The organism is Embleya sp. NPDC005575 (genome assembly GCF_040605455.1).
GTDB lineage: Bacteria > Actinomycetota > Actinomycetes > Streptomycetales > Streptomycetaceae > Embleya.
Window position 1 is genome coordinate 1 of record NZ_JBEXCV010000056.1, and the last position, 50,669, is coordinate 50,669.

The window sequence follows — 50,669 nt, forward strand, 5'->3', positions numbered from 1 at the left end:
CCTGAGCCGAACCGGCGACGACCAAACGAACGAAACCGAGTCGAAACCCCGACTCACTCGAACGAGACCCCGTACACCTAAATCCTGATACTCCCATCAGTCACGGCGGAGGAGCGCCATGGCCATCTGCTGGACGGCACGGGTGAAGCGGCGAGGGTCGTCAGGCGGTGTCATGTGGCGGATCAGGTCGCCGTCGAAGACTGCGAGCACGGCGTGGGCCAGGAAGCCGGCGTCGAGATCTGGACTTCCGTCGGCGAACAAGGTGCTCAGATGACGGTGCCAGAGCTGGTAGCTGGGATCGTCGTACTTGTCCGCCGCGCAGGCTTGCCCATGCGCGGACAGCAAGGTGGCGTTGCCTTCGGCGATCGCACCGAGCCCATCCAGGAAGGCGAGCGTTCGCTCCGACGTGGGCGCTCCGGGCCCCAGGGGTGGGGGCCCGTTCCTGACCGCGTCGCGCAGTTCCCGGGACCTCTCCTCCAGCAGCGCCTGCAGCAATCCGGCGCGGTTGCCGAAGCGCCGGAAGACGGTACCTTTCCCGACTCCGGCAAGGGCAGCAACGCGGTCGAGAGACACATGGTCCCCGCCGCCTTCGGTCAAGAGTTGCTCGGTCGCGCGTAGCACCGCGCGACGGTTACGAACCGCGTCGGCGCGTTCGGCCCGCTGTTCAGGCATCGGCACCCCTCAGCTAGACGGACTGTTAGTCCGCATACTACCGTGACAATCAACCGGACTGATGGTCCGCATAATGCAAGTCTTACAGAGAGGCCACATGGTCATGCACGCGCTCGTCGTCGATCCCGACGCTCCCGGATCCCTGCGTCTTGGGTCGGCCGCAGAACCCCAGGCAGCACCGCATCAGCTGGTGGTCGATGTCCAGCACATCTCGCTCAACCGCGGCGAGGTGGCGTTCGCGGGGCGACTTCCGGCCGGGACCGTTCACGGCTATGACGCCGCCGGTGTCGTCGTACGTGCCGCGACGGACGGCACCGGACCGTCCGTAGGAGCCAGGGTCACGGCATTCGGAGCCGGGGCGTGGGCCCAGCGGATGGCCGTGGACACCACTGCGGTGGCCGAAGTTCCCGCCCTGGTCGACCTCGCTGACGCCGCCGCGCTGCCGATGGCCGGCATCACCGCGCTACGCACGCTGCGCTCCCGCTCCATCCTGGGCCGACGAGTACTGATCACCGGCGCGGCCGGCGGCGTCGGCCGCTACGCGGTCCAGCTCGCGGCCCTGGGGGGTGCTCATGTGATCGCCTCGGTGGGATCGTCGACGCGTGCCGCCGGCTTGGCCAAGCTGGGCGCCCACCAAGTGGTGGTCGGCCTGAAAGGCATCGACCAGCCGGTGGACCTCATTCTCGACAATGTCGGCGGCCGGCAGCTGGTCGCAGCCTGGGAACTCCTCGCGCCGGGTGGGAGTGTGCAGAACATCGGCTGGGCTTCCGACGAACCGGCCGTGTTCGCGCCTTACTCACTGTTCTCCGTGGGGCCGTCCAAGACGATGAACACGTTCGGCGACGTCCATGAGGTCGGCCCGGACCTGGCAACCCTGCTGGAGTTTGTGGCAGCGGGGAGGCTTTCCCCAGAGGTCGATTGGCGCGGTTCCTGGGAGCGTGTCGCCGAGGCCGCCCAAGCGCTACTGGACCGGCGAATCGCGGGCAAGGCGGTCCTGGATGTAGAGCCGACGGTGGCCTACTGACCGACCACAGCCGGGCGCATGCCCTCTTGGGCAATGCGCCCGGCTGTACCTCGGGGAGGATGGTTTGGGGGATGTGATCGAGATCGTCGAGAGCGAGGGCCGGCGACTGGAGCACGTATCCGCCACGGTCAGCGGCGGCGGCAGCTACAACCGGGACGACGTCGTCATGCTCGTGTTCCGCCGGGACTTGACGTCACACCCGGCGACGGGCAAGTAATTCACAGGACTTGGCGGGAATTGGCGGCTGTTCCTGCCCAAGGGGCTGGGACCCGGCCTCGCCGGACGCCGACCCGGCCAAGGTCGCCCGACGGGCCGCGTGCGGCATCCCCGACGACGTCGCCACGTGTAGGAGTGGCGGTTGGCCCTGGACATGCCGCGGGGGCTGCAGGCACCCAGGCGTCGCGAGATCGCGGGCGGGTAGAGCCGGTCGTGGTGGTGCCAGCCGAGACGAGAGCGTTGTACGTGATCCGGTGTGCGAGCCGTCGACATTCCCGCCCGCGACGTGGGGCTGTCACTGCCCGCCAACCCGAACAAGCCACCGTGCGGCTGCACCGCTGAGGCGGGAGGCGTCGGTCCGCAGTGCAGGGTCGAGGAGCCGGTCAGGTTCCCCGCGCCACGATCGCCCTTCGTTCACCCGTTACCGGCTCCACACGAACGGGTGGCGGAACGGGAGCAGGGACGGGGAGACTTGCCACGGAGAGCGGCGGAACCTGGAAACGATACGCCCCCAGCGATCACACACGTGACCCAAAGCGCGGACCAGCCGATGAACACGCGACAGTCGAATACGCGAGTTCACCAGGTTGCCACCCCTGGCAGTGCCGCCGCGGCGTCGCCTGTACCCCAATCACCGACTTGGACGCGCATCTCACCAGGGCATGGATTCGGTGCCGTCGGGTTCCAAGCCGGCGGGAGGCACCCCCGGCGCGTCGGTACCGGGTACGCGTCCGAAGGTGATGCCCGCATCGGCGGCTTCACCGACCAGGCGTTTGGCAGCCGCGTGGTCACCTTGCTCGAACAAAAACCACATCAGCTTCCGGACCGGATCGATTCCGCGACTGCGGTCGAACAGGCGATCCATGTCATCCTCAGATGGTGTTTCACCGAGTATCCAGGCCAACATGACGGGTGCCAGGACATCTCCCCGGTCTGCGGCTTCGCGCAGGATTTCTTCCGTGCCTTCTCGGTCCGTCTCGTGCAATCGCATGAGCGCCAAGTCGACCAGTGCATGCGGATGCCGAGCGTCCGCCGCTTCGCGCATCAGTGCTTCCGCGCCGTCGTGGTCTCCATCCCGACGGGCGAGGTCGGCCAGATCGATCAGCGCGTCCGTCTCACCTGCGTTCGCTGCCTCCCGGAAAAGGCACTCGGCCTGCCGACGATCCCCCCGCCTCAATCGTGCACGGGCACGCTCGACAAGCGCGTCGCCCTCTCCTGCGGCGGCGCCGGTTCGTAGCAACTGCTCCGCACCCTCAGGGTCTTGTGTCATCAACTTGGCCAGCCATACAAACGCCCAAGGGTGACCTTTTTTGACATGTCTTGAAATATCTTCCGCCTGCCGGCGAGGTCATTGCGCAAGAGGATCTCCGCCACCTCGATGCGGGCCTCGTGTTGTCCCGCATCGAACGCTTCGCGTAGCAAGCGCAGCGCGTCCTGCATGCTCCCGGGGCGCGCTTGAGCCAAGCCGCTCTGAACAATGCCGCTTTGTCCCCGGCGTCACCGGCGGCTTGGAACAGCTTGGCGGCATGTCGTCTGCACCCCCGCACGTCCGCAGCTTGGGCAAGAGCGTGGACAGGGAATCTTCTGGCCTGTCGGCTGAGATTCCGGGCGTCTCGACGCACGCGCGTGGACCGCGTTACCGTCCTGCAGGACGGTAACGGCCAGGGGGTCAGGGCATGCGTGGCCGGAGCGGCACGCGGTCAGCGGCGGCCGGTGGCCAGGACGACGAGAAACTGGCCGCCGCCCGCCTCGATGTCGGCGGTCACCGGCAGGCCCGGTACCAGTCGGGAGAACCGGTCCACCAGCCAATCCGCCGCCTCCTGGGCGTCCCTCCTGGTCGGACAACGGCCCACCATCTCGCGGCCCCCCTTGCGCTCCAGCCTCCCGGCAACGGTGATCAGCGGCGCGGGTTCGACCACGTACAGGCGGTCCGGCCAGGCGATCACCACCTTGACCGCGCCCTTGCGGGTGTTGCACCCGCGGTGCGCGAGCCGCTCGGCAACCTTGGCCTTCCGGTCGGCGGTCCGGCTGTCGACGCTGGGCCCCCGCGGGTCGTTCACCGACTTGTCGGGGTCGACCGGTTCGTCGCACACCCAGCACCGCCAGCCGTCGCGCTCGGCCACATCATCAAGAAGACTCACCCGAGCAAACTAGCCTGCCCAGCCACCACCCCGGCGCACCAGGGCCTCGGCAAAGTCTTGGGAGCGGGCACTGACGCCCGATCAACCGGTGGGGTTAGGCGGTCAGGGTGCGGATGCGGGCGGCGATCTCGATGACCGTGACGTGTCCCTCGGCGGCGTCGACGGCCAACGCCGCCCATTTCGCGGGGTCGGGGTCGATGGTGACGCCCTGGTCGTCGAGGTAGGAGGCGGCCACCGCAGCGGCGAAGGTGGCGTTGTGGGCCTCCAGCGCGGGGACCTGGGACAGGGAATGCAAGAGCGCCGCGGCTCTCGCGCGCGGCCCTTGGTAGACCTCCATGCCTGTCACAACGCCTTGGTGACGTGCGACGGCGGCGATGAGCGCGCCGAAGTCGACCACGGTCGGGTCCTCGATCTCTTCGGCGAGTTCGAGGAGTTCAGCGAGGGTGACGTATCAGGACACGCGGTTACGCGGCGTCGACGACAGGACAGGTGGCAGTACCAGGTCACCGCGCCGTCGCCGTGGCGCACGACGATGCGGTTGCCGTACGCGCCGGCCCAGGCCGCCTCGACGATCAGGAACACCCGCATGGCGCAGGAACGAACAGTGAAGCAGCGCGAAGTCGCGGCAGACCCCGACGAAGCGGTCACCGACCTCGCGCCGCTGCGTCAACGGAGCATCGTTTCGCTCGGTGATGATCCTCAAGGTGTCGTCGAGGTAGCGCGTCTCGGCGTCGTTGTGCAGGCGGTCCTGCGGGATGACATGGCAGAACACCTCGCCTTCCAGACGGTGGACCATCAGATCGCGGGCTACACGGGCGAGTTGAGCCGGATCATCCGACAGGTCGGTGTAAAGCCGGCCGAGGCCGTTGGGGTCGGAGAAAGCACTCTGCGCGGTATAAAAGGCGGCGACGTCCGGTGCAAGGGGGGTGGATGGCATGGCTGGACCCCCAGAAGACATCGGCCACATGTTCGATTCCTGGGCCGGTGTACCTCACCGTGTCAAAATCTCCCCGTAATTGTCCAGATGCCTTGTGCCGACGACTGAGGCCGGGCACGACGCCCATGCCAGGCGATTCAACTCGCTTTTCCGCACTGCGCCATACGGTGACCTCGCTCCGGCAACTCGGGCCTGGGGAGTACCCCACAAGGTTCCCGCCATCATCGAGTGAAGTGCAGAGATTCTTTGTGGCGGATCGCGACGTAGGCGCGGACGATGCCGTACGTCAACTCGGCCGCACCGTGCTCGGCGACCAGCCGGTCGAAGATCCGCTTGGTGGTGTGCCGCTGCTTGCGCGGCGCGTCCAAGTCCACCCGGAACATCGCGTCGACCAGCGGCTTGTAGGCGTCCAGCCGGGTCGCGCGCGGCAGGAGCTTCTTCCGCGGCTCCGGCCACACCGACGCCACCGCCTGTTAGTGGCCAGTTGAAATTCCCCACTGGCGGCCAGTTCCTGGGGAAGCATCTGGCCGCCCGCTGTCACGCTGAGTCAGACCGCCAGGGGCGGGCGGGCAGGGGTTGCCAGTCCGACTCCCAGTGCGCTGCCGACAAGAAGGCCCACGCCGTGGTTGTTGGTGAGGAGGCAAAGGACAAGACCCGCGGCGGGGATGACGAGAGCCACCCGCCGCAGGGCGGCGAGGTTGCCGCGCGCCGCGTACCAAGTGGCGAGTGCGCCGACGAGGCCGCAGATCGCCACAGAGTCCCCGCCCCCTTGGAGGCTCCAGCCGGCCATGCTCACCACCTGTGCCGTCACGCCGCTTGCCGTAAAGACCAGCAACGTCCGCCAGGGGCCGAACTGCCGCTCGGCGAGCGGGGCGACAACCGCGAGCGCGGCCAGGTTGAACAGGAGTTGGAACCAGCCCGATGACTGCACCATCAAGGCGGTCACGGCTCGCCACCACGCACCGTGAGGGCGTCGCTCGAGCGCATCGATCATGGCGGGGGCAGCCGTCTGGGCCGCGCCGAGCACCACCATGGTGGCCACCAGCCCCGTGGCGGCTCTCGGGAGAGGCTGCCGCCACGCCCGCAGCAAGGCCAGGGGAGGAGATATCTCCCCGTCGTCCTTCGTGGCGAGCGTCGCCAGGAGTTGCATGCCCGACACGATGACGACCACCGCGCACCCATAGAGCAACACACTGTGCATGTCCATGGTCGAAGCCTGGCAGATGGTGCAGCTGCATCGACAGGCACAGCCGTACGAGTGACAAACGCACTGCCCCTGCCCGACAGCGTCGACGACACGGAGAGTGACACGCCAACTGGCCGTACGTGGGGAATTCGTACTGGCCACCGTCAACCGCCCTTGGTGACCGTGCGCCGGCTCACCCCGTACTTCCGCTCCCCGCCCGCGCGTAACACCAGCGGCCTGCTTCTTCCTCACGTTCCGTGACGTCGGCGGGGTCGACGGCACCCGCACGGGCACGTCTTCCCCCGGGAGCTGGCTCACGGAGCGGCAGCGGCGGCGTTGCTCAGCGGCGGATGGTGGCGGTGAGGCCGGGGTGGGTGGCGGTGAAGGAGTCGAAGAGTGACCGGAGTTGCCCTTCGCGACGTTCGCGGACGTCGCGAAGGCCGATGCGTGTTGGGTAGGGCGGGAGTTCGTGGCGTCATTGCCGTTCGAGCGCGGCGTGCAGGCGTGCGTATTCGGGGCTGTCCGGCGGGTCGGACAGGTCCGGATCGTCGTGGCCGTGGGTGACGGCGAGGCCGGAGAGTTGTTCGAAATACAGAGGGGCTTGGGACGAGTTGGGTCCCGCCCGACCACTCCACCCGGTCGGCGAGTTCACGAAACCGCGGCCAAGTCGCCTTGTGGGCCGGTGTCTTCAACAGGTCGAAACCGCTGGTGCGCTCCCCCGCCGCGACCGTCAGCAACAAGGCCGAACGCGTCCGCGCCTCGCCACTCATGGCCGCGACGCCCCCGAACACCCCGTCCAACAGACCGTCCCCGACCTGACGCCCCCCGTCACTCACGACCATTCCTCCCGACCAAGAAACAAGGCTCCCGACTGTCTGACCACCCGGGGCGATGAAGACCGGAACAAGAAATTCACCCCTGAGAGACCTGCCTCTTGAGGAGTTCCCCGCGAATTTGCCCGGCGTGCGAATAACGCCCGACCGCCTCCTGATTCAACTGCCTCGCCCCCGACTCCCGGAAAGCCGTCCGAACCACATCATTGAGGAGAACATCAGGGCGAGCCTTCGTGACCTCGTCAACAAGGCTGCGCAGGAAACGACCGGCAGATCCCACCAGATCGACGAACGAGCACTCCCCCTCCGTTCCGCTGCGAATATCGACCACCCGCACCGCGTCACCGCTCTGCTCCAGGCGAAGGTTCGGGCCCCCCTCCACATCGAACTCAATGGCGCCGTCGGCTGCCAGGATATTGACCGCGTAGCGGAGAGCCAATGCGAAGTCGAGCAGCGGAGTGTTCCGGTAACCCCATACGGAGCCCCCGACCTGAACATCGACCGACCCGAGGAACCACCGCTCGCGGACGACCCACTCTTCGGCGTTCAGGATCGCCAACTGGTCACTCGGAAGTGAGAGAGGAACATCACCCAGCCCTTCACCGAGCACGTAAGAAATTACAACGGATCCACTCATGACTGCTCCGCTCTATGAATCGGATTCCAGAGGTATGCGTCTCGAACGCTATGTTCACCAGTCACGTCATTCGGGTCATTCATAATGATCTCCACGTGATCGAGTGGATAGTTTCCGTGAGCTGCACCAGTGCGGCCGATATATTCTTCGTCGCCAGCGGATTCCGGCATTTCGGCACGATGGATTGTACCCGGGTATCCAGAACGGCAGCTGTTTCGCTTTCGACGGTCTCTGCGTTGAAGGCGTGCAACGTGTTCCGCAGCCCGACAGAGGCGGAATACGCGTGGATCGAGATCAACCGCTTGAAACGCGGATACGCGGTCCGCTCGATCGTCGTCAACGCCCCCGCCCCCACCACCACAGCGCGGCCCGAACCCACAGGCCCCCGACGACCCGACGTCACGCACGCGGAAGAATCATGATCGTATCGCCGCGCCGGAACTCACACTGCGTGAGGTACACCTGAGATCTTCGGTGACTCTCCGTCGACGAGTGGCCCTTCCATACGTACCTCCTCCGCCCTCCGGATAGCCGCGTACAGGACAGCGGCGGCATCGGCGCCCCCTCACGGCGGACAAGCACTTCGATGCTCCCACCGCAAGCCCCACAGTGGTGCCCAAACGCACCGATACCACTCCCACACCCCCTCAGCTGCGGTCACAACTCACCGACAGCCGCGGTCACTTCCCATCGACAGAGTCAGCACGAGCTTCCAGTTAGCGACTTGATTATCAAGTCCTTAACTGTTAGCTTTGAGATATGGACACACCGGAAAGAACTCCTACCGGCCCGTTGGAGAAGCTCAAGCTGATCAACTGGGCTCAGCTGCAGGCGGGGCAGGAGTGGATTCGATCCCGCGGGCTCAGTGCGCAGCAGGCGTTCGTACTCGACTACCTCGCACGCCATCCCGGTGCCATCCAGCGCGATATCGCCGAGGCGACACGAACGAGCGCCGCGAATGTCTCCGGTGTCCTGCGCGGCCTGGAAGCACGTCACCTGGTCAAGCGTCGCTTCGAGGACGACGACCGAAGCAAACGCGTCTTCGCCACGGACACCGGCATCGAACTCATCTCCGGACACGAGGAGGCGATGATCGCCGTGGACGAGTCGATCCTCGCGCCCCTCACCCCCGACGAGCGCGCCACTCTCCAGGCCCTCCTCGCCAAAATCACCGCCGGCCTGCCGAACCACGGCAACGAGTCCTGACGCGTAACGCGTCGAAACCGGCGAACCCCCCGTCGGCACAGGCCGACGCGCGCCCGGGCCTGCCCGGACGAGCGCGCATCAAGGAACGGAGCCACCTCATGACCACGCATGCAGACCAGACCCTGACCATGATCCGCGAGGTGTGCGCCCTGGGACGCGTCGAGTACGACCGCCCCCACACCCCCGAAGGCGACCCCGACGCCGGCCGCGCGCTCGTGAAGGGCCTCCAAGCCCTCGACCAGGACGGCGAGCCCAGCGACATCTCCCTGTCCCTGGACCTGCTGGCGCCCCGCGCCCCGTACTTCGATCAGCTCGTCCTGGACGCCGTCAAGGCCGGAGTGCGCCAGGTCGTCAACCTCGGCGCTACGACGACCGCGCCCTGCGCTTTCGGCACACCGGAGTCCAGTTCTTCGAACTGGACCTGCCCGACGTCATCGCCGACAAGGCGCGCCGTCTCGATGCCCTCGGCACCGACACCACCCACGTCTCCCTCGCCGAAGTGAACTTCGTGACCGACGACGTCGCCGCTATCCTGGCCCGCGCCGGTCACGACGCCCAGCAGCCGACTCTCTTCGTCGCCGAGCACCTCGTGCTGTTCCTGACGCCGGACGACGTGGCCCGGCTCATCGCCGGCGTCTCCCAGCGTGCCGCCAAGGGCAGCACGCTGGTCCTGACCGCCGAAGTACACCCCGCGGGCCTCGACTCCACGCTCGTCGTCTCGACGGTGGACGACGTGATGTTCGCCGGCGCCGGCCCCCTGCACACCATCAAGTCTCGTGACGCCTGGCTCACCCTCCTCGACGAGCACGGCTGGCAGGTTCACGATGCGGCCGAGGTGACGGTGGTCAACCACTTCGAGCTGCCCATGACCGAGAAGCCCGCTCAGATCCAGACGCAGTTCCTCACCGCAACCGCGTAACGGGGGCACAGACCCCGCGTCTCGGCCCGCCTGTCGTCTAGGGCCTGTTGCGAAAGTGGATCGTCTGACAGACCTGCCTGGGATGCTCCGAGCATGGAGATGACAGTGCAGCTGACGATCGACTGCTCCGATCCGCAGAGAATGGTGACTTTCTGGGCCGAGGCCCTCGGTTACGTACCTGAGCCTCCGCCGGGCGGGCACGCCACGTGGCGTGCTTACTGGGCAGCGGTGGGGGTGCCCGAGGCAGAGTTGCCGGCCGGTGCCGGGGATATTCCGGAGTCGATCATCGATCCTGCGGGACGTGGACCGAGGGTGTGGTTCCAGCAGGTTCCGGAGCCGAAGGCCGCCAAAAACCGCTGGCACTTCGACCTGAAGGTCGGTGGCGACCGAGACGTCCCACTGGACGTCCGCACACAGCGGGTCAAGGCCACGGTGGAACGGCTGGCGAAAGCTGGTGCCACCGTGCTGCGGACCAAGGATGAGCCGAACATGGGGCTCTACGCCGCCGCCATGCAGGACCCCGAGGGCAACGAATTCGACGTCGTCTGATGGCCGTCGCGACGGTGCTGGTCACAGCCACTCGTTCACGGCTGCGACCAGCACCGTCGCCTCGTACGGACGGAGAGCTTGTCGTACCTCGTGGCCACTGCCCTGTGCCTTTTAAGTCGGTTGATGCCGCACTCGACCGCATGCCGAGCCTTGTAATCCTCGGCGTCGAATCTGGGCGGCGGCCGCCGCGAGAGCCCAGCTTCTTGCGGTTACGCGCCTGGTCGGCCTTGTCCGGGATGGTGCAACGAATGCCACGTCGGCGCAGGTAGGCACGGCTTCTGCGGGAGGCGTACGCCTTGTCAGCCCTCACGCGATCGGGCCGGACACGTGGTCGGCCCGATCCGATACGGGGCACGCGGACCTTTCCCAGAACGGGTTCGAACTGCGGCGAGTCCCCGCGCTGTCCAGCGGTGATCACGATGGTTGAACCGCTCCGGGTTTGATCGAGACTCTCGTTCTTGAGAGACAGGCTACCTGCCGGACAGGTGGTTCAGGCAGGGATGCCGGCTGGTGCACCCGTCACGCCGGAGCTTTCGAATATGCAGATAGGCACCTGCACGACCATGAGTCGGCGATGAGCCGGCCACGCCCGCGCGGGCGCGGCGGCACCACGTCGGACGCGCGCCGCCGGCACGTCGCGCACAAGTGCCCGGCCACGCGGCTCGCGCAGCAGGTGCTCGGCGACGAGGTAGCGGTCCTGGGCGATGGGACGCAGCCGGTCATCGCGCACCGGAAGCACCACGAACTCCACTGCGAACGACCGGACATCCCGCCCCGGCCCACGCGCCGGTCCGGCCACCAGCGCACCGACGTCAAGGCCCCCGGCGTGGTCCCCCGCCGCGATGCCCGCGCTGCCGCCCGGCGGCCCAGCGGTACCGGTCCGGGCGGCGCGTGGAGCCGAGCTAGGGAAGCGAGGGCGAGTGGCAGGAACACGGGCATCCGGGCCCAGGGCACGATCCGGCCCGGTAGAGGGGATCGACCATGCCTCGTTCCTGCATGGCCTGCAACAGTCTCCAGAACGCGGCACTCGACGAGCCGTCCGACACGTCCGCGTTGGCCGTTGTGGCGAGCCGGCTTCGCGCGACTGCGAACCCGCACGCGAACTCGGCGACATGCCACGCGATCAACGCGTCGAGATACCCCACCGCCTCATCGTTGGTTCCGTCGGTGCGGAGAGCCCCGCGCAGCAACGCGGTGCGCCCCGCCTCGATCCGTTCGAAACACCACAGCACCGTGAAGTAGGCCGTCAGCTCGTCCGGGCCGACGCGGCGGCTATCGGAGGGGGTGAGCCCGCCATAGTGCAGATTTCCGATGATCGTGCGAGCGGCACCGACCTCTCCGGTCGTCAGATCGTGGTGGAGAGCACGGGCGTTCTCGAATCGCGCACGTCGATTCTCCGAACGAAACGCGACAATGGCGATGACGACCGCTGCCAACGCGACTGTCGCCGATGATAACCCCGCCAGTGCCGACCAGGCCTCTGTCCCCATATATGTCCCCCGAAGTCGTATTGTCAGAGTCGAAGTGGTCCGGTCGCGGCCGACGTTCGGCATCGCGTGATCGGCGCGATGCTAGTGCCACGCCCGGCAACGTTCACCCCGCCGCCATCCGGCGGAGGGGCGGTTCGTTCCGTGGGCACACGAGCGACCGACCCCACCGACCCCACGGATGGAGCCAATCGTGGCGACAAGCCCAAGCAGTCGACCGGCACGTCGCGTTGCGCGTTCTGCGACATCACCCAGGACGTGACCGTCCCGTTCGACGTCTTCGCCGCCGAACGGGATGGCGACTACACCAGATCATGAGGAGCGCCAGGGCGCAGGCGGTCAACAGCCGCCGTTCGCGGTCGTCCCGATGCTCGGACAGGGCGGACGCCCACAGCAGGCGCGTCGCCGCCAAGGCGTTCCGGCAGCTCGACGCGGCTCTGTGGTTCGGCCGGCCACACTGCGCGAGTCCGACCGCCGGCGCCGTAGCCGCCTCACGGCGCGCGCCAGATGTTGTCGTAGCCGGCTTGTTCGATCGCGCGCCGTCGGCGGACGGCTTCGAGTTCGGTGGCCGCGTCGTCGACCGCGGCGAGGATTGTGCCGACCGGGCCGCCCGCGGGATCCACCGGGGTGGCCCGGTCCTTGTCGAGAGTGCCCGCCATGGTGGCCAGCGCTACGAGAACGGGCTCCTGCGCCGTCCAGCGGTCCTGTGCGCTCCGGTGGTCTGCCGAGTCGGCCACGACGACTTTTCCTGCCCTCGCCGGTCGCCGGCGGCGGTGCTGCCGCGTGAGCTGGTCTTCAGCGGCGAGGGCCGCCGCGTAGGCCGCAGCCAGGTCGCGGCCGCGGCGCCACAACCAGTCCTCGACGGACTCGTACGGCTTGTGCCGGCGCAAGGCCATGGCGGCCTGGGTGAGCAGCGGCTCGTCGAATGGCGGGGTGCCGCCGGGGGTGAGGATGTCCGGGTCCGGGACGATGACGTCGTCGTCCAGGGTGACGGTCCCGGCGGCCAGCAGGTCGACGAGTTCGGCGCCAGCGAGCGCGAGCGACAGTTCGCCCTGCCCGACCGAACCGTTCGGCGACTCGTCGATGGCAGTGATCATCAGGTCGCGGGCGGTCGTCATGCGGAGCCTCCCGTCGCGGGCGTCAGGAAGGCCTCGGCGGGCGACCGACGACGCTTCCTCCGCCTACGAGCCTAAAGGAGCCCGGACGAATGCCGCACGGGGACGCGGCGCGCCGATCACCGGGTGGCCTCGGCCTCATCGCATCCCGGATCGTTGGGGTGGGATTCGAGCGCGGTGACGGGGAAGGTCATCCACGGGTCCTGGCGGTCGGCCCAGGCTCGCAGCAGCGACGACTTCCCGCTCCCCGCCGGGGCCGTGACGACGGTCACCGCGCCGGCGGCCGCACGGTCGACGCCCTGCCCCCTCGCCGAACGGCCGGCCGGCTTCGGGGCGCCGCGTCCCTCCAGGAAGCCGCGCGGGCCCGCGTATCCGTTGCCCGGCACGTCGGCCACCGCCGCGTACAGCGTGCGCAGGGCGCCTTTGTCGGAGGGCCACGTAGCGTGCCCGCCGCCTTCGGAGGGGACTCGGCTTCGGGAACGGTGCCCCGGCCGAACCGCGGGCCGGGGCACCGCTTCGTCAACCGTTGGTGAGCGGGTGCAGGTAGAAGCTCTCAGCGGACAGGACGGCCGCGACGCGGTGCGGTCAGGACACGGTGACTCCCTGGGTGGTGACTGCGCGGCAGGGCGCGTGCCGACGGGGTTCGCCGGCCGCACGCCCTGCCGCCGGAAGAGCCGCGGTTCAGTGGGTGTCGGTGGCGGCCTGCTCGATCAGGCGCTCGACGACATCCGGGTTGCTGATCATGACGACGTGGGAGGCGCCCTTGACGTCCACCACCTTCTTCGCGCCGGCCCGCTGATACTCGAAGCGTTCCAGGGCCGGACGGTGTCTACGTACACGCCTTCAACCCCGCCGACCCCGGCTCCTACGTCCTCCACATCCACGACGGCCGGGCGGAGATGGTGGCCAGCGAGACCTCCGGATCGAAACCTCGTGCCTGCCGACTGCCGCGCCCGATTCCGGCCACGAACATTCCGTGCATACTCCCGTGGTCGCTCGCCCACGGCCGCGGCCGGCTGACTCTCGTCGGCTTCGCCCATACGTCCTCGACGTAACCGTGCCGTGAGCTCGGCTCCCGGTCGGCAAGCCTCCGGAACCACCCGCGCGGTCGCCGACGCCGGCCCTGCGCGTTCGTACGCAAGCAGGCCACCTACGGAACTCGCCGTGGGTGCCGACATCGTGGGCCGACGGATTGCCCTTCGGTCGCGAGGCGCCTGGAGGCGGCTTCGCGGCTTCGCCGCGACCGAGGGCGCGCTCGGGTCGGTCCGAATCTCGGGTCCGGAGGTTGCGCCGGCAGAGGGCTCGGGTCGCACTCGGGTTGCGTGATCCGCGCGTCGGCTCCGCAAGTACTGCCTCACGGCCACGTGAATATCCGTTCTCGGATTCTCAAGATCCATGAATTCCAGGGTCCGGGGTCAAGATCCCTTGTCGATGTGTCGTTGACAGCGCGGAGCCGTCGTCCAACACTGGAACTCGGTGCTTACGTTGGGGGTCGTATGGATATCGAATCGGATCCGGTCGTCCGGTCCGAAGCCGGGGGATCGGGACTGGATCTCGCGGAGCTGGAACTGGACTTGAGTTCGATCGACGCGCTCGATGGGACCGCATTGGGACAGATCCTCAAGGATCTCTACCGCACGGGGCCGGGCGCCGCGGCGGAGGACTCGCCCCTGGGCCGGATCCTGGGCTCGTCCAGCTCACACACCTCATTCAGTTCGCACAATTCGTTCAGCTCGTTCAGCAGCTATTCGGGACCAGACTTTTCGGATGGCTGATACCGACTTACGCCCGGAGCCCTTCGTTTCGTTCGTCTGCAAGGTCGCGTCCAGGTGCAATCTGAACTGCGATTACTGCTACGTCTATCAGCACGCCGACCAGTCGTGGCGTCAACAGCCGCTCCGCATGTCGACGTCGACGGCTGCCCAACTCGGCAGGCGGATCAACGAACACGCGGTCGCGCATCGGCTCGATCAAGTCGATGTCATCCTGCACGGCGGCGAACCGCTGCTGCTCGGAGTGCGCTACCTCCGGAAACTGTGCGAAGCCGTCGCCGACAACACCCCGGATGTCGCGATCCGGTGGAACGGTCAGACCAACGGCACCGCCTACACCGACGAGGTGCTCGCCTTCTGCCGGGAGTGGGACATCTCTTTCGGCCTGAGCATCGACGGGCCGCGAGCCGACAACGACCGGCATCGCCTCGACCACTCCGGACGGTCGCTGTTCGACGAGGTCGAGCGGGCGGCGGCCCTGCTCGGCAGCGCGGAGGGGCGACCTCTGTGGGGCGGCGTCCTGGCGGTGGTGGATCTGGCCGCCGATCCGGTGGCGACCTACTCGTATCTCCGGTCTCTCCATCCGCCGTCGATCGATTTCCTGCTGCCGCTGGGGCATCACGACGCGCCGCCGCCGGGAAAGAAGGGAGCCCCGGACGGCACTCCCTACGCGGACTGGCTGCTCCGGATCTTCGATCTCTGGTATCACGAACGCCCGCAGCCGATCCGAATAAGGAGGTTCCGAGACATCATCGCGCTCTACCTCGGTGCGACCCACAGTTCCGAGGAGTGGGGGTTGCAGCCGGTCGATTTCATCGTGGTCGAGGCAAACGGCGAGATCCAGGCAGTCGACACGCTCAAGGTTACCTACCCGGGTGCCTGCGACCTCGGCATGAACATTTTCGAAGAGAGTTTCGACCAGGCCCTCCGCTCCGCGCCCGTTCAGTCGCGTCAGCACAGCTGGCAGACGCTGAGCGACACCTGCCAGAGCTGTGACCTCGTGCGGATCTGTGGCGGAGGCTATTTTCCCCACCGGTATTCCCAGGAGAATGGCTTCCGGAATCCGTCGGTCTATTGCGCGGATCTCAAAAAACTTATCCGCACCGTCACCGGCCGAGTCGGTCACGACCTGCGGAAACTGCCCGGCCACCCCGGGAGGGACACGTAGGGTGACTCGACTCGATGCCGATACGATCGCTTCGCTGGCGGTGCCGAGCGGATGGCGCGGTACCACGCGGGCCGTGTTCACCGCCCGCTTCTACCAAACACTCGTCGGGGTACGTCGGTTGACGTCGCACCTCGCCGAACACCGGCCGAAACTGCTCGCGGAAACCGCGTTCGAGGAGTCGGTGGAGGCCTTGTGCTCGGTTCCGGTGGACGTGCAACGCAGGGTGCTCGGCCACCCGAGCGCCGGATTCTGGGTGTCCGTGGCCTGGGATCTGCTGAACCGGCGGGCCCTGGACCATTGGCCCGATCTGCATGTGGCGCCGCACTTGCGGGACTTCAGCCGATTCGCGGTCTCCGCTCTGCTCCTGGCCGAACGCGGCCGGCTGGCCGCCACGGTACGAACGGATCCGGCCGGCCGTGTCGTCCTGCCGGGAGCCGGCGTCGTACTGCGCCCTCGCGGGGCCGAGCCGGACGCCTGGATCCGGCTTTCGATCGACGACGCACTGGTGACGGCCGGCTTGCCGGGGCACTGCGACTCCATCCGGGTTCCCACCCTGGACAACGGCGTGGAGCTCGACTGGACCGATCACGACCTCCGGCTCGGCGGTCGGATCGACTACGACTTCGCAGAGCTCGACTCCGCCGACGCGCGCCGCTGGACAGCCGAGCTCGAACACCACTTCGCGACCATCAGCTCCGTCTCGGAACACCTGGGACAGGAAGTGGCCCAGGGTCTACGGGCGATCGTCCCGGTGCACTCGCCCCGCGCGGGCCTGCATGTCAGCGGCAGCTTCCAGGAAGCGCCCGGCATGATCGTGCTGGCCTTGGGACGGCGGATGGAGACCGTCGAAGCGCTCGTCCACGAATACGGTCACCAGAAGCTCAACGTGATAACTCCGCTTGCCTCGCTGATCGTCGACGATCCCGGGGAAGCCGTGTACTACTCGCCCTGGCGCGACGACCCGAGGCCGCTCAGTGGGCTCCTGCACGCCGTCTTCAGCTTTTCCATGGTCACGGATTTCTACCGGCGCCTGCTTGAACTCCCCGGTCCCGCCGAGTTCGACGCCGCGGCGGTCGCCGCCCGCACCTACCAGGTCGCAGGTCAGGTCGAGGCGGGACTGCGCGAACTCCGACAGCACGCCACGTTCTCACCGCTCGGCACGGCTTTCATCGACGCGGTGGACCGCAGATTCCTCGAATGCCGGGACTCGCTGCCCAACCCGTCGCCCGGGGAATGCCGGGAACTCGACGTCAGGGCCGCCGCGCATCGCGCGCGTTGGTCCGAACGGAACCCATTGCCCAGCCTGCGGACCCCCGGCCGCGGGGCACCTGACAACGGCCCCGATCCGGCAGCCGCAAAGACCCTGGCCGCCCTCGGCCTGCCACCGGACTGGGACACGGGTGCGATCGTGGGCCGCTGGTATCCCGGCGACGCACTGCTGGCACTCGTGCGCATCCTGTCCGCGGAGGGCGCGCCGGCTCTACCGGAGAGCAAGCCCGGCGAATCACTGATCGCCGACCTCGCCGCCGCACACCGGGCCTACGTCGGCGGGGACTTCCGGGCCGCTGCCGAACGCTACGCCGCGTGCGTCACACACGATCCGGCAAGCCCCTACTTCTGGCAGTGCTACGCGTTCGCACTTCGCCATCTGGGGCGCTACGACGAGTCGCTGTACATCCTCACCCACACCGAGACCCTGATGACGCGCGGCAAGCCGGTCGACGTGTCCCAAGACACACGCACCGCGGCAGGGGCCAAGGCGTGGCACGTGGCTCCCCCCACGTCGGCCTCGGTGTCCGGCGCCCCCGTTGTCCCTTCGCTGAGCGTGGCCGCGGTGGCGGAGCTGCGGGCCGGCCCCTACTACGACTTCGTGGAAGCAACCCGCGGCGGTGCGCAACTCCCGACGCTGATCGCAGTGGCGCACGGCCTGAAGCCGACGATGGACGTCTGGATCCCGGCCACAGGCTGGGAGGCCTTCCGGCGAATGGTCCGGGCCCTCGGCCTGAAATACCACGTGGACACCTACTTCGACCGGTTCTCCCCAGAACTGTCTCGGGCATTGCTGGACCGGTTGAACACGACCCGGGCGGTCTTCACTCCGACCCTCACGGACCGCGCGGAGGCACATGTCTTCCTTGCACGCGACCGCTCGGCTCTCGACCGGGCCGTCGGAGCCGGCTGGTACCCGCTGGTCGTCGACGGCAGGATCGTCGACAAACACCTCGCCGACCACGACACCTTCGGCGACGCGCTCGGCTACCCGAAGTGCTGCCAGGAGTTCTTCCGGCAACGCAACAACTGGATCAGCGACAACACCTATTACGCTGCCCGGCAGAACACCACAGGCGCGGCATCGCTCCTTGCCAACCCATTCCTCCGGCACACCGTATACGGCCTCGTCTCGTACATGCCGTGTTCCTTCTCCTGCGAACCCAGCATGGGGTTCGCGGGCCGGCTCCGGAACGTCATCAGGGCCGAGTTTCCAAGCTACGCGCAAGAGATCGATGCCGAAGCGGCCAAGGTCGTGCTGTGCGTGTCCGAACTGCGGATGTACAGGTTCACCGGGGAAACAGTGCACTACGCGGACAACGGCGACGCCATCGGCGTCGAGTACGACGGCGTGAAATCCATGTACGCGATCGAGAAGTGCGATCCGCTCTACAACCTGCTGGCCCAGGGCGACCACTGCCACCTCGACGGCAATGTCATCCACATCCGTCGGCAGGGGGCTGCCGTCGGCGGCTACCGGGCCAGGGCGGATCGACACGGCCCGGAATGCCCCTTCCTCATTGCGTTCGATCACTGACCCCGACCATGGAAACCAGCAGGACAGCCGGCATCGGCGAGAACGGCCGGAGACGATCGTCGTCGATCGGGGCCGGGTGTTCGTGTCCGAGGCGTTCTTGGCGGCGTGCGAGACGTTGGGGGTGAGCGGGCAACCCGCCCCGCCGCGCAGGCTCGCGGCGAAAGGGGCTGTGGAGCAGCACGTTCGGCGCGATCAACACGCTGTTCCGCCAACACGTGGCCGGGTACGCCGGCTCGAACACGACCCGACGCGGACGGCGTGTCGACGACGAGGCGTGTCGGACCGTTCCGCAGTTGTGGGACCTGCTCGACGGTGACGACCGGTCGGTGAGCCGAGTGGCGTGGTCCGCACCCGGATGCGCCGCGCTGACCGACGCGATCCGGCTCGTACCGGTCGCCGTCGCTCCCCCGGGTGATCAGGGTGTACATGCCGCCTTGGGCGGTCAGGCGCCGGGCGTTGTCGGTGCCGTCGCCGGTGAAGGAGGCGATGCCCCGGTGGGCGGTGTCCGTCGCGTGCCCGGTGTAGCAGGCCTGGTGTGCCCGCAAGAACCCGCCCAGTCCCGGATGGAGGATGCGAATCGGCGCCGGACGCCCGTCGAGGGTGCGGGTCGAGGCGGTCATCACAGCTTGAACGCCTTTCGCGGGTTGACCATGACCAGATCCACGGCCGTCTCCATCGCCTCGTCCTCGTCGAGTCGGTGCTCGGCGACCAGTTCGGCGAGATAGCCGCAGTCCAGTCGCCGCGACATGTCGTGTCGGGCGGGGATGGAGCAGAAGGCTCGGGTGTCGTCGACGAAGCCGGACGTCCGGGAGAATCCCGCTGTCTCGGTGACCGCGCGGCGGAACCGGCGGATGGCGTCGGGGGCGTCGAGGAACCACCACGGGGCGCCCGCGTAGACCGAGGGGTAGAACCCGGCCAGCGGAGCGATCTCCCTGGTGAAGACGGTCTCGTCGAGGGTGAACAGGATCAGGTGGAATCCTTCGGCGGTTCCGTACCTTTGCAGGAGCGGACGCAGGGCCTCGGTGAACTCGGCGCGCAGCGGGATGTCGTGGCCGGTGTCGGGGCCGTACCGGTGGTGGGTGGGCGCGTGATGGTTGCGGCGCACGGATGGGTGCAGGGTCATCACGAGGCCGTCGTCGCAGGACATGCGGGCCATCTCGAGCAGCATGTGTCGACGGAAGGCGACGCCCTCGGCTTCGCTCGCCCTGCCCTGCAAGGCGGCCCGGTAGATGCGGGCGGCCTCGCCGCGGGTCAGCGGTTCGGTGCCCACGTCCGGGTGGCTGTGGTCGGCGGAGGTGGCGCCGTGCGCGATGAAGTAACGTCGTCGGTTTTCCAACGCCCGGATGTAGCCGTCGTAGTCCGAGGTGTCGATGTCCGCGGCGTCGCCCAGGCGCGCCACGGCCTCTCCCCAACTCCGACCGGGTTCCAGGTAGCGGTCGGGTCGGAAGGTGGGGAGGACCCGCGCCGTCCACTCGGGGTCGGCGGCCAGTGCCCGGTGAGCGGCCAGATCGTCCGCGGGGTCGTCGGTGGTGGCCAGCACCTCGATGCCGAAGCGGCGGAACAGTGCCCGCGGGTGGAAGGCCGGATCCTCCAGCCGCTCGGCGATCCGGTCGTAGATCCGGTCGGCCGTGGCCGCGGCGGGCTGCTCGGTCACGCCGAAGATCTCGACGAGTTCCGCCTCCATCCAGTAGCGGACAGGGGTCCCTCGGAAGGCGGTCCAGTGCTCACACATCGTGCGCCACACCTGGCGGCCCTGCTGTTCGGGCATTGGCCCCTGCCCTACTCCGAGTTCGTCGAGCGGGACACCGCAGGCGTGCAGCAGGCGCGTGACGTAGTGATCGGAGGAGATCAGCAGACTCGCCGGATCGCTGAACGGCTTGTCGTCGACCAGCAACCGAGGGTCCACGTGACCGTGCGGCGACAGGATCGGCAGGTCGCGGACCGCTTCGTAGAGACGGCGGGCGACGGCGCGTGCTTGTGCGTCGACGGGCAAGAGCCTGTCGGGATGGAGTGAGGAGGGCATACTCCGAATGGTTGTCCGCAGCGGAGGCCACGGCAATCGGTTGTCATGTGTTGCCGCGAGAGCTTGAGTGCGGGGGTGGGCACAGGCGCCGATCAGCAAGGCCTGTCGACGACTTGGGCCATGCGTGGGACCGAGCGCCCTGCCGCCCTGGTCCTCGAAACCGCTGGGGGGTAGCCGGCCACGGGGCGGGGCTCATTCCCGGCCGTCCGACCCCCACGATGGAGCGCCGGCCGCCGGCGGGAGGGGTGCCGCGATCTGCGCGGCGAGGTGCCCGGCCCCGAAGCCGTTGTCGATGTTGACGACCGCAACCCCGGGGCTGCACGCGTTGAGCATCGACAACAGGGGTGCCAGGCCGCCGAAGGCCGCTCCATAGCCGATGGAGGTCGGCACCGCGACGACGGGCGCGGCGATCAGCCCCGCCACCACGCTGGGCAGCGCGCCGTCCATGCCTGCGGCAACCACCACGACCCGGGCGGAACGCAGCAGGTCGAGCATGCCGATCACGCGGTGGAGTCCGGCAACGCCCACGTCCACGGCCATCTCACAGCGCCGTCCCAGATAGCGGGCGGTCAGTTCGGCCTCGAGCGCCACCGGGAGGTCGGAGGTGCCCGCCGCCAACACGACCACGAGACCTCCCTCCGGAGCGGGCGGTTCGGGCGGCCACACCAGCAACCGGGCGTCCGACTCGTAACGGGCGTCGGGCAGTTCGGCGAGGACGGCCCGCGCGTGCTCGGGACCGGCGCGGGTGAACAAGGCCACAGCCCGGCCGCGCTCGCGCAGCTCGGCAGCGATCGCGCCCACCTGGTCCGGGGTCTTCCCCTCGCAGAAGACCGCCTCCGGATACCCTCTGCGGTCGATCCGTTCGTGGTCGAGACGTGCGAACGATTCAGCCATGGCGGACTCCGATCAGGGAAAGCGTGAAGGCGCCCGATTGCATGCCTGCGAGATCGACGGCGACCATCCGGAACCCCGCGGCACGGACCACGGCCAGAGCCGCCTCGCGCAGGTCGCCCGCGAGCGCCACGATCTCGGCGACGGGCACCTCGATCCGTGCGACATCGCCGTGGTGGCGGACCCGGCAGTCGCTGAAGCCCAGCCCCCGCAGGCCCCGTTCCGCCTCCTCCACCTGTCCCAGCTTTTGCGGTGTGACCTCGCTGAAGTGCGGGATCCGCGAGGCCAGACAAGGCGCGGCCGGTTTTTCCGCGCACGGCAGGCCCAGCGCGGCGGCGATCCGGCGGACCGCCGCCTTGTCCAGGCCCGCGTCGGCAAGCGGGCGCAGCACCCGGTGGCGCATGGCGGCCCTGCCGCCGGGACGGTCCGCACGCACCACGTCGTCGGCGTTCTCCCCGTAGGCGACGGCCGTCAGGCCGTGCGCCCGGACCACCTCCGCGGAAATGCGGGCGAACAGCTCGTCCTTGCAGTGGAAGCACCGGTCGAGGCCGTTGGCCCGGTAGGCCGGCAGTTCGCCCTCATGGGTGGCGACCTCGACCACGCGCACACCGATGTTCACGGCGACTCGCAGGGCTGCCGTCCGCTCGTCCGCGGCGAGACTGGGCGAGACGCCGAGCACCGCGACCACGCGGTCGGCGCCCAGCGCTCGGACGGCCAGGGCCAACAGCACGGAGGAGTCCACTCCCCCGGAGAAGGCCACACCGAGCCGTCCGGGCGTGTGGAGCAGTGTTGCGACGCGGTCGATGGCCTCGCTGTCGGTGTCGGACAGTCCCGGGAGCATGACGTGCTTCTCCTGTTCGAGGCCGGTTCGACGGTTTGCGGCCGTCGAGTCCGCGCCGGCGGGTCCGCGGTGCGTGAGCGGCCGACTCGGGCCGCCGGTCGCGGGTGAGAACACCCTTCTTGTTGCCGTCGACCCGGTGGACGCCGTTGCAGGTCCGGAAGTCCGCGAAGTTCCATACGTGCTCGCCAACGAACGCCTCGATTCGGTCGAACACCCGGTGGTGCATCGCCGGGTATGCCTGCTGTTACTTATCGGTCCGGGGGATGTCCCAGGTTCCCGACGTCCACGCCGATGACGACGTCTTCGGTCAGGCGAGTTCCCAGGCGCGGGCAGTGAGCGCCTCGACCAGTTCGGTGTCTTGGGCGAGGGCGGGATCGAGGAAGGCCAGCACGGCGTGCGCGGCGTCGGACGGTGGCCCGGTGAGGACCGGTGCGGCGGCGTCTCGCACGGGGATCCCGCCGCTTCCGAGCAGGTGCAGCAGCCACGCGGCGATGACGCGGAGCGCGCCGGGCGGCATCGCCCCGGACGTCCGCTCGGCGTAGAGCGTCGGAAGGACGCGCACCGGGATCTTCTGGGCTCCGTCCTCGGCGATCTTGGCGAGGGTGTGCCGGATGCGCGGGTTCGCGAAGCGGGCCGTCAGTGCGTCCCGGTAGGCGGCCAGCGCGGTTTCGGGGAAGTCCAGGTGGGCCGACGCCTCGTCCCACCATTCGCGCACCCAGACCCGGCAGACCGGATCGGCCACGGACTCGGCGACGGTGGTGTGCCCGCAGAACGGTGCCGCGTACGCCAACAGCGAGTGGGCGCCGTTGAGCAGTGACAGTTTGCGTTCCTCGTACGGCGTGACGTCGGCGACGAAGCGGGCACCGGCGTCCTCCCAGCGGGGCCGCCCGGCCGGAAACTCGCCGCCCAGCACCCACTCGGTGAACGGCTCGGTGACGACGGGGACTTCATCGCGGCGCCCGGTCGCGTTGCGGACGGCGGCCACGTCGTCCGCAGTGGTCCACGGGGTGATCCGGTCGACCATGGTGGCGACGTACGAGGCGTGCGCGGCCGCCTCGCGCCATTCGGGGCGCCCGATCGCGTCCGCCAGTTCGCCGATCATCCGTGCGGTGACCTCGCCGTTTCCCGGCAGGTTGTCGCACGGCACGACAGCCACAGGGCCGCCGCCCGCGCGCCGCCTGGCTACCAGCCCGGCCAGCAGCCGCGCGGCGACTGTCGATACCGGGGCCTTCGGATCGGCGCGGAGTGCGGCGATATCGGCACTCACATCGGCGCGTCGGGTATCCAGGCCGCCCCCGGGGGCGCGTGTGTACGCCGCCTCGGTGACCGTCAGGGTGACCACCGCGAGTTCCGGCCGCCGCCAGTGGTCCAGCCACGCGGCGTGGTCGCCGCCGGAGTGCGCCGAGGTGAGCGAACCGACCACCTCGAAGCGGTCGCGGTCGGGAGCACGGGTGACCACCGTGTAGAGCCCGTCCTGGGCGGTCAGCCGCTCGGCGATCGCGGTGCTGCGCCCGGTGAACGCCGCGATCCCCCACCGGTCGGCGTCGCCGGCGTGCTCGGTGTACCAGGCCTGATGGGCTCGGAAGAAGCCGCCCAGGCCGAGGTGGAGCATGCGCACCGGCGCGGCGGGGCGTCCGTCGATCGCGCGGGACAAGGGTCGGGTCGCGGGTTGGGCGGTCACAGTTCGAAGACCTCTCGCGGGTTGACGCTCATCGGTTCCGCCGCCGCCTCGAATGCCTCGCCCTGGTCGAGCCGGTGCGGTGACGGGATCGGCAGGTCGCGCACCGTCTCGTACCGGCGCCGGGCGAAAGCTCGCACACCGGGGTCGACGGGAAGTAGTCGGTCGGAGTGGAGGCTTGGCATGACGGCATGTTCGTTGCCGTCGGCCTGGCGCGGCAACCGGTTGCCATGTGTTGCCCTGGGCACTTGCACCGCGTCGGACGCCATGGTCCTCTGGCCGCCATGACAGCACAGATCGGTGGGCCGGGCGCCGTCCTCCCCGAGGCCCAGGTGCGAGCCTTCGTCACCGAACAACTGGCCGACGAGGATCTCGACGGCCGGAGCGTATGCCTGGTGGTACCCGACGGCACCCGCAGTTGCCCGCTTCCGATGCTGCTCGCCGCGGTGCACGAGGCGCTGTACGGCCGGGTCTCCCGGTTGACGGTGCTTGTCGCGTTGGGTACGCACGCGCCGATGGGCGAGGCCGAATTGGCCACCCATGTCCCGCCGCTGCCGGGCATGACCGTCCTCAACCACGAGTGGTGGAAGCCGTCGACGTTCGCCTCGGTCGGCACGATCGGCGCCGAGCGCGTGGCCGAGTTGTCCGGCGGGCTGCTGCGCCAGGAGGTCGACGTGCGCCTCAACAGGGCCGTCGTGGACCACGACGTGGCCTTGGTCGTCGGCCCGGTCTTCCCGCACGAAGTGGTCGGCTTCTCGGGCGGTGACAAGTACTTCTTCCCCGGCGTCGCGGGCGCCGACATCATCGACCTGTCGCACTGGCTCGGGGCCCTGATCACCAGCGCGGAGATCATCGGAACGCGCGGCATCACCCCGGTCCGCGCGCTGATCCACGAGGCGGCCGCGCTGATCCCGAGCCGCAGGCGCGCGCTGTGCGTCGTGGTCGAATCCGGCACCGGGGCGCTGCACTCGATGGCGTACGGGACCCCGGAGGCGGCCTGGTCGGCGGCGGCCGATGTGTCCGCGCAGGTCCACATCCGCTACCTCGACGCCCCCGTGCGGCGTGTGCTGTCCGTGATCCCGGAGAAGTACGAGGACATGTGGACCGCGGCGAAAGGCTTTTACAAGCTCGAACCGGTCGTCGCGGACGGCGGCGAGGTCGTCCTGTACGCGCCGCACGTGCGGACGATCTCCGCGATGCACCCGGAGATCGAGGAGATCGGCTACCACTGCCGCGACTACTTCACCAAGCAGTGGGACCGCTTCAAGCACCTGCACTGGGGCGTCTTGGCGCACTCCACACACCTGCGCGGCGCGGGTACGTACGACGAAGAGCGCGGCGAGCGCTGCCGGTTGACCGTCACCCTCGCGACCGGCATTCCCGAAGACGTCGTCCGCGGGGCGAACCTCGGCCATCTGGACCCCTCCGCGGTGGACCTCGCGGCGTTCGCCGCCGACCCGGACACACTCGTCGTGCCGCAAGCCGGCGAGGTCCTGCATCGGTTGCGCCCATGAGGGCCGCGTGGGTCGATGCGTCCGCCGGCATCGCCGGGGACATGCTGCTCGCCGCCCTCGTCGACGGCGGGGCCGCGTTGAGCACCGTGCGTGCCGCGGTGGAGGCCGTGGTCCCCGGCGAGGTACGCCTCGTGCAGACGCAGGTCATCCGCGCCGGTATGCGAGCGACTCGGATCGACGTGACGCCGAGCAACGACGACCACGCACACCGAACGTGGCGTGATATACGCCGTCTCATCGAGCAGGCGCCCCTGGCCGATCCGGTCCGCGCGTCGGCACTCGCCGCCTTCGCCCGCCTCGCCGTCGCCGAGGCACGCGTACACGGCACCGGAACGGAAGAGGTGCACTTCCACGAGGTGGGTGCCTGGGACTCCATCGCCGACGTCGTCGGCGTCTGTGCCGCGCTTCACGACCTCGCCGTGACCGATCTGACGGCAGGTCCCGCGGCGTTGGGCGTCGGCCGCGTCACCACCGCCCACGGCGAGATTCCCGTCCCCGTCCCCGCGGTGGCCGAACTCGCCACCGAGTGGCAGGTGTTCGCGGGCGGCGAGGGCGAACTCGCCACCCCCACCGGCATGGCGCTGCTCACCACCCTGGCCCGCGAGTGCTCCCCCCTGCCACACCTGCGTCTGGAGCGAACCGGCATCGGGGCCGGCAGCCGCGACACCCCCGGACGCCCCAACGTCACCCGCGTCTTCCTCGGCACCCCGGCCCCCACCACGCCCCTCGATGCCTCCGAAGCCGTCGTCCTGGAAGCCAATATCGACGACTTGGACCCGCGCGCATGGCCCAGCGTCCTCACGTCCCTCATGGAGGCCGGCGCCTCGGACGCCTGGCTGACCCCCATCCTCATGAAGAAGGGCCGCCCGGCGCACACGCTCTCCGTCCTGTGCCCACCGCAAGGCGCCCAACCCCTCCGTGACGCCGTCTTCCGCCTCACCACCACCCTGGGCGTACGCGAAGGGCCGGTCCGCAAAACCGAACTTCAACGAGGCTGGACCCACGTGGACGTCCTCGGCAGCCGCCTCCCCGTCAAGGTAGGCCACCGTTTCGGCAGAATCCTCCAAGCAACCCCCGAGTTCGCCCCCGCCGCCGCCCTCGCCGCCCGTCTCGGCCTTCCCGTCCACAGCGTCCTTGCCGCCGCCGCCGCCGCCGCCCACCAAGCAGGCCTGACCTCCGGCGCCCCCACCCCGCAAACGCTCACCCCCGAACCCGCCTGAAGCCGCGGCGCCGCCGCGGGCGCCTGTCTCGCCCGTCAGCGGGGAGACCGCTGTTCGGGCAGCCGGGTGGCCGGCGGCGTAGCCATTTGACGACGGCTGCGCCGCGGGCACAGGCGTTGACCATGGCGAGCAGGGAAACCGGGCCGGCGAAGGCGGCGGCGCCGCCGACGGAGGTGGGGACGACCGCGCGGTGGGTGACGGCGTCGAAACGGAGTACAGTGCGCTCCCTCCCACCATCCCATGGGCAGCCATAGCGTCGCCCGATGCCCGGTGTCGCCGCCCCAGACCTGCGGCTTTCCCCCCGCGAACGGAAGTGAGATCGGGTGAGCGAGCGTGACGGCGCACCGACCGCCGCAACCGGCGGGAGCAAGGCACCGACGATCTACGACGTCGCCCGGGCCGCAGGGGTGGCCGCGTCCACCGTGTCCCGGGCGTTCGCCAGGCCGGGCCGGGTCAACGCGGCGACCGCGGAACGCATCCGGCGGCTGGCCGCGGAACTCGGCTACCGCGTCAATCCGTTGGCGTCGGGATTGCCCACCGGCCGCACCTCGATGCTCGCGTTGGTGGTTTCCGACGTGACCAACCCGTTCTACGCCGAGATCATCCGGGGAGCCGAGTCCGCCGCCGCCGAGGCCGGATTCGTCCTCCTGCTGATCGACGCCCAGGAGTCCGACCGGGTGGAACGCGCCAGTCTGGAAAGGGCGTTGCCCGCCGTCGAGGGGCTCGTACTGGCGGGTACCCGACTGTCGGACTCGGCCATCCGCATGACTGCCAAGCAGCGGCCGGTGGTCGTCCTCAACCGGGACGTCGCCGACGTCCCCAGCATCACCCTCGACAACCCGCACGGCATGCTCGTGACCGCGGAACATCTGGCACGGTTGGGTCATCGCACGGTGACCTACGTGGCCGGTCCGGAGGCCTCATGGGCGGACGGGATGCGGTTGCGGAGCCTGCGCGAGGCGGCGGCCGGGCTGGACATGCGGGTGCAACGCGTGGGCCCGTTCGCGCCGACGGTCGCAGGCGGTCGCGAAGTTGCCGACGCGCTCCCCGAGGACCTGCCGACCGCCGTCGTGGCCTACAACGACCAACTGGCGATCGGAACCATGCTCGCTCTCCAGGCGCGAGGCGTCCGAGTTCCCGAGGACGTCAGCGTGGTCGGCTTCGACGACATATTCCCGACGCGCATCGTCAGGCCCGGGCTGACCACCGTCGCCGCCCCGCTGCGCGCCCAGGGACAGGCTGCCGTCGACGCGCTGCTGTCCTCGCGCGGCAACCCGGCACCGCGCACCGGCAGGCCCATGACCTTGCCGGTAAAGCTGGTCGTCCGTGACTCGACGGCACAGGCTCGGCGCACCCGGCGTCCGAGTTCGTAAAGCGGTACGGGGTCGCGGATCGCGGACTTCGTCGGCCACCGCTTCATCCGCGGCCAGGCCTGAAGGAGAGCCGGGCGGTGACTGCACCGGATCCAGGGTCTGCACGGACGCGAGCGCGCGCGTCCGACGCTCCGGTGGTGGTGACTCGCGGCGCTGCTACCGCCGTGCGACCGGGGCCGTGGGAGCGACCTCGGCGAGCCAGGTGTCGGCGATCAGCCGATGCCCCAGAGGGCTCGGGTGGACGCCGTCCGGGGCCAGTTCCTTCGGCTCCCGGTCCTGTGCCGCGCGGGGCAACACGAGGTCTGCGCGAACCACTTGGGCTCCGTTGTGCACAGCTGCCCGCAGGACGGCGTCGGTACGCGGCGACAGGTCCTCGAACCAGCGTTCCTGGTCCGGCCCGACCGGAAGCAGGAACGGGGTGATGACGACCAGCTGTGCGGACAGCTTCCGCGTGGTGGCCGCGAGCAGGCGGTCGAGGCACGCCTCGAACTCGTCGACCGGACTGAGCAGGTTTCGGTCGTAGCGTCGCCAGGTGTCGTTGATGCCGATCTTGACCGTGACGACAGTGGGCCGGTGGTCCATGACGTCGGTGCTCCAGCGGGATTCGAGGTCGTACACGCGGTGACCGTTGATCCCCCTGTTGATGATGTGGGGGCCGGGGCCGTCGTGCGCACGCTCGCGCAGAGTGCGCGCGATCTCGCGAACGTATCCCTCGCCGAGCGATGCGGGATCCGCACGATCGCGACCCGCGTCGGTGATGGAGTCGCCGATGAACAAGAGCGTGTCGTCGTCCGTGAAATGCATGCCTGCCGTCCTGGCGTCTTGGTGGGTGGGCGGGCGACGGGACATCTCACTCGTGACCCGCCGGATCACCGTCGACTACGTCGAAATCGAGGAGGTTTGTCCTGCGGCGCGCCTCAGGGTCTCGGCCTCGCGCGCGAGCACCGCAGTGTCGTCGCCGGGGACGAACTCCAGGAGCGCCTCGACGCCCCGGCCCGCCAACAGGCCGAGGGCCGCGGTCCACAGGTCCCCGCGGTCCGCCAGCGGCAGCCGGTTGTTGCCCGGCCACCACGAGAAGACATGCACGGCGGTGACCCGGTCGCCGAGTTCGACGAGCCCTGCCAGCGCCTGCTCGTCGGGGGTGTCCTGCGGCGGCTGCCAGTACGTGCGGACGTTGTCCGCGCCCACCTCGTCCAGCAGCCGGACGGTCGAGGCGACGGTGTCGGTGAGCGTTTGGCCGTGGAACTCCGGCGCGAGCTCCAGGCCGTGGTCCGCGGCGATCCGGGCCGCCTCCCGCAGGCAGCGCACGGTTTCGTGCCGCTCGTCCGGCAGGGCGGACCGCGATCCGGTTCCGCCCGCCCAGACCCGTACCCGGGGTGCCCCGAGCAGAACGGCGGCCCGGGCGACCGCGGGGAACGCGGCCAACTCGGCGGGCGTGGCGCGAAAGTACGAACCGTACGAACAACAGACCAGCCCGTAGCGGTCGGAGATCTCACGGACCGCTCGGACCGTGCCGGGCTCCCCCGCGGGCGCGTGCACGTCCGCTCCCCACTCGATGACCTCCAGGCCCGCGTCGGCCGCGCGTCGCGCAACCTCGGCGGCGGGCAGCCGGCGGAAGGTGACCGAGCACAGGCCCGGACGGGTCCGCCCGCCCCCCGCTGTGTCCGTCGGCCCGGCCGGCGGGCGGAGCGGGGGGCGCTCCGCCGCGCTCCGGGTGCTCTCCTCGGTCATGGCCCTGCCTTCCTGCGGTCGGCGTGCGGATGATCTGCGATCGCCCTGTGGGGGTCTGACCCGGTCCGCCCGCACGGGGTCGGGCGGACCGGGTCGGAGGGACTGGCGGGGTCGGGCGGACGGACCGGTCAGGCGTGTGGTGCCCCGTCACCGCTGGTCGTTCAGGGGGCGTTCGGGCCCACGTCCGCGGCGGTGAGGGGGTGCCGGAGTGCGGGCGTTGTCGCGTACTCGTCGGCACCGATGTCCCGTACGCTGCCGCGCTGGTCCCCGTCGATGTCGTCGGCCAGGACTATGCCACCCAGCGTGGCCGCGCCGATCGCCGGGCTGCCTGCCGTCAGCCGCAGAACACCGTCCGCGCCCTGACTGAGCCGGGGGTCGGCCCGGATGAAGGCTCCGGCGGGGATGTTGCCGTTTGCGGCCGCCCCCCACAGCAGGTTGCTCTGCCAGGTGAAGCCGGAGGTGGCTCCCATGGCGACGAGGCTGCCGGCGTCGCCGACCAGCAGGTTGTCGGCGATGGTCACGTCCTGCGGCTCGAACGCCCGCGTCTCGCCCGACAGCATGCCGGTGTTGTTGATCAGGGAGTTGTGCGCGATCACCGCGCGGTCGCAGGCGTCGTTGCCCCGCCGCTGGCTCTCCGTCTCACTCGGGGTGTGGTCACGGGTGCTGCCGCTGCCGACCACCAGGGCCCGGCCGGACAGCCCGCTGAGGTAGTTGTTGACGATCACATGGTCGTTGCCGTAGATCCGCACCCCGTCGATGCCGCCGATCAGGTAGTTGCCCTCCACCGTCGAACCGTTGCCGTGCCGCAGCACGATGCCGCCGCGGCTGTTGCGGATGGTGTTGTACCGGATGGTGTTGCCCGAGGACTTCACCGAGATGGCCTCGGGGTCGCCGTCGCAGCGCTCGAACAGGTTGTACTCCACGTATCCGTTGGCGTCGGACAGGGCCCGGCCGCTGACGCCGAAACGGATGGGCTCGCCGCCGTTGTCCCCGGTGAAGCTGTGGTCGGAGAAGTGGTTGCGGAAGATCTGCACGTTCTGGGCCATGTCGGTCTTGCCGGGACCGTCGACGACTATGAAGATGCCCGTGGTGGTCTTGTTGTGGAAATGGTTCCGGTCGATCTTCGTGTCGTTCGCCCGTACGACGACCCAGTACGGATCGCCGCTGTCCGCGAACTGGAAGTCGTTGCGAGTCAGCCGGATCGCCGAGCAGGTCGTCGGGATCTCGAGCGTGGTGCTCTGCCGGAAGGCGAAGCCGCTGATGACGATGTTGCTCGAATTGCCGAGCACGAAGCCGCGTGCGCCCTGCAGCACCACACCGCCGCGCGTCTTGGACACGATGGTGATGGGTGCGGCGCTCGTGCCGTTCTTTCCGGAGATGTTGATCGAGCCGCCCGAGGGGACCGTGTAGGTTCCGTCGGCGACGACGATCCGGTCACCGGGTGCGGCGCCGTTGATCGCGCTCTGGAGCGCCGCGAGGGAGGAGACCGGGATATCGGCCGCCGATGCGCTGCCCGACAGCGAGGTGGTGAGGGGTACCGCGGCAAGTGCGGCCACGGCCGAGCTCTTGAGGAACGTGCGTCGTTGCATGGTGCCTCCTGGATCGAAGTGGGCGGGTGCGCTCAGTCGGCCCGGGGACCGACGTCGGCCGGGGTCAGGGGTCCGCGCCTCGGCGCCCGGCGGGAGTATTCGTGCGCGCCCACGTCCGGCGTCCTGGTGCGGGGCTGTCCGTCGATGTCGTGCGTGATGCGCGGCCGGCGCAGAGTGCCGGCGTCGATCGCGGGGCTTCCGGCGGCCGGGCGGGAGATGCCGTACGCGTCCTTCACCAGCTTCGGGTCGACCCGGGTACCGCCGCCGGCGGGGATGTTGCCGTCCGCGGCGGCGCCCCACAGGAGATTGCCCGTCCAGGTGAAGCGCACGGTGTTGGCCATGGCGACCAGTTGGCCCGTGTCCGCGACGAGCAGGTTGTCGGCGACGGTGACGTCGCGCGGCTCGTGCGGGCGCTGGCTCTCGCCGGAGATCGTGCCGCCGTTGTTCACCAGGGTGTTGTGGGCGATCAGGATGCGGTCGGGGGCGTCGTTGCCGCGGCGCGCCTCGGGCGTCTCGCCGGGCAGGTGATCGCGCTCCGATCCGCTGCCGATCACCAGGGCGCGCCCGGCCAGGCCGGAGAGGTGGTTGTTGACGATCACATGGTCGTTGCCATAGATCCGCACGCCTTCGGTGCCGTCGATGAAGTGGTTGGCCTCCACCCGGTTGCGGTTGCCGTGCCGCAGTACGATCCCGCCGAAACTGTTGCGGATGGTGTTGTACCGGATGGTGTTGTCCGAACTCTTCACCGAGATCGCCTCGGGGTCCCCGTTGGCCCGCTCGAACAGGTTGTACTCCACGATCGCGTGGGCGCTGGACAGGGCGCGGGGGCTGACGCCGAGCCGGATCGGTTCGCCGCCGTTGGAGCCGGTGAAGGTGTGGTCGGAGAAGTAGTTGCGGTACACGTGGACGCGCTGGGCCATCTCCTCGGTGTTCGCGCCCTCGATGCCGAGATAGATGCCGAGGGTGCTCTTGCCGTGGAAGTGGTTGTGGTCGACCGTGCTGTCGTCCGCGCGCACCATCACCCAGTGCACGCCCTCGATGTCGGCCAGTTGGAAGTCGTTGCGGGTGAGCCTGATGTGCGAGCAGTCCGGGGGGATGTCCAGGGTGTTCCGCTGCCGGAAGGAGAAGCCGCTGAGGGTGATGTGGCCGGCCGCTTCGAGGACGAAGCTGTGCTCGCCCTCCAGGATGACGCCGCCCTGCGTCCGGGCGGCGATGGTGATGGGCGCGCGCCCGGTGCCCTGCTTGTTCCGAATGGTCAGCGGGCGGTCCGACGGGACGGTGTAGGTCCCGTCGGCCACGACGATCCGGTCGCCGGGTCGTGCCCGGTCGATCGCGGCCTGGAGCTCGTCCAACGTGCGGACGACCTTCGGGGCCGCGCTCGCGCTCGCGGTCAGCGCTCCGCCGACGGGGGCGACGGCAAGCGCCACCCCTGCCGCGGTACCCATGAGGAACGTGCGGCGTTGCATGGTGCCTCCGTGAGGATGTGGTGGAGGTACGGACCGTGTTCCGGCTTCCGATCAGCCGGCGGTCGGGGTGTCGCGGGTGGTGTCCCCGGCGTCCCGGGTCGCCTGGGCGTCCAGGAACAGTTCGATGACGGGTACGGGGGTGTCGGGGCGCCTGACCGGGAGTTGGAGCGTGAGCGTTCCGGCAGGCTGGCCGCCCATCTCGGTGTTGACCGCGGGCCGGTCCGGGTCGATGTGGACCGGGATGATCTCGGACGCGTCGTTGAGCAGCTGGGCGTAGCGCACCCGGCCGGCCAGGCCCGGCAGGTGCAGGTGACGCATCGGCCAGGCGAACAGGTGGACGTAGAGCCGGTCGCCGCGCCGGGTGTACCGGCATTCGGCGGGGGCGGTGTATGAGGAGGGGCCGCAGCCGCGAATCGACCGCTCGTGCAGCTGCATCCACCGGCCGATCTCGTCGAGGAGGGCGGTGTCGCGCGGGTCGAGCGCACCACGACCGTCGGGCCCCACGTTGAGCAGCAGGTTGCCGCCCTTGGACACCCCGTCGACGAGCATGCGGATCAGCAGATCGGGGCTCTTGTGGTCCTGGTTGTCCCGGTCGTAGCCCCAACTGCCGTTGAGCGTCTGGCAGGCTTCCCACGGCACGGGTCGCCCGTTCTCGGTCATGGGACCGGACGGCTGGTACTGCTCGGGTGTGACGAAGTCCCCGGGAAGGCCGGTCCGGTCGTTGACGAGGACGTGCGGTTGCAGTTCGCGAATCGTCCGCAGGAGCTGCGGGGAGTCCCAGTCGTCGGGCCCCTTGCCGCCCCACCAGGAGCGCTCGGCATACGAGAAGTCGAAGAACAGGTAGTCGATCCGTCCGAACGAGGTCAGCAGTTCGCGGACCTGGCCGTGCAGATAGCGCTGGTAGTCGCGAATGTCCCGATCGGCGTTGGCGGCCTTGAATGCCTCGTCGTCGCGCTGCGGATGCACGCCGTCCACGGGGAAGGACGGATGGTGCCAGTCGATCAGCGAATAGTAGAGGCCGACCTTGAGCCCCTCGGCGCGGCACGCCTCGACGAACGGCCCCACGAGGTCACGGCCGTACGGGGTGTTGGTGACCTTGTACTCGGTGAGGGCGCTGTCCCACAGGCAGAAGCCGTCGTGGTGCTTGGTGGTGAGGACGACGTACCGCATGCCCGCCGCCTTGGCCGCCCTGGCCCACTGGGCGGGGTCGTAGCGGTCGGGGTCGAAGTGGTCGAAGTACACCTGGTATTGCTCGTCGGTCAGTTGCTCACGGTTCTTGACCCACTCGTGCCGTGCGGCGAGGGAGTACAGACCCCAGTGCACGAACATGCCGAACCGGGCACTGGTGAACCAGTTCGTCTCCGGGCCTCCCTCGGGATCCGGGGTCGCGGACGGATACGCCTGCGGGGTGTCAGCGCTCGCGGTCATGGGGAATCGCTCTTTCTCGTCGGCGCCCGGTGGCTTTCGGTGCGCGCCAGGGCTGGTCGTACGGGACGGGGGCGGGGACGGGGCCGACGGGCCGCGAGTCGGCGGGGCGGTCTGCGGGTCAGCCCTTGAGTGCCCCGGAGGACAGACCGCTGACGAAGGACCGCTGGAAGAACAGGAAGACGATCACAGAGGGCAGCAGGGCCAGCAGAGAGGCGGCCATCACCACTCCGGGGGTCACGGCCGGATCGATCCGCAGGGTCCGCAACGCCAGCGGCAGCGTGTACGAGGAGGAGTCGGTGGCGACGAGCAGGGGCAGCAGGTACTGGTCCCAGATCATGGTGAAGCCGAAGACCCCGATGACGCCGAGGGCGGGCTTGCACATCGGCAGAATGATCTGGGCGAAGATCCGCAGGTCTCCGGCGCCGTCGATGCGCGCGGCCTCTTCGAGTTCACGCGGCACGTCCTTCATGAACTCGGTCATCACCAGAATGGAGAATCCCCAGGCGCCCAGCGGCACGATCATGCCGGCGAGGGTGCCGATGAGGTTGAAGTGCACGACCGGCAGGTCGGCAAGGACAACGGACAGCGGGAGGGCCAGGATCTCCTCGGGCAGCATCAGCGTCGCCAGGATGGCGACGAGCGCCAGCGTCATTCCGGGGAAGACCTTCCTGGCCAGCGCGTATCCGGCCAGGACCGAGACGGCCACCTGGAGCAGCAGCCCGAAGCCGACGACGAAGAACGAGTTCAGCAGGTACTTGAGCACCCCCTGGTCGACGGCGATCCTGAAGTTGTCCAACGTGAAGCCCGAGGGCACGATGCTCAGTTGCGTCGGGTCCTTGATATGGCCGAAGGCACCGACGAGCAGGGCCAGCAGCGGACCCGCGAACATGGTCAGGACCAGGAGGTAGACGACGGCCTTCAGAATCCGTCCGCCGATGCTCCGGCTCTCGGTCAGGCCCAGCGCGGTCTCGTTCTGCGCACTCACTTGCTCTCCCTCCGCCGCAGCAGTTGGACGATGACGGTCAGGATCAGCGTCGCGACGAACAGCAGGACCGCTCCCGCCGCGCCGACACCGAGCCGGTTCTGCTCGAGCCCGAGCTTGTAGATGAGGGTCGTGACGACCTCGGTGGAGCCGTTGGGGCCCCCGTTGGTGAGCAGGAACACCTCGGTGAACACCCGCAGTCCGCGAATCGCGGCGAGGACGAACAGGATCGAGAAGACCGAACGCAGTCCGGGCATCGTCACGTACCACACCCGCTGCCGCCGGGAGGCACCGTCGACCCTCGCCGCCTCGTACAGACCGCGGTCCACACTCGTCAAACCGGCGAGGAAGATCATCATGTCGTAGGGGGCTCCCCGCCAGATGCCGGTGAGCATGATGGATGCCATCGAGGTGTCGGGGTCGTTGATGAACCCCGACGGGCCCAGTCCCGCCAGGCCGAGAACGGAGTTGAGCATGCCGTCCCCGGTCGGGTGATACATGATCCGCCACAGTTCGGCGACGACCGCCATCGGCACCACCACCGGAAGGAACGCCGCGGAGCGCACGAATCCCAGTCGACGGCTCTGCCCCTCCATCAGCAGGGCCAGGGCGAGGCCGAGTGACATCGAGCCGACGGTCTGTCCGACGCCGAGGACGACCGTGTGCCACACGGCCTCGCGGAACCCGTGGGACTCCAGCACCGTGGTGTAGTTCTCGGTGCCCACCCACCTGTTTCCCAGGTAGGGCTGAACCTCCTGGAAAGACATGGTCAGTGCGTTGGCCATGGGGATGAACTTGAAGTACAGGAAGAGGATCAGCGCCGGGGCGAGGAACAGCCAGGGCGTCCACCACCGGCCCGATCTGCGGCCGCGCGCCCGGCGGCCGATGGTCACACCGCCCCGGCGGCCCGCTTCTCGCGGGGCGGAGCCGGCCGCCAGCTTGGCGGCCGGCTCCGCCTGGTCGAGGCTCATGACGCGGCGATCCCCTGCTCCTTGAGGATGTCGGCGAGCTGCTTGTCGAGCTCACGCAACTTGGCGTTGGTGTCGAGGCCGCAGTCCGCCATCAGCGCGTTCACCGCGTCCGCCGTCACCTGCCGCACCGGCGTCCAGTTCGGGATGGAGGGCGCGTACCGCCCGGAGTCCTGGTACGCCTGGGCGTAGGTCTTCCAGCGCGGGTCGGGGCGGATCTGGGAGATGTCCACGGTGGTGTTGACGGGAATTTGTACGGTGTAGCCGGCGGTGCCCTCCATCCCCTTCTTCTGGCCTTCGACGGAAACCGCGAAGCCGGCGAAGGCGTCCTGGCCGGCCCGGTTGTCGGAGCCGGCCATCAGGTAGACGGAGCTGCCCTCGGCGAGGACGGTGGCGTCCTTCGGCCCCTTGGGCATCGGCACGACCTCGTACTTGTCCGCGCCGAGCGACTTGTCGAAGCGGGGCAGCAGGTACGGGCCGACGACGTACATGCCGGCTTTGCCCGCCTCGAACGTCTCATTCGTCGGCGGGGTGTCCATGGTCACGGCGCCGGGCTGGATGGCCTTGGCCTTGCACCCCAGGTCGCGGAACCACTGCATGGCCTGCACCGACGCCGGGGTGGTCATCGCCGGCTTGTACTTGCCCTTCCCGGTCTCGGTGATGAAGTCGCCGCCCGCGGCCCAGAGGAAGTTGGAGAAGTACCAGGAGGCGTAGCCGCGCTTGGTGGACAGAGGAGCGGCGAGCCCGGCGGTGTTGTTCTTGCCGTCACCGTCGGGGTCCTGGGTGGTGAAGGCCGCGGCCATCGCGGCGAAGTCGTCCCAGGTCCGCGGGACGTCGAGCTTCAGCTTCTCGCGCCAGTCCTTGCGGATCAGCAGCGCGGACGCCTGCGCGGAAATCGGGAGTCCGTACTGCTTGCCGTCCAGACTCTTCCCGGACTGCAGTCCCTGTCCGATGATCTGCTTGCTGTCCTTGATCTTGCCCAGGTCGATCTCCCGGAGCAGACCCTGGCTGTGCATGGTTCCGATCTGCGTCGCGTCGTTCATGACGATGTCGGGAAGCTTCTTCTGGGCGGCGCGCTGCTGCAGTTTGGTCTCGAAGTCGTCGAAGATGGCCGTGACCTCGACCTTGTAGCCCGTGGCCTTCTCGAAGGCGGCGGCGAGTTCCAGCGCGCCCTTCTCCCCCGGTCCGCCCGGCGTCGTCCTGGTCCAGAGCTCGAGAGGCGCCTTGGAGTTCTGCTTGGCATCCACTCCCGCCGGCCCGGATGTACAGCTGGTGAGGATCAGTGCCGAGGCGAGGGCCCCCGCACCGATCCATCGCGATCTCTGCATGACAACTCCTGTTTTCGCCGCACCACACGGGCCTGGAAAGCGCTTGCTGGGACGGTAACCGGGTCCGATTCGAACGGTCAATAGTCCGATGAATACAAAAGGTTTTGGAGTCGACGAGAGTGCTCATCCGGCGCACTTCCGCACCCCTCCCACGCGATCCGACAGACGGGAAAGACGACCCGACACCTGTAAATAGGCTCTTATCCGTACAATTTGGGCATCGGCGGGAACGGTCATTCGCTCCGAGGCGCGTCTCACTCTCCACAAACAGCCACCCGAACAAAGAAGATCGGGCATCCAAGGGCGCGGCGATGACATTTCAATGATCCGATGTATGGTTCCCTGCGAGCTACGGGGCCGGACAACGCACAGGCCACACCGATCAGCGACGTTCAGTCAGACGCTTGCCACCACATCCGAGCAGGGACCGCCGACCGTCCGGCTGCCGGTCCACCGCCGAACAGGCCGAGGAGACCAACCCGACATGAACGAACCGGCCACCGCACCGACAGCCCTGTTGGTCATGGAGGAAGAACGCCGGGCCGACGTCTACCCGCCCACAGTGCTGGCCGAGATCGGCCGGCTCGTGCACTGGCAGGGGCCGGCCCTCACCCGGCAGGAGCTCGACGCGGACCCCGATGTGCTGCGGACCGTCGACCTTCTGCTCACGGGCTGGGGTGCACCCGTCCTCGATGGCGCCCTCCTGTCACGTGCCCCTCGGCTTCGGGCCGTTCTCGTCGCGGCGGGATCCGTCCGGCACCTGACCACACCCGCCTTCTGGGAGCGCGACATCCCGATCGTCTCCGCCGCCGCGGCCAATGCCGTTCCGGTGGCGGAGTTCACCCTCGCCCATGTCCTCCTCGGACTGAAACAGGCCCACCGCATCGAGCGGGAGGTGGCGCAGAGCCGCCGCTTCCCCACCGATCCCGACGTCCCGGGCGCCTACCGGTCACGGGTGGGCCTGTTGGGACTCGGGCACATTGGCCGGCTCGTCGCCGCCCACCTCGCCCGCTTCGACGTCGAGGTCCTCGCCACGGATCCCGTCGCCTCCCCGGCCACCGCCCAGCGCGCGGGAGTCCGGCTGATCTCCATCGAGGAACTCTTCGCCACCTGTCACGTCGTCAGCCTCCACATACCGCTTCTGCCCGAGACCCGAGGCTCGATCGGGGCACGACTGCTGAACTCCATGGGGCCGGGCACGACACTGATCAACACCGCGCGGGGCGCACTGATCGACGAGATCGCCGCCGCGCAGGTCCTGCACGCCAGGCCCGACCTCACCGCCGTACTCGACGTAACGCACCCCGAGCCCCCGGCCCATGACTCGCCACTGTTCACCCTTCCCAACGTCGTCCTGACACCGCACCTGGCCGGCGCCCTGGGCGCCGAACGCCACCGCCTCGGACAGCTCGTGCTCGACGAACTCCGCCGCCTCACACAGAACCGGCCGCTCCAGCACGCCATCGACCCCGCCCGCGCCGCCACGCTGGCCTGACACCGCCAGGCACTGCCGACAAGGCTCCCTTCCTCGGGAACCTCCGATCGGCGACGTCACGCAAGGTCATGCTGTACCGCATGCCAGGGTCCGGGCAACCCTGCTCGGCGCCCGCTTCCACCAGCTCACAACCACGAGCGTCACGTAAACGAAACGTGAGTGAGACGCTGGCGCGGGCTGCGAGACTTCGGGGCTGCGGCAAGCACCTCTCGGCCCCGAATCCGCTCTGCGGACTCGTCGGACGGACCGGGCCGCCGCAGTGAGCAAAGGAGTCGACCATGAGCCCGAGCGGAATCAAGAGCGACTTCGGTGCGCCCGAACGCACTTCCCTGGCCATCTACGCACCGGATGGGCATACGGATCCGAACTCACCGAGTTCTGTCCGAAGGTGTAACGGTGGTGAGGTGTAACGGATGTGCGGGCCACCGGAGCAGCTCCCGGCAGACGTGGGTTGCGTGGGCTCCGGAGGCAAACCGGCTCGAACTCCGCTGGGTGCTCGCTTGCTGGCATCGCTGAGATCACCCGCGGTAGCGTGGGTCCGGCTCACGCCCGAGGCAACCCGGCCGACCCCTGGCATCCATCCGGCACAGGCGCGGCTGCCGAGAGTTCGTGCGCGGTCGTGCGCCCGTCGGGAGGCGGGCCCACCGATCCCGCCGGCGCGTCAGTGGTCCGCCTGTGAAATGGTGTCGACCGCCGGTCGGGATCGATCGTCCCCGTTATCCGGCCCGGTTCCGTGAGGATCCCCGTGACCACCGGGTTCGGAAAGAAACGGCATCCTCGTATGGTCCAACTCCGAGTGATCACCGTAGCGTTGCCAGTCCTACGATCGGGGATCGGCGCGCCTCGGACCGGGACGCCGTCGACGTGGAACCGGAGAAAGGGATGTGTGATGCATCGGCACGGAGGATCCCGTCGTTCCCGAGGCCGTGCGCCCGGCGACGAAGCCGCGGTTGAACAGATGCTGGACGACGCGTACGACGCGTTGGAGGCCTGGGGGAAGGACCACGCGGACATCTACGCGGGCGTGTGGCACAACGTGCCGACCGAGGAGAACCCGGCCGTGGTCGCGACGGTCGTCCTGGGCCTGACGGACCGTCACACCGCCACGGAGCCGGAGGTCGCCGCGCTCGTCGGGGACCCGAACCGCCTTCGGATCGTCTCGTGTCGATTCACCCTTGCCCGGTTGAACGCCATCGAACGGGCCGTCCGGGAGGCATATGCCACATACGGTGCGTACGTCGACGTCATGGAAAACCGCGTCGAGGTGATCCTGGGCCCCGAGCACCGCGCTCTCGGCGACGAGATCGCCGGCGGATTCGAGGCGAACGCAGTCGTGCCCGGTTACGGCGGGCCCGGATGGTTCGCAAGCTGACAGGACGGCATCCGCCGAGCTCCCGTCCGAGCATTCGAGGGCGCGCCCGCGACAGGAGCCGATCGGCCGGCCATCGTGTGCGGTGACCCGGTGAGCTCTCGGTCGTTCTCCCGCCCCGCAGGGTTGCCCATGCCGTCCGTCACGCCGATGACGATCGCCTCGGTCGTGTGGGAGGCGCGCCACTTGAGCCGGCCGGACGCCGTACGGCCGGCCTTGTAGGGGCTGTCGGGTGGCTTCGAGACGACCCCTTCGATGCCTCCTCCGAACGCGCCGACCCAGGCGAGTGCCTCGGTCGCGTCGGTGGTCATGGGCACTGGCTGAATCAGCGTGGACCCGGGCTCGTTCGCCGGCAGTTCGAGCAACCGCGGCCGTTCGCAGCCGTCCAGCAGCAGCAGGCACCGGCGGCGGCGCACCCGGTGTGCCGCCGCCTCCACCTCGCGCATCCACACCGGACGGCGTTCGCTCTGGGTGAGCGCGGGGGCGTTGACCGTCGTCGGCGAGGAGTCGATCACCCGGCGGCCCACACCCTGTCCCCCTGGGCACAGCGACACAAGGATCCTGCCGGCAACCGCCCTCGCGTGACGAGATTGATTTCACCCCGTGACCAAGACCCCTGACGAAGGTGAACGAACGAATCGCCTTCCGGAAGCCGCGTCTATCCGAGTTCGTCGGGGCGAGACAAGCGCACTCCGGTATCGGCCACGTAGCAGGCCACTTCCCGCCGGTCGGAGTCCCACCGGGCCCGGTCCGGAAGCAGGTAGCGAACGCCCGCCTCGTTGACCGGCGTTCCGGACGAGGGCAAAAAGCCCGCGAGCAGCCTCGCGCAGCGAGGGCCGGCCACGGGGTCCAGGCCCGGGGTGCCGGGATAGGGGGCCTGGGAGTCGATGGTGAAGACGGCGTAGATCTCGCCGATGTGCACGCGGGTGCAGGGCACGACGCCGACGGCATCGAAGCCGGCCGGGCGGACCGCGCCATCGGTCACGAAGCAGTCGCCTTTGCGGAGCGAGGCGCCGAACTCCGCGGGCGGCCGGGGCGGGTCGTCGTCCCGGGCGAGGCCGAAGGTGAGAAGGACGAAGAACGCGATCAGCCACGCCCCGTTGATCACGATCGCGACCGCGGCGGTCCACCTGCCGCGTTCGCCGCTGTGGCGGATGCGTTGCAGTCCGACGATCCCCAGGACCATGCCCACCGGGACGACCGGGCAGAAGAAGGCGGCCACCGGGGCGAGGGCGGCCAGGAGGTCGTAGGGCGGTTTCACCGCCCCGGGCCCGGCATCGGGTAAGGAGGAGGGCGGTATCGGCGGTGTGGCCTCGTGCTGCGGGGGCTGGGTCACGTCGGTTCCTCCGAAGGTCGGGCACATGAAAACGCGTACTGTATCGGCCCGCGCACCGAGAGGTGTTCGCGGCCGACGTCCCCGAGCATTGCGGTGACCGTCACCCCCCGGGCCCATCCGACACCACCGAACAGTCACTTGCTAAAGTAGTCAATTGTTCAATCCGCGCGGAAGCAAACGCCGGGAGACCGGCCCGCCTCGGTTGGGCGGCGGCACGAGGCGCGAAGATCGTTCCCATGACCGAGTACAGACGCGAGGACCCTCCGTGGTTGCCACAGACTCATCCGAGCGGCCCGGCCGCCACGCGGCGACCGTCGTGGTCGCATGCCCCTCGCACCGTGACTCCCGGGAAGGACGTGGAGCGGTGAGCACCCCCCTGTACGAACTGAAGGCCGAGTTCTTCAAGACGCTCGGCCACCCGGCCCGCATCCGCGTGCTGGAACTGCTCAGCGAACGCGAGTACGCCGTCTCCGAGATGCTCCCCGAGGTCGGCATCGAAGCCTCGCGGCTGTCGCAGCAACTGGCCGTGCTGCGCCGCGCCAACCTGGTGGCAGTCAGCCGCCGGGAGGGATCGACCGTCTACTACACGCTCACCAGCCCCCGGGTGGCCGAACTGCTCGCGGTCGCGCGCGGCATCCTGACCGGCCTGCTCGCCGGACAGATGGAACTCCTCGAAGACCTGCGCGCGACCGCGCCCCAGGTTTCCCCGCGCACTCCCCAGGGCTGAGCCGGACCGACTCCGGAGCCGCCCCACCCCGCACGACGGCCCGGGAACGATCGCCCGACCACGGGCGTGCGGGGCATCGGCACGGCGTACCTTCCAGGAGCGAGGATCCGCACCATGAAAGACCGGCGGCAAGCGCCCCCTATCGCGCGGGACACACCGGCTCCCCCCATCGGGGGACGGGCCGGCCGATGGCTCGCTCTGCTGCCCGGGCGCGGTGACCTGCGCACGATGCGCCGCTCCCCCGGCCGTGACCTGGTCGCGGGCCTGACCGTCGCGGTGGTCGCGCTGCCGCTGGCGCTGGCGTTCGGCGTCGCGTCGGGGCTGGGCGCGCAGGCGGGGCTGGTCACCGCGATCGTCGCCGGGGCGCTGGCCGCGGTCTTCGGCGGATCCAACCTCCAGGTGTCGGGCCCCACCGGTGCGATGACCGTCGTCCTGGTCCCGGTGGTCGCCGCCCACGGTACGGACGGCGTCCTGATGGTCGGCCTCCTTGCCGGGCTGATCCTCGTCCTGATGGCCGTGCTGCGGCTCGGCCGGCTCGCGGCGTTCCTGCCCGCCCCCGTCATTGAGGGATTCACCGCCGGCATCGCCGTGGTCATAGCCCTTCAACAGGTCCCCGCCGCGCTGGGCATCGCCCACGCCGAGGGCGACAAGGTCTGGCAGAGCGCCGCCGACGCCTTCATCCGCCGGCTCGACCACCCCACCGCCGCCGCGCCGGTCACGGCCCTCATGGTCGCCGCCGTCATGCTCGTGGGGGCTCGTTGGCGCCCGGCGGTCCCCTTCTCCCTGGTCGCCGTTGCCGCCGCCACGGCCCTGGCGTGGTCCACGGACCTGCCACTGACCCCCATCGGGGCGCTGCCCGCAGGGCTTCCCGCTCCCTCGCTCGGGTTCGTGGACACCTCTCTGCTGGTCACCCTGCTGCCCTCCGCCTTGGCGGTCGCGGCGCTGGCCGCGCTGGAGAGCCTGCTCTCGGCGACCGTGGCCGACGGAATGACGGTGGGGCAACGGCACGACCCCGACCGGGAGTTGTTCGGCCAAGGCGTGGCCAACCTCGCCGTACCGCTGTTCGGCGGTGTCCCCGCCACCGCGGCCATCGCCCGCACCGCCGTCAACGTCCGCGCCGGCGCCACCTCACGCCTGGCCGCACTGACCCACGCCGTCGCGTTGGCCGTGATCGTGTTCACCGCGGCCCCCCTGGTGGCCCACATCCCTTTGGCCGCCCTCGCCGGAGTCCTCCTGGCCACGTGCGTGCGCATGGTCGAGGTCGCGGCCCTGCGCGCCATCGCCAGGTCCACCCGCGCGGATGCCCTCGTGCTGGCCCTGACCTTCATCGTCACCGTCGCCCTCGACCTGGTCACCGCCGTCGCCGTCGGCATCGGCCTCGCCGTGATCCTGGCCCTGCTCTCCGTCGCGCGCACCGCGCGGCTCGAACAGGTCCCCCTGGATACGAGCGACCACACCGACGAGGAACGCGCCCTCCTCGAAGCGCACATCGTGGCCTACCGCCTCGACGGGCCCCTGTTCTTCGCCGCCGCCCACCGCTTCCTCCTGGAACTGACCGAGGTCACCGACGTCAAGATCGTCATCCTGCGGATGTCCCGCGTCACCACCATGGACGCCACCGGCGCAGGCGTCCTGGGTGACGCCATCGACAAACTCGAACACCGCGGCATCACCGTCCTGCTCTCCGGGATCAAACCCGCCCACGACGACATCCTCGCCACCCTGAAGGTGGCCGAACACCTGCGTCGCGACCACCGCATCCTCCCCGACACCCCGGCCGCCATCGAGCACGCGCGGACCCTCCTGGGACAACCCGACAATCGGCCAACCCGGTTGGACGTCGGCCCCGTCACCCAGACGCTGCCGTGTTGAGCCGCGACCCCTCGGGCCGCAAGCACCCGAGCGCCAACCCCGCCTTCAGCGTCCGCATCCACATCCCGCCGAACGCCGCCGACATCGTCGAGAGCGTCCTCGCCGACGCCCCCGGCACCGTGTCGCGGCGGATGGACGAGCCGGACGCCATGGGCGCCTGCCGCATCACCCTGGACGCCGACGGCCCCCGCACCCTCGCCTGGCTCACCGACGCCCTGGCCCACCGCCTGGGCGCGAACCTCCTCCACAGCCAGGACCCCGTCTTCAGCACCGCGGCCACCGGCAAGCTCACCCTGCGCGTGTGCGCGGCCACCACCACCGGCCACGACGTCGCCCTCCTGGACGCGGACGCCGACCGCCGCGTCGTCTCCCACCTGGCCACACACCCCGAACACACCGACCGCTACACCGGACGCGGCCACCGCGTCGCCCTCATCAGCGACGCCAGCGCCGTCCTCGGCTTCGAGGCCCTGCCCGCCGACGCCGTCCTACCCGCCCTGGAATCCCAAGCCGTCCACCTGCGCCGCGCCACCGGACTCGACGTCTTCCCCCTGCCCGTGGCCGCCTCCCGCGTCGAGGACATCGCGCAGGCCGTGCGCCTGCTCGCCCCCGGCTTCACCGCCGCCGTCCTCATGCACACCCGCCTGGACCGCGTCACCACCACCCGCTCCGTCCTCGGCCCCGTCCCCCCGCTCTTCCTGCTCGACGCGGTCAACGACGGCCTCGCCATCGCCACCGCCGCCGCGACCGTCAACGCCCTGGTCAACCGGGGCGTGAACCCGCTGAGCGCGCGAGTGGTCGTGGTCGACCCGGCCGCCGGCGGTGACCTGACGGGACTCCTGGTCGCCTCCGGCGTCGGCGACCTGACCCTGTTCGACCCCTTCGCGCACCGCGCCGACGCGCTGCGCGACGTGGCCGAGGGCACCGACGTGATCGTCGACCTCACCGCGTTCGCGACCCCGCCCCCGGGCATCCCCGTCCTGCGCGCCCGCCCCGACACGCCCCCCGCCTTCGCCGCCACCACCACCGGACCCCGCCCCCTGCACGCCCTTCCCGGACTCCTCACCGCCGTCACCACCACCCGACGCCCCGTGACCATGCACGCCCGCGTCGCCGCCGTCCACGCCCTGATCGAGAACACCCCCCGCGACGCGCTCCTGCCCCCGACGGACCAGCCGGGGCTCACTGCCGCCGTCGCCGCGGCAGCCACGCGCGCCCTCGACACCGACCCCACTTGACTTGACGATCTGACGAGTTGCCAAAAATTGCAATTCGTTGAATGATGGCAATGGCATGCACTGGGATGGCCGCCCGACGGGCCATGAGGGCCGTTCGGCTCCGGGGCACTGCCGTCGACCGTGTCAGTCGGGCGCACGGTCGGCGCCCACGCCCCTCCCGGGCGCGGACTCGGGCGTGGCGCCGCGGCGCGCGTCCGGACGGAAGCAACGGCCGCGCCGAAGGGAGCAGACCCGATGACGGCTTCGCCGTACCCGGCCCAGGCGCACTTCTTTCACGTCCTCGGCCATCCGGTGCGCGTTCGCCTCCTGGAATCCCTCGACGAGCGCCCCATGGCCGCACGCGAGCTGCTGACCGTCTTCGGCGTCCCGTCGACCTGTCCGTCCCGCCGGTTGGCGATCCTGCGCCGCCTGGGCGTCGTGCGCTCGGCGCTTCACGGATCGACGGCGGTGTACGCCCTGCGAGGGCGCGAACTCCCCGCGCTGATGCAGGCCGCCGACAGCATCCGGGCCACCCTCCCCGCAGGACCGTCGGAACGGCGCCGCCGGCGCCCGCCTTCGTGATGACGAACGCCGACTCCAGCCCGAACGACCCCGCCCCGGACGAAGGAGAACGCAGATGCGTTTCGAGATCACCCGCCCGCACGCCGACGGCACGAGCAGCGTCCACACCGTCGAGGACGCCGCCGCCGTCGGAGTCCTGGTGCGCGAAGCCGCCGCCGCCGGCCAGACCCTGCACATCCGCCCCCGACGTCGCCAGTCCGAACAGGCACAGACCGCTACCCGCACGCGACCGGTCACCAAGACGCGCTGAAGCCGGATTTCGGCACCGACGCCTTGGCCCGGCGGACCCGGTCGACACGACGGCCACCCGCGTTCCCCACCCGACATCGCGCCGCCGCCGGTGGCGCGATGGATTCCCAGCGACCGGATCGGAGACTCGCCATGCACCCCGACGACACGAACGCGGAACGCCCCACCCCGCCACGCCCCGTCGGGAGACGGCAAACCCAGAAGGAAATGGAACGGGGCATCATCGTCTGGCTCCTCGTGTTCACCTTCGGGACGCACCTCATCGGCGGCGGAATCTGGCTGTACATCCACTTCAGTGGTCGCGGCTGACGGCGACCCTCGCCTCAACGCCGGCCCGACACGACACGACACGACACGACACTTGGCACGATATCGACCTGTTCGAGGTCAGCGAGGCGTTCGCCTCCGTCGTACTGTCCTGGATCCGCACCCAGGGAGCCGACCCCGAACTCGTCAACGGCGGCGCCAACGCCTCCGGCACCATCATCGAACGCATCTGAGGCACGCCGGGCCGGCGGCACGAAGACGCACAGGAACGACCAAAGGCGAGGAAAGACCAATGAGCGATGTGACCGAGATGCCACCGCCCTGCCCCGAGTGCTCCGGCGCACACACCTACGAGATGGGCGCACTCCTGATCTGCCCCGAATGCGGCCACGAGTGGTCACCCGCGTCCGTCGAACCCGCAGTCGACACACGGGACGGTGCCGTCAGGGACGCCGTCGGCAACACGCTCACCGACGGCGACACGGTAACGGTGATCAAGACCCTGAAGGTCAAGGGCAGTCCGAGCGGAATCAAGGCCGGCACCAAGGTGCGCAACATCCGCCTCGTCGACGGTGTGGACGGGCACGACATCGATTGCAGAATCGACGGATTCGGCCCCATGCAGCTCAAGTCCAGTGTGGTCAAGAAGGCTTGACCCGACACTTGGGGCCTGTCGTGGGCCGGAACCGGCGCACCTGCTCCCGGCCCTGCCGAAGGATCTCGTGCGGCGGGTGCCGGCCGGCGCGATGAAGCCGTGCATGGCCGCGGCCATGGCGCGTTGCCGGGAAGCCGCTGTCGATCACGACGACCGAGCGGCGGGAGCGGGCCGCATCAACGCACCGTTCAGCCCCGCGGCGCCTCCGCCGATCACCACTACGTCGACGGTCCCACCGGGCAGTGCGTCGCTCGCGTACGGAGAAGTGGTCAAAGCCGTGTCCTCCTGCTCTTTCGTCGTGCGTGGTCCCCGACGCTGCGGATCCTCTGCACACGACGCCAAGCCCGTATTGCATTCAAGGCATACAGTGATGCCCATGGCGCAAGAAAGTGGAGAGCTGGACAGCCTCGTACGCAAACGCATCCGCGCGCTGCGGGTGGCGCAGGGCTTGTCACTGGAAGAACTGGCCACCCGCGCGCACCTCAGCCAGTCCTCACTGAGCCGGATCGAGAACGGACAGCGCCGCCTCGCATTCGACCAGCTGGTCACCCTCGCCCGCGCCCTGGACACCACGCTGGACCAGCTCGTGGAAACCGCCACCGACGACGTCATCACCAGCCCGACGATCGACAGCACCCACGGCCGGATGCGCTGGACCCTGAAAGCCGACCCCGGCATGAGCGTGGTGCGCCAGCGCCTGACCGATCCCCCGCCCGACAACCCGGCCCGCATGCGCGCCCACCCGGGGCGCGAGTGGCTCGTCGTGCTGTCCGGCACCGCCATCCTCGTGCTCGGCCGGCGCCGCTTCCGCGTCGAGACCAACCAGGCCGCCGAGTTCCCCACGATGATGCCGCACGCGATCGGTGCCGAGGGCGGCCCCTGCGAGATCCTGGGCCTCTTCGACCACGACGCCCGCCGCGGGCACCAGCGCAACGACGGCGACGCTCAAGGCCCTGCCGAATGACGCGAGCCGCACGACCGGCTCCGCAGCAGTGACCTCTTGCGCGCCAGGCAGCGCCCACGACCATCGTCTTGCGCAAACAGCAAGGTGTCACGCTTCTGGCGCATAGTGGTCCTAGTGTGAAGAGCATGCACCAAGCACACACCCACACCCACCACCACGGCGCTTCGCACGGCCACCACCACGAGCAGGACACCAGCGGCCAGGCGGAGATCCTCGACTTGGACGCCGAGGTCCTCGCCGAACACACAGCCTCCATCACTGCATCGCTGCCACTGCGGACCAGCCCCCACCACATCGTGGACCTGGGCTGCGGCACGGGCGCGGGTACCTTCGCCCTCCTCGACCGCTTCCCCGACACGCACGTGACCGCCGTCGACACGTCCGCCGAACACCTTCGGCGCCTGCGCACCAAGGCATGCGCCCTTGGCATCGAGGAACGCGTGCGCACCGTGCAGGCCGACCTGGACGACGACGCCTGGCCCGACCTCGGCTCACCCGACCTCATCTGGGCATCGGCCTCGATGCACCACATGGCCCACCCCGAGCGCGCACTGCTCGCCGTCCACGACACACTCGCCCCCGGCGGCCTGTTCGCCGTCGTCGAACTGGCCGGCCACCCCCGCTTCCTGCCCGAGAACGCCCCCACGGGCCGGCCCGGCCTGAAAGAGCGCGCCCACGCCGCGGCCGACCGCCGCCAAGCCGACCACATGCCCCACCGCGGCGCCGACTGGGGCCCGATGCTGACCGCCGCCGGCTTCACCGTCGAAGACGAACGCACCATCGTCGTGAACATCGAGGGCGACCGCAGCGAAGCGATCGGCCGCTACGCCCTCGGCGTCCTGCAGCGCATCCGCAGCGTCATCGCCGACAGGCTCTCCCCCGAGGACCTCACCGCACTCGACCGGCTCCTCGACGCCGGCAGCCCGCACAGCATCCTGCGCCGCGACGACCTGACGGTACGCACGGAACGCACCGTCTGGGCCGCCCGCCGCGCCTGACCCCAAAATGCGGGATGCCACGTCAGGCGGGGTCACGAGGAACCAACCCGGCACATCCGCGTGACGCAGGGCATTCTCGCGAATAACCGGTTGTGAGGGTTCTGCGAATGCCCCGGAGCCGCTCACGAATCCGCAGGTCGCCATTCGCAGAACTCCTCTCGCAACCCGCGCGTTGCGCAAGACGGTTCCGACAGACCGCGCGCGTGGATCCGACGCGCAGTTCGCTGCCCCCGGGCCGCATGGAAGCGGGCGGTCGCCTGGGACCTTCCCGTCCAGGCAGTCGGGGTGCGAGCGCAGGACGGTGGCGTGGCCGCTCCCGGCGGCCGCGACCACGACGGTGCGGTGGGGGTCAGTCGTCTGCCTTGAGCCCGGAGGGCTCCTGGGTGGAGGTGTAGTCCGCGACCAGGTTCGCATTCGCTGCGTGGACGAGCAGGGTGCCGTCGGCGACGACGTTCGCGCACAGGTCGGGATCGTAGTGGTGGTCCGGCAGCAAGAGCGGACCCCCTGCGGGGGCCGCGAGGCGGCGGGTCAGGAGCAGGGGTATGGCCATGGGAAACCTTTGGGATACGTCGGATGGTCGGTGGTGGTGCGAACTGCGTGCGTTCGGGGAAACCGTGTCGGCTCCGGCATCGCAAGGGTGTGTGCGGTTCACGCAATCGGTGTGCGTGTTTCACACACGGCATCGGCCTCGTCGCGTCCTTCGGGGTGTGGAAGTCGCAGTGGGCGCAGGCCATCCTGTGCCGGCGCTGTGCGAAGAACGTGTAGGCGCCCACGGCGCAGGAGCCGGGGCCGAGGTCGCAGAGCTGCCAGGGCTCGTCGTTCGCGGCGGCGCCGGAGGCGACCGCGTCGCGGTCGTCGGGACTCGATCGTGCGCACGTCCCGCTCGAAGCAGCCCGCATCGAGCATGTCTCGGAGAGAGTGTTCGGCGTGACCTTCGCGAACCACCGGGTGGATTGCGGTGAGCGGTGTTCGAGCCGGACTTGCGGCTCGAACAGCGTCAGCGGTTCTTTGGCGTTGTAGAGCCGCCGGTGATGGTGAACCGGGCCCGGTGGAACCCGAGTCATATGAACCGATTCCAAACATCTCTTCTTAGGCGGGGGTGAGGGCGGGCAAGTTCGGGTCGGCGGTCTTGGTCGGGTGGGGTGGTTTGGGGAGGGCTATGGCTATGGTGAGGCCGCCGTGGTGGTTGGCCGTTGTGGTTATGTGGGCCGCGTGGGCGTGGGCTATGGCTTGGACTA

At 69.3% G+C, this 50,669-nt stretch carries 54 protein-coding genes and 3 pseudogenes; 25 read left to right on the forward strand and 32 right to left on the reverse strand.

Going from position 1 to position 50,669, the window contains the following annotated elements; genetic code table 11:
• Positions 1-96 precede the first annotated feature (96 nt).
• Positions 97-672: a TetR/AcrR family transcriptional regulator gene (locus tag ABZS54_RS20080; RefSeq protein WP_355537441.1), complete on the reverse strand. Its 576-nt coding sequence runs from the start codon at positions 670-672 to the stop codon at positions 97-99.
• A 103-nt stretch (positions 673-775) separates the two neighbouring features.
• Between ABZS54_RS20080 and ABZS54_RS20085 the strand changes: the two genes are divergently transcribed.
• Together ABZS54_RS20085 and ABZS54_RS20090 are read left to right on the forward strand one after the other, a co-directional pair.
• Complete coding sequence (locus ABZS54_RS20085; RefSeq protein WP_355537577.1) at positions 776-1,696, forward strand: zinc-binding dehydrogenase; 921 nt, start codon at positions 776-778, stop codon at positions 1,694-1,696.
• A 64-nt stretch (positions 1,697-1,760) separates the two neighbouring features.
• Positions 1,761-1,913: a hypothetical protein gene (locus ABZS54_RS20090; RefSeq protein WP_355537444.1), complete on the forward strand. Its 153-nt coding sequence runs from the start codon at positions 1,761-1,763 to the stop codon at positions 1,911-1,913.
• Between the two features lie 651 nt (positions 1,914-2,564).
• On the opposite strand, the gene ABZS54_RS20095 is transcribed toward ABZS54_RS20090, so the two are convergent.
• The 9 genes from ABZS54_RS20095 to ABZS54_RS20135 form a co-directional block, all read right to left on the reverse strand.
• Positions 2,565-3,185 (reverse strand): hypothetical protein, encoded by a 621-nt coding sequence (locus ABZS54_RS20095; protein ID WP_355537447.1) that lies wholly within the window; start codon positions 3,183-3,185, stop codon positions 2,565-2,567.
• Positions 3,182-3,352 carry a hypothetical protein gene (locus ABZS54_RS20100; protein WP_355537450.1) on the reverse strand — a complete coding sequence of 57 codons (171 nt, stop codon included), beginning with the start codon at positions 3,350-3,352 and terminating at the stop codon, positions 3,182-3,184. The genes ABZS54_RS20095 and ABZS54_RS20100 overlap by 4 nt, the downstream gene beginning before the upstream one ends.
• 260 nt (positions 3,353-3,612) lie before the next feature.
• Positions 3,613-4,053: a hypothetical protein gene (locus ABZS54_RS20105; protein WP_355537453.1), complete on the reverse strand. Its 441-nt coding sequence runs from the start codon at positions 4,051-4,053 to the stop codon at positions 3,613-3,615.
• A 94-nt stretch (positions 4,054-4,147) separates the two neighbouring features.
• Positions 4,148-4,450, reverse strand: coding sequence for a fic family toxin-antitoxin system, toxin component (locus ABZS54_RS20110; protein ID WP_355537456.1), 303 nt, complete (start codon positions 4,448-4,450; stop codon positions 4,148-4,150).
• 54 nt (positions 4,451-4,504) lie between these two features.
• Entirely contained in the window at positions 4,505-4,990 is a 486-nt protein-coding gene (locus tag ABZS54_RS20115; protein ID WP_355537459.1) for a hypothetical protein, read from the reverse strand.
• A gap of 221 nt (positions 4,991-5,211) precedes the next feature.
• Positions 5,212-5,457: a hypothetical protein gene (locus ABZS54_RS20120; RefSeq protein WP_355537586.1), complete on the reverse strand. Its 246-nt coding sequence runs from the start codon at positions 5,455-5,457 to the stop codon at positions 5,212-5,214.
• An 80-nt stretch (positions 5,458-5,537) separates the two neighbouring features.
• Positions 5,538-6,197: a rhomboid family intramembrane serine protease gene (locus ABZS54_RS20125; RefSeq protein ID WP_355537462.1), complete on the reverse strand. Its 660-nt coding sequence runs from the start codon at positions 6,195-6,197 to the stop codon at positions 5,538-5,540.
• 454 nt (positions 6,198-6,651) lie between these two features.
• Entirely contained in the window at positions 6,652-6,828 is a 177-nt protein-coding gene (locus tag ABZS54_RS20130) for a hypothetical protein (protein WP_355537465.1), read from the reverse strand.
• 260 nt (positions 6,829-7,088) lie between these two features.
• Positions 7,089-7,646, reverse strand: coding sequence for a hypothetical protein (locus ABZS54_RS20135; protein ID WP_355537468.1), 558 nt, complete (start codon positions 7,644-7,646; stop codon positions 7,089-7,091).
• A 95-nt stretch (positions 7,647-7,741) separates the two neighbouring features.
• Between ABZS54_RS20135 and ABZS54_RS20140 the strand changes: the two genes are divergently transcribed.
• From ABZS54_RS20140 to ABZS54_RS20160, 5 genes are all read left to right on the forward strand, one after another.
• A complete protein-coding gene (locus ABZS54_RS20140) occupies positions 7,742-8,068 on the forward strand; it encodes a hypothetical protein (protein WP_355537471.1) in 327 nt (108 codons plus the stop codon).
• 337 nt (positions 8,069-8,405) lie between these two features.
• A complete protein-coding gene (locus ABZS54_RS20145; RefSeq protein WP_355537474.1) occupies positions 8,406-8,852 on the forward strand; it encodes a MarR family transcriptional regulator in 447 nt (148 codons plus the stop codon).
• Between the two features lie 98 nt (positions 8,853-8,950).
• Positions 8,951-9,355, forward strand: coding sequence for a class I SAM-dependent methyltransferase (locus ABZS54_RS20150; protein WP_355537589.1), 405 nt, complete (start codon positions 8,951-8,953; stop codon positions 9,353-9,355).
• A complete protein-coding gene (locus tag ABZS54_RS20155) occupies positions 9,274-9,771 on the forward strand; it encodes a class I SAM-dependent methyltransferase (RefSeq protein WP_355537580.1) in 498 nt (165 codons plus the stop codon). Before ABZS54_RS20150 ends, ABZS54_RS20155 begins: the two co-directional genes overlap by 82 nt.
• Before the next feature lie 93 nt (positions 9,772-9,864).
• A complete protein-coding gene (locus ABZS54_RS20160; protein ID WP_355537477.1) occupies positions 9,865-10,320 on the forward strand; it encodes a VOC family protein in 456 nt (151 codons plus the stop codon).
• A gap of 77 nt (positions 10,321-10,397) precedes the next feature.
• Here ABZS54_RS20160 and ABZS54_RS20165 read toward each other — a convergent pair.
• The 3 genes and pseudogenes from ABZS54_RS20165 to ABZS54_RS20175 form a co-directional block, all read right to left on the reverse strand.
• Positions 10,398-10,741: pseudogene (locus tag ABZS54_RS20165) on the reverse strand (transposase); the annotation flags it as partial.
• A 69-nt stretch (positions 10,742-10,810) separates the two neighbouring features.
• Positions 10,811-11,071 (reverse strand): hypothetical protein, encoded by a 261-nt coding sequence (locus tag ABZS54_RS20170; protein WP_355537480.1) that lies wholly within the window; start codon positions 11,069-11,071, stop codon positions 10,811-10,813.
• A gap of 151 nt (positions 11,072-11,222) precedes the next feature.
• Positions 11,223-11,756 (reverse strand): hypothetical protein, encoded by a 534-nt coding sequence (locus ABZS54_RS20175; protein WP_355537483.1) that lies wholly within the window; start codon positions 11,754-11,756, stop codon positions 11,223-11,225.
• Between the two features lie 195 nt (positions 11,757-11,951).
• Here ABZS54_RS20175 and ABZS54_RS20180 point away from each other — a divergent pair, with 195 nt between their 5' ends.
• Positions 11,952-12,125 (forward strand): hypothetical protein, encoded by a 174-nt coding sequence (locus ABZS54_RS20180; protein ID WP_355537486.1) that lies wholly within the window; start codon positions 11,952-11,954, stop codon positions 12,123-12,125.
• Positions 12,126-12,298: 173 nt separating this feature from the next.
• On the opposite strand, the gene ABZS54_RS20185 is transcribed toward ABZS54_RS20180, so the two are convergent.
• Both ABZS54_RS20185 and ABZS54_RS20190 read right to left on the reverse strand, forming a co-directional pair.
• Complete coding sequence (locus ABZS54_RS20185) at positions 12,299-12,925, reverse strand: GPP34 family phosphoprotein (protein ID WP_355537489.1); 627 nt, start codon at positions 12,923-12,925, stop codon at positions 12,299-12,301.
• 116 nt (positions 12,926-13,041) lie between these two features.
• Positions 13,042-13,317, reverse strand: coding sequence for a hypothetical protein (locus ABZS54_RS20190; protein ID WP_355537492.1), 276 nt, complete (start codon positions 13,315-13,317; stop codon positions 13,042-13,044).
• 1,101 nt (positions 13,318-14,418) lie between these two features.
• Here ABZS54_RS20190 and ABZS54_RS20195 point away from each other — a divergent pair.
• From ABZS54_RS20195 to ABZS54_RS20210, 4 genes and pseudogenes are all read left to right on the forward strand, one after another.
• Positions 14,419-14,697: a hypothetical protein gene (locus ABZS54_RS20195; protein ID WP_355537495.1), complete on the forward strand. Its 279-nt coding sequence runs from the start codon at positions 14,419-14,421 to the stop codon at positions 14,695-14,697.
• On the forward strand, positions 14,690-15,862 hold the full coding sequence (locus ABZS54_RS20200; RefSeq protein ID WP_355537498.1) for an FxsB family cyclophane-forming radical SAM/SPASM peptide maturase: 1,173 nt from the start codon (positions 14,690-14,692) through the stop codon (positions 15,860-15,862). The genes ABZS54_RS20195 and ABZS54_RS20200 overlap by 8 nt, the downstream gene beginning before the upstream one ends.
• Positions 15,744-18,668, forward strand: a complete 2,925-nt coding sequence (locus ABZS54_RS20205; RefSeq protein ID WP_355537501.1) for an HEXXH motif-containing putative peptide modification protein — start codon at positions 15,744-15,746, stop codon at positions 18,666-18,668. Before ABZS54_RS20200 ends, ABZS54_RS20205 begins: the two co-directional genes overlap by 119 nt.
• A 46-nt stretch (positions 18,669-18,714) precedes the next feature.
• A pseudogene (locus tag ABZS54_RS20210) lies at positions 18,715-18,979 on the forward strand (transposase); the annotation flags it as partial.
• Positions 18,980-19,287: 308 nt separating this feature from the next.
• On the opposite strand, the gene uxaC reads toward ABZS54_RS20210, so the two are convergent.
• The 6 genes and pseudogenes from uxaC to ABZS54_RS20240 form a co-directional block, all read right to left on the reverse strand.
• On the reverse strand, positions 19,288-20,691 hold the full coding sequence (gene uxaC, locus ABZS54_RS20215; RefSeq protein WP_355537503.1) for a glucuronate isomerase: 1,404 nt from the start codon (positions 20,689-20,691) through the stop codon (positions 19,288-19,290).
• A 192-nt stretch (positions 20,692-20,883) separates the two neighbouring features.
• Positions 20,884-21,585: a nickel pincer cofactor biosynthesis protein LarB gene (gene larB / locus ABZS54_RS20220; RefSeq protein WP_355537506.1), complete on the reverse strand. Its 702-nt coding sequence runs from the start codon at positions 21,583-21,585 to the stop codon at positions 20,884-20,886.
• The gene (locus ABZS54_RS20225; protein ID WP_355537509.1) at positions 21,578-22,423 is read right to left on the reverse strand and encodes an ATP-dependent sacrificial sulfur transferase LarE; all 846 of its coding nucleotides are present in this window, start codon (positions 22,421-22,423) and stop codon (positions 21,578-21,580) included. The genes larB and ABZS54_RS20225 overlap by 8 nt, the downstream gene beginning before the upstream one ends.
• Before the next feature lie 118 nt (positions 22,424-22,541).
• A pseudogene (locus ABZS54_RS20230) lies at positions 22,542-22,649 on the reverse strand (hypothetical protein); the annotation flags it as partial.
• An 81-nt stretch (positions 22,650-22,730) separates the two neighbouring features.
• Entirely contained in the window at positions 22,731-24,104 is a 1,374-nt protein-coding gene (locus ABZS54_RS20235; protein ID WP_355537512.1) for a mannitol dehydrogenase family protein, read from the reverse strand.
• Entirely contained in the window at positions 24,101-24,286 is a 186-nt protein-coding gene (locus ABZS54_RS20240) for a hypothetical protein (RefSeq protein WP_355537515.1), read from the reverse strand. Before ABZS54_RS20240 ends, ABZS54_RS20235 begins: the two co-directional genes overlap by 4 nt.
• Before the next feature lie 99 nt (positions 24,287-24,385).
• Here ABZS54_RS20240 and ABZS54_RS20245 point away from each other — a divergent pair, with 99 nt between their 5' ends.
• The 3 genes from ABZS54_RS20245 (at position 24,386) to ABZS54_RS20255 (ending at position 28,208) form a co-directional block, all read left to right on the forward strand.
• A complete protein-coding gene (locus ABZS54_RS20245; protein ID WP_355537518.1) occupies positions 24,386-25,615 on the forward strand; it encodes a lactate racemase domain-containing protein in 1,230 nt (409 codons plus the stop codon).
• Entirely contained in the window at positions 25,612-26,835 is a 1,224-nt protein-coding gene (gene larC, locus ABZS54_RS20250; protein ID WP_355537521.1) for a nickel pincer cofactor biosynthesis protein LarC, read from the forward strand. Before ABZS54_RS20245 ends, larC begins: the two co-directional genes overlap by 4 nt.
• A gap of 323 nt (positions 26,836-27,158) precedes the next feature.
• Positions 27,159-28,208: a LacI family DNA-binding transcriptional regulator gene (locus ABZS54_RS20255; RefSeq protein WP_355537524.1), complete on the forward strand. Its 1,050-nt coding sequence runs from the start codon at positions 27,159-27,161 to the stop codon at positions 28,206-28,208.
• A gap of 156 nt (positions 28,209-28,364) precedes the next feature.
• Here the strand turns inward: ABZS54_RS20255 and ABZS54_RS20260 are convergent, their stop codons facing one another.
• From ABZS54_RS20260 to ABZS54_RS20295, 8 genes are all read right to left on the reverse strand, one after another.
• Positions 28,365-29,012, reverse strand: a complete 648-nt coding sequence (locus tag ABZS54_RS20260; protein ID WP_355537527.1) for an SGNH/GDSL hydrolase family protein — start codon at positions 29,010-29,012, stop codon at positions 28,365-28,367.
• Positions 29,013-29,087: 75 nt separating this feature from the next.
• Entirely contained in the window at positions 29,088-29,939 is an 852-nt protein-coding gene (locus ABZS54_RS20265; protein ID WP_355537530.1) for a TIM barrel protein, read from the reverse strand.
• 161 nt (positions 29,940-30,100) lie between these two features.
• On the reverse strand, positions 30,101-31,528 hold the full coding sequence (locus ABZS54_RS20270) for a polysaccharide lyase 6 family protein (RefSeq protein WP_355537532.1): 1,428 nt from the start codon (positions 31,526-31,528) through the stop codon (positions 30,101-30,103).
• Between the two features lie 32 nt (positions 31,529-31,560).
• A complete protein-coding gene (locus ABZS54_RS20275; protein WP_355537534.1) occupies positions 31,561-32,994 on the reverse strand; it encodes a polysaccharide lyase 6 family protein in 1,434 nt (477 codons plus the stop codon).
• 51 nt (positions 32,995-33,045) lie between these two features.
• Positions 33,046-34,422: an alpha-L-fucosidase gene (locus ABZS54_RS20280; RefSeq protein WP_355537536.1), complete on the reverse strand. Its 1,377-nt coding sequence runs from the start codon at positions 34,420-34,422 to the stop codon at positions 33,046-33,048.
• Positions 34,423-34,540: 118 nt separating this feature from the next.
• On the reverse strand, positions 34,541-35,407 hold the full coding sequence (locus ABZS54_RS20285; protein ID WP_355537538.1) for a carbohydrate ABC transporter permease: 867 nt from the start codon (positions 35,405-35,407) through the stop codon (positions 34,541-34,543).
• Positions 35,404-36,375 (reverse strand): sugar ABC transporter permease, encoded by a 972-nt coding sequence (locus tag ABZS54_RS20290; RefSeq protein ID WP_355537540.1) that lies wholly within the window; start codon positions 36,373-36,375, stop codon positions 35,404-35,406. Before ABZS54_RS20290 ends, ABZS54_RS20285 begins: the two co-directional genes overlap by 4 nt.
• Entirely contained in the window at positions 36,372-37,700 is a 1,329-nt protein-coding gene (locus ABZS54_RS20295) for a sugar ABC transporter substrate-binding protein (RefSeq protein ID WP_355537542.1), read from the reverse strand. The genes ABZS54_RS20290 and ABZS54_RS20295 overlap by 4 nt, the downstream gene beginning before the upstream one ends.
• A 484-nt stretch (positions 37,701-38,184) precedes the next feature.
• Here ABZS54_RS20295 and ABZS54_RS20300 point away from each other — a divergent pair, with 484 nt between their 5' ends.
• Together ABZS54_RS20300 and ABZS54_RS20305 are read left to right on the forward strand one after the other, a co-directional pair.
• Complete coding sequence (locus tag ABZS54_RS20300; RefSeq protein WP_355537544.1) at positions 38,185-39,195, forward strand: hydroxyacid dehydrogenase; 1,011 nt, start codon at positions 38,185-38,187, stop codon at positions 39,193-39,195.
• A gap of 958 nt (positions 39,196-40,153) precedes the next feature.
• Entirely contained in the window at positions 40,154-40,567 is a 414-nt protein-coding gene (locus ABZS54_RS20305) for a hypothetical protein (protein WP_355537546.1), read from the forward strand.
• Here ABZS54_RS20305 and ABZS54_RS20310 read toward each other — a convergent pair.
• Both ABZS54_RS20310 and ABZS54_RS20315 read right to left on the reverse strand, forming a co-directional pair.
• The gene (locus ABZS54_RS20310) at positions 40,537-41,079 is read right to left on the reverse strand and encodes a hypothetical protein (protein ID WP_355537548.1); all 543 of its coding nucleotides are present in this window, start codon (positions 41,077-41,079) and stop codon (positions 40,537-40,539) included. The two genes, ABZS54_RS20305 and ABZS54_RS20310, sit on opposite strands and share 31 nt — an antisense overlap.
• 143 nt (positions 41,080-41,222) lie before the next feature.
• Positions 41,223-41,900: a DUF4190 domain-containing protein gene (locus tag ABZS54_RS20315; protein ID WP_355537551.1), complete on the reverse strand. Its 678-nt coding sequence runs from the start codon at positions 41,898-41,900 to the stop codon at positions 41,223-41,225.
• A 364-nt stretch (positions 41,901-42,264) separates the two neighbouring features.
• On the opposite strand from ABZS54_RS20315, the gene ABZS54_RS20320 reads away from it, so the two are divergent.
• From ABZS54_RS20320 to ABZS54_RS20355, 8 genes are all read left to right on the forward strand, one after another.
• Positions 42,265-42,627: a metalloregulator ArsR/SmtB family transcription factor gene (locus ABZS54_RS20320; protein WP_355537554.1), complete on the forward strand. Its 363-nt coding sequence runs from the start codon at positions 42,265-42,267 to the stop codon at positions 42,625-42,627.
• A gap of 228 nt (positions 42,628-42,855) precedes the next feature.
• Complete coding sequence (locus ABZS54_RS20325) at positions 42,856-44,499, forward strand: SulP family inorganic anion transporter (protein WP_355537557.1); 1,644 nt, start codon at positions 42,856-42,858, stop codon at positions 44,497-44,499.
• On the forward strand, positions 44,493-45,737 hold the full coding sequence (locus tag ABZS54_RS20330) for a malic enzyme-like protein (RefSeq protein ID WP_355537560.1): 1,245 nt from the start codon (positions 44,493-44,495) through the stop codon (positions 45,735-45,737). The genes ABZS54_RS20325 and ABZS54_RS20330 overlap by 7 nt, the downstream gene beginning before the upstream one ends.
• Positions 45,738-45,971: 234 nt before the next feature.
• Positions 45,972-46,298, forward strand: coding sequence for a winged helix-turn-helix domain-containing protein (locus ABZS54_RS20335; protein WP_355537563.1), 327 nt, complete (start codon positions 45,972-45,974; stop codon positions 46,296-46,298).
• A gap of 55 nt (positions 46,299-46,353) precedes the next feature.
• Positions 46,354-46,548, forward strand: a complete 195-nt coding sequence (locus ABZS54_RS20340) for a hypothetical protein (protein WP_355537565.1) — start codon at positions 46,354-46,356, stop codon at positions 46,546-46,548.
• 567 nt (positions 46,549-47,115) lie between these two features.
• Positions 47,116-47,469, forward strand: a complete 354-nt coding sequence (locus ABZS54_RS20345; protein ID WP_355537583.1) for a zinc ribbon domain-containing protein YjdM — start codon at positions 47,116-47,118, stop codon at positions 47,467-47,469.
• 376 nt (positions 47,470-47,845) lie between these two features.
• Complete coding sequence (locus ABZS54_RS20350; RefSeq protein ID WP_355537568.1) at positions 47,846-48,433, forward strand: XRE family transcriptional regulator; 588 nt, start codon at positions 47,846-47,848, stop codon at positions 48,431-48,433.
• A gap of 125 nt (positions 48,434-48,558) precedes the next feature.
• Positions 48,559-49,431 carry a methyltransferase gene (locus ABZS54_RS20355; RefSeq protein WP_355537571.1) on the forward strand — a complete coding sequence of 291 codons (873 nt, stop codon included), beginning with the start codon at positions 48,559-48,561 and terminating at the stop codon, positions 49,429-49,431.
• 349 nt (positions 49,432-49,780) lie between these two features.
• Here ABZS54_RS20355 and ABZS54_RS20360 read toward each other — a convergent pair whose 3' ends face one another.
• Positions 49,781-49,981 carry a hypothetical protein gene (locus ABZS54_RS20360; protein ID WP_355537574.1) on the reverse strand — a complete coding sequence of 67 codons (201 nt, stop codon included), beginning with the start codon at positions 49,979-49,981 and terminating at the stop codon, positions 49,781-49,783.
• Positions 49,982-50,669 lie beyond the last annotated feature (688 nt).

Bases quoted from the DNA above. Each gene is read 5' to 3' on its own strand.
- larC (WP_355537521.1), top strand. From the start codon at position 25,612: ATGAGGGCCGCGTGGGTCGATGCGTCCGCCGGCATCGCCGGGGACATG.
- uxaC (WP_355537503.1), bottom strand. From the start codon at position 20,691: ATGCCCTCCTCACTCCATCCCGACAGGCTCTTGCCCGTCGACGCACAA.
- ABZS54_RS20205 (WP_355537501.1), top strand. From the start codon at position 15,744: ATGGCTTCCGGAATCCGTCGGTCTATTGCGCGGATCTCAAAAAACTTA.
- ABZS54_RS20335 (WP_355537563.1), top strand. From the start codon at position 45,972: ATGACGGCTTCGCCGTACCCGGCCCAGGCGCACTTCTTTCACGTCCTC.
- ABZS54_RS20225 (WP_355537509.1), bottom strand. From the start codon at position 22,423: ATGCTCCCGGGACTGTCCGACACCGACAGCGAGGCCATCGACCGCGTC.
- ABZS54_RS20100 (WP_355537450.1), bottom strand. From the start codon at position 3,352: ATGCAGGACGCGCTGCGCTTGCTACGCGAAGCGTTCGATGCGGGACAA.
- ABZS54_RS20360 (WP_355537574.1), bottom strand. From the start codon at position 49,981: ATGGCCATACCCCTGCTCCTGACCCGCCGCCTCGCGGCCCCCGCAGGG.
- ABZS54_RS20160 (WP_355537477.1), top strand. From the start codon at position 9,865: ATGGAGATGACAGTGCAGCTGACGATCGACTGCTCCGATCCGCAGAGA.
- ABZS54_RS20240 (WP_355537515.1), bottom strand. From the start codon at position 24,286: ATGCCAAGCCTCCACTCCGACCGACTACTTCCCGTCGACCCCGGTGTG.
- ABZS54_RS20265 (WP_355537530.1), bottom strand. From the start codon at position 29,939: ATGACCGAGGAGAGCACCCGGAGCGCGGCGGAGCGCCCCCCGCTCCGC.
- ABZS54_RS20125 (WP_355537462.1), bottom strand. From the start codon at position 6,197: ATGGACATGCACAGTGTGTTGCTCTATGGGTGCGCGGTGGTCGTCATC.
- ABZS54_RS20350 (WP_355537568.1), top strand. From the start codon at position 47,846: ATGGCGCAAGAAAGTGGAGAGCTGGACAGCCTCGTACGCAAACGCATC.
- ABZS54_RS20300 (WP_355537544.1), top strand. From the start codon at position 38,185: ATGAACGAACCGGCCACCGCACCGACAGCCCTGTTGGTCATGGAGGAA.
- ABZS54_RS20280 (WP_355537536.1), bottom strand. From the start codon at position 34,422: ATGACCGCGAGCGCTGACACCCCGCAGGCGTATCCGTCCGCGACCCCG.
- ABZS54_RS20185 (WP_355537489.1), bottom strand. From the start codon at position 12,925: ATGACGACCGCCCGCGACCTGATGATCACTGCCATCGACGAGTCGCCG.
- ABZS54_RS20145 (WP_355537474.1), top strand. From the start codon at position 8,406: ATGGACACACCGGAAAGAACTCCTACCGGCCCGTTGGAGAAGCTCAAG.
- ABZS54_RS20195 (WP_355537495.1), top strand. From the start codon at position 14,419: ATGGATATCGAATCGGATCCGGTCGTCCGGTCCGAAGCCGGGGGATCG.
- ABZS54_RS20275 (WP_355537534.1), bottom strand. From the start codon at position 32,994: ATGCAACGCCGCACGTTCCTCATGGGTACCGCGGCAGGGGTGGCGCTT.
- ABZS54_RS20355 (WP_355537571.1), top strand. From the start codon at position 48,559: ATGCACCAAGCACACACCCACACCCACCACCACGGCGCTTCGCACGGC.
- ABZS54_RS20325 (WP_355537557.1), top strand. From the start codon at position 42,856: ATGCGCCGCTCCCCCGGCCGTGACCTGGTCGCGGGCCTGACCGTCGCG.
- ABZS54_RS20150 (WP_355537589.1), top strand. From the start codon at position 8,951: ATGACCACGCATGCAGACCAGACCCTGACCATGATCCGCGAGGTGTGC.
- ABZS54_RS20270 (WP_355537532.1), bottom strand. From the start codon at position 31,528: ATGCAACGACGCACGTTCCTCAAGAGCTCGGCCGTGGCCGCACTTGCC.
- larB (WP_355537506.1), bottom strand. From the start codon at position 21,585: ATGGCTGAATCGTTCGCACGTCTCGACCACGAACGGATCGACCGCAGA.
- ABZS54_RS20080 (WP_355537441.1), bottom strand. From the start codon at position 672: ATGCCTGAACAGCGGGCCGAACGCGCCGACGCGGTTCGTAACCGTCGC.
- ABZS54_RS20245 (WP_355537518.1), top strand. From the start codon at position 24,386: ATGACAGCACAGATCGGTGGGCCGGGCGCCGTCCTCCCCGAGGCCCAG.
- ABZS54_RS20260 (WP_355537527.1), bottom strand. From the start codon at position 29,012: ATGCATTTCACGGACGACGACACGCTCTTGTTCATCGGCGACTCCATC.
- ABZS54_RS20340 (WP_355537565.1), top strand. From the start codon at position 46,354: ATGCGTTTCGAGATCACCCGCCCGCACGCCGACGGCACGAGCAGCGTC.
- ABZS54_RS20135 (WP_355537468.1), bottom strand. From the start codon at position 7,646: ATGAGTGGATCCGTTGTAATTTCTTACGTGCTCGGTGAAGGGCTGGGT.
- ABZS54_RS20295 (WP_355537542.1), bottom strand. From the start codon at position 37,700: ATGCAGAGATCGCGATGGATCGGTGCGGGGGCCCTCGCCTCGGCACTG.
- ABZS54_RS20115 (WP_355537459.1), bottom strand. From the start codon at position 4,990: ATGCCATCCACCCCCCTTGCACCGGACGTCGCCGCCTTTTATACCGCG.
- ABZS54_RS20200 (WP_355537498.1), top strand. From the start codon at position 14,690: ATGGCTGATACCGACTTACGCCCGGAGCCCTTCGTTTCGTTCGTCTGC.
- ABZS54_RS20085 (WP_355537577.1), top strand. From the start codon at position 776: ATGCACGCGCTCGTCGTCGATCCCGACGCTCCCGGATCCCTGCGTCTT.
- ABZS54_RS20290 (WP_355537540.1), bottom strand. From the start codon at position 36,375: ATGAGCCTCGACCAGGCGGAGCCGGCCGCCAAGCTGGCGGCCGGCTCC.
- ABZS54_RS20305 (WP_355537546.1), top strand. From the start codon at position 40,154: ATGCTGGACGACGCGTACGACGCGTTGGAGGCCTGGGGGAAGGACCAC.